We start from the raw sequence: 57552 nt of genomic DNA on the forward strand, positions 1-57552 counted from the left end.
CATTTGACCTTGAAATTATTGACCCAGACCTGATTCGTGAAAACTATGTCACGCCGATGGTCGAGTTACGTAAAGGCAAAATCAACGAATTACAGGCCCGTGAACAACTGCAAGACACCGTCGTTCTAGGCACAATGATGTTGGCGCTGGATCAAGTTGATGGTTTGGTTTCTGGTGCAGTTCATACCACAGCCAATACGGTTCGCCCTGCATTTCAGTTAATTAAAACTGCACCTGAATATTCATTGGTTTCTTCAGTATTCTTTATGCTGTTGCCTGATGAAGTCTATGTTTACGGTGACTGTGCGATTAATCCAGACCCAGATGCGGAACAACTGGCGGAAATTGCCATTCAATCGGCAGATTCAGCAAAAGCATTCGGCATTGACCCACGCATTGCCATGATTTCTTACTCTACAGGGACTTCGGGTGCAGGCGTAGAAGTCGAAAAAGTGGCTCAAGCAACAGCGATTGCCAAACAGCGTCGCCCTGATCTCTTGATTGATGGTCCATTACAGTACGATGCAGCTTCTGTCGAAAGTGTGGGGCGCTCGAAAGCACCAGACTCTAAAGTTGCAGGTCGTGCAAATGTCTTTATTTTCCCAGATTTAAATACAGGCAACACCACGTATAAAGCGGTACAACGTTCTGCCAATGTGGTGAGCGTTGGACCAATGCTGCAAGGGTTGAACAAACCTGTAAATGACTTGTCTCGTGGGGCATTGGTGGATGATATTGTATTCACGATTGCACTGACTGCGATTCAAGCAGAACAGCAAGTCGAAGCCAAAGCCAGCAAAGCCTCTTAAGTCATTTTCGGTTTTCCAAACCACTCTTTCGAGAGTGGTTTTTTTTGCTTTGCCCAATCCATCCAATTGCCCATTTATTCCCAAATATCTAAAGTGATTCAAGCTTTTTCGCCAACCACACGGTATGCCCTGTACATTCAGGATCTTCCGACACCATTTTCAGCACCTCAAAACCATATTGAGCCAATAAATGACGGTATTCTTCTGGGGCTAAACTGGCATGATATAACGCGTGACCAAACAGCTCCCCAATCGCTTCACCGTGTGTAGGACCACTGCTAAACATCAGCATGGTTCCCGATTTGGCATGTGATGCAAATTGAGCAAACATCTGCCGTTGATCGTCTTGCGTCAAATGAAAAAAACTGTCCCACGCCAAAATTGCATCAAATTTTTGTTCTAGATTGAGTTGGCGCATGTCCGCGTGAAGCCACGTTTGTTCGGGAAAATTTGCTCGCGCCATCATCAACATTGCTTCTGCACTGTCTACACCTGTTATTGTGCAACCCTGTTCAATTAAATAAGCGGCGATCGGTTTCCCCGCCCCACAACCTAAATCCAAAACATTGGCTTGATCTGGTAGCAACGCCAACATGCGATCCAACCACACTTTTTCAAATAACCACTCTCCACGCAATGCCACCCATTCACGTGCATACTTCTGATAAAGCTCAATAATATTTTCTGATAGATGATTGTTTGGCATAATATTTTTTATAACATTGAAAACATGAATTCACTGCTTATCATCGATGCAAGACTCAGCTTTGTTTAGACAGTTGTACAGCCTTTGACTGTGGCAGTTTAACAAAGAAAATTGCGTTACCACATAAAATTAGAATCACGCCAATCACCGCATTCCAATGCCATTGATAAGCTTCCCACACTGTTGAAATCACCAAAGCCACCAATGGAAATAGCAAAGTGCTGTATGCCGCCTTGCCCGAACCAATACGCCCCACCAAATAGAAATAGGCAGTAAAACCAATCACCGAACCAAAAAGTGCCAAATAAATTAAAGCTGAAATCGCACTTAAAGGCATCGTTGGAAAAAAATCGTCCTGTTGTACATATGAAATGAATGCCATTAAAAGAGCACCATACGACATGCCATAAGCATTGGTGGTAAAAATATCCAATCCATTTTTCTGATGGCGTGTACTAATCATATTGCCCAACGAAAACCCATAAGTTCCGAGTACACACAGTGAAATCCCCAATAAGGTTTGACTGTTTAATGTGGTGCCAACCACATCTTGCCAGAACAGAGCTATCATCCCAAGCACCCCAAGCAAAGCCGCAGGATAAAACCGAGACGAAATTTGCTGTGCAAAAAACAGTTTGGCATTCAAAGTGTTGAAGATGACCGCCATAGAAAAAATCACGGCTTCTAAGCCACTGCTGACATATTGCACTGCATAATAAAAACAAACAAAGTTAAAACCAAAAATACAGAAGGCCTGTAACATACAAAACAGATGATCTTTCACTGTTAGTTTTTGCAATTTACGCCACAGCGCAATAAAAGCAAACAACACCATTGCCGAAATAAAAAAGCGCCAGAACACCGCCACATTGGCTGATATTCCGCTTTGTTGTTGTAGGCTAATGGCAATCCATGTCGTTCCCCAGATCACCACAACCAAAGCATATAACAGCGCATTCATTCAATTTCAATCCAAGCTAATGACGTCGACCACATTATCTCTAAACCAAGAAACTCAATGCTTGCAGCTTCTTGCGGTCATTATCATCAACTTGTGATTTTTTATCGAATTTTACCCACGGATGACAAGACCGAATAGAAGTCCTACACTAGTTACTCAATTTGGCACTGCGTGTAGAAGATGAACTATCAGATTCTAGATCAATTACAACAACACAAAGCCCAACTTCTCGACTCAGTCGAATTGGGTTCAGGCATGCAGCTCGCCATGTGGCAAAATAACCAAGACTGCGTACAGGTCTGTAGTAATCACCACACTTTAAGTATGTACATTCAAGGTGGCTATCACAGTTATCAAAAGACCGTTCACGGTTGGCAGAATGGTGGCGGCCCCGACCATATGTGCCTGATGCCACAGGATTTTGAATCCACTTGGGATTTACGTGATCCGCTAACCTTCGTGCACTTGTACTACACTGAACAACACTTAAAACGCGTAGCCGAACAAGTCTGGGACCGTGAACCAAGCCAAATACAGTTAAATCCACAGAGCTTTGTCGCCGACCCGCAAATTGCGATGATCTATCGACACTTTTTACTGAGTGGTGCTTGGCAGAATCGTGAAAATCACTTACAGATGAGTACTGCCACCACTTTGTTGTTAAATCATTTAATTAAAAATTATAGTCATAGTGAGTGGCAAGCTCCCGAAGTCAAAGGAGGACTATCACCTTATATCCTCAAACAACTTTTACAATGGATTGATCAGCATCTACATTTAAGTTTAACCCTGTCCGATTTGGCACAACAAACCCAGCTCAGTGAATATCACTTTGCGCATATGTTTAAACGGTCGATGCATATGCCACCGCATCAATATGTGATGCTACGACGACTGGAATTGGCACATCAGACATTACAAACCACCACGGCCACAATCACAGAAGTTTCAACGCAATATGGATTTAGTTCCAGCAGCCATTTTAGTCATCGTTTTAAAAACCACTTTGGCTATTCGCCTTCGCAAATGCAAAAAACGCGAAAAACCTGATCTTAAAAAGAGACTTTTGAAGATTTGAAGATTTGAAGATTTGAAGATTTGAAGATTTGAAGATTTGAAGATTTGAAGAAAGCTTAAAACAAAAAAAGAAGATAAAGCTTAAGCCTGATCTTCTTTTTGACCGTAAAACCATGTTGCCGCAATAAAACAACTAAAACCAACAACCATTAGAATTGCAGATGCCATAACGAAACGCTCTGTTTGGGATGCGGATATTATGTGAAAGTTTTATGACAAATTTATGACAATCCTGTCATTTTAAAATTCATTCAAATTTCCTACACACTAAAGACAATCAATTCAATAGGTTAAATTTAAATCACCCATCCATCCTGCTACTTTTTAAATGAATAAAACCGTTTATTGAGATATCTCATGTGAAAGATCTCATACTTGATAACCGATTTTATCCATTAAACTTTAGCCCAAAAATGCAGCAAAACACCCACAACCGTGACGTTATACCTTATAATTTAGCCCGCTAGCTAACAGCCCGCTCAAGAGATATTTGATATGACAACTATTATCAAGCAAGATGACTTGATCACTTCGGTCAAGGACGCGCTTCAATTCATTTCGTACTATCACCCGCAAGACTTCATCCAAGCGATGAGCCGTGCGTACGACCGTGAAGAAAACAAAGCTGCGAAAGACGCCATTGCACAAATCTTGATTAACTCTCGTATGTGTGCAGAAGGTCATCGTCCAATCTGCCAAGATACTGGTATTGTTAACGTATTTGTTGAAGTGGGCATGGATGTTAAATTCGATTTAACCATGAGCCTCGATGATGCAATTAATGAAGGTGTACGCCAAGGTTACTTAGAAAACTCAAACGTACTTCGTGCATCTGTTTTGGCTGATCCTGCTTTTGGTCGTAAAAACACCAAAGACAACACACCTGCTGTGATTTACCACAAGCTTGTTCCAGGCAACAAAGTGGACATTACGGTTGCAGCCAAAGGTGGCGGTTCAGAAAACAAATCTAAACTGGCAATGCTAAACCCATCTGATTCGATTGTGGACTGGGTACTGAAAACTGTTCCAACGATGGGTGCAGGCTGGTGTCCTCCTGGTATGCTCGGTATTGGTATTGGTGGTACTGCTGAAAAAGCCATGATGCTTGCAAAAGAATCGCTCATGGAAGAAATCAACATGGACGAACTACTTCGTCGTGGGCCTGAAAATAAAATCGAAGAACTTCGTATGGAAATCTTCGAAAAAGTAAATGCACTTGGTATTGGTGCACAAGGTCTGGGCGGCTTAACCACAGTTCTTGATATTAAAATTAAAGACTACCCATGTCATGCTGCGGGCAAACCAGTCGGCATGATTCCAAACTGTGCAGCAACGCGTCACGCACACTTCCAATTAGATGGTTCAGGTGTTGCACATATTCAAGCACCGAAACTTGAAGACTACCCTTCTGTTACTTGGGATTCTTCAAGTTCTAAACGTGTAGACCTAGATACGATTACTCAAGAAGAAATGAACGCATGGCAACCAGGCGACACATTATTGCTTAACGGTACAATTTATACAGGTCGTGACGCTGCGCACAAACGTATGGTTGACATGTTGAACAATGGTGAAGAGCTTCCAGTTGACCTTAAAGGTAAATTCATTTACTACGTAGGTCCTGTAGACCCAGTCGGTGATGAAGTGGTTGGTCCTGCTGGCCCTACAACAGCAACACGTATGGACAAGTTCACTCGCCAAGTTTTAGAAGCGACTGGCATGTTCGGTATGATTGGTAAAGCTGACCGTGGTCCAGCGGCTGTTGAAGCCATCAAAGACAACAAAGCGACTTACTTGATGGCAGTGGGCGGCGCAGCTTACCTTGTGTCTAAAGCGATTCGTGAAGCCGAAGTAGTTGCCTTTGCTGACTTAGGTATGGAAGCGATTTACAAGTTTGTGGTTAAAGACATGCCTGTATCAGTTGCGGTTGATGTAAACGGTACGTCTATTCACGCAACAGCACCGAAAATCTGGCAAGCGAAAATTGGCAAAATTCCTGTAGTAGATGCTGCAGCGGGCTAAACCCTAAGTTTTGCTTTTTTCAATACCCTTAACATGCTAAGGTCTTGTTAAGGGTATTTTTTTGCCCAAAATTTATCTTTCTATAACGATCATTCATTCTAAATATTATGAAAAAATTAAGCCATATCCTGACCACACTTGCACTTTGTACACTCAGTTTCAGCACTTTTGCAAAACCTGCAACCGAGGCATCTGTCGAAAAAGCCCTTGTACTGAGCGACATTAAAGGCACTTTAGCCCAATCCCAACAGGAAATGCGTCCTGTCTATGAACAGCAAGCAGAAGAAATGCTCAAAAATATGTTTAAAACGACCACACTAAATGCCGAACAACAAAAAGCTGCGCAGCAAATTGCAGATATTACGGCCTCGTTCAGCGGTAAATTAATTTCTGATCCAAAATTTATGCAAATGCTAAAAGATGTCTATATGCAGACCTTCACTGAAGAAGAAGTCCTTGCCAATATTCAATTTCTTGAAACACCTGTTGGACAATCAATTAGCAAGAAAAGTAGCAAAATGATGAGCGAAATCATGCGTAACAGTATTGATATGTCTGCACAAATGATGCAAGACCCTGCAACGCAAGACGAAATCAATCAGCAAGTAGCACAAACACTTGAGCCATTATTCAAACAGGTAAAAAAGAGCAAATAACCAGATTACCACGTACGAATATCCCAAATTTTAAAGGGTTGTGTAAGTTGCACATCAGATTGAATATCATATTTTGCTGCTTTAATTTTTTGTGCTTTATGACGCACCTCGCCTGTTTGTTGGTCTTGCGCCACAAAGTTATAACTTGCAGATTTCAGTTGGGTAAATGCAATTTCATTTTGCCCAATTGTGTTCGGTACTAAAATTAACGGTCCCGAAACTTCCTTACGTGTATTCAGATTCTCTTCATCATATTTCACGTAATAACTCTTACCTGCTTCGACAGTAAAATCCAAATATTTTGGCTTTTGAAAATGCTGAATGCCCAAAGGTCGACTGCTCGATAGACGATAAGTTCCTGCTGGAAGCTCCAACCAATAATAATGATTATTCAGTAAACTCGGAATTCGCTGTTTATTGATAAAAAGACTGGAAGCCACAATTTCTTGACGATTCCATCGACTGTCTGGACGATAGAGATAGACCACAGCAGCCTGATCATGCTGTGCCTGCACAGGTTGGTAACGTTGACCTAATTTTTGATTGACCCAACCACCCACCGAAGTCATCCCGAATCGGTATTGTTCAACCATTCCTGGAGCCTGACTGGTATCCACTGAATGCAACGTAGAGCTTAATTCAGGTTGTTCTAAAACTGCCTGCTTATGGCATCCGAATAAAAATAAACTGCTACATAACACAAGATAAAGCGAACGCATGATTTTCCCTCACCACGTATTTTCTTTTATTTATTAGGGTAGATCTTGGATATCTTCCATTTTCTAGGCATCCTCGCCTTTGCCCAAGATTAACATTCAGTTTTTGGCTTGCAAATAAAAAAACGTGCGGAAATCATAAATTTCCGCACGTTTCAGACGAATAACAAATTAAGCAGATTTTGAGTTAATCACTTTCAAATCAACTTTATTTGCATCTTCAGTCGCTGTCTTCGGTTGACGTTCAGGCTGTAATTCAGGTTTTGCAGTACCATTAATCACGGCTTCATTTACCACCACAGTACCCACATCGCTACGGCTTGGTAAGTCATACATCACTTCAAGTAAGGCATTTTCCAAAATTGAACGCAGACCACGCGCACCCGTATTACGTTCAAGCGCTTTTTTCGCAACCGCACGTAATGCCGAATCTTCAAACACAAGATCTACATGTTCCATATCGAACAAATGCTGATACTGACGTGTTAATGCATTCTTTGGTTCTGTCAAAATTTGCATTAATGCTTCTTCATCCAGTTCGTCCAATGTTGCAATAACAGGTAAACGACCAATGAATTCAGGGATTAAACCGAACTTGACTAAATCTGTTGCTTCAACTTGGCGGAACAAATCTGAAAGCTGTTTGCTTTCATCTTTTTTCTTTACATCTGCTGTAAAACCAATACCACCTTTTTCCTGACGCTGCTGCACAATCTTCTCTAAACCAGAGAATGCACCACCACAGATAAATAAGATGTTAGACGTATCAATTTGAATGAATTCTTGCTGCGGATGTTTACGACCACCTTGAGGTGGAATCGAAGCCACTGTGCCTTCAATCATTTTCAACAAAGCTTGTTGTACACCTTCACCCGACACATCACGCGTGATCGATGGGTTTTCAGACTTACGTGTGATTTTATCAATCTCATCAATGTAGATAATGCCTTTTTGTGCCTTTTCTACATCGTAATCTGCTTTTTGCAATAACTTTTGCACGATGTTTTCAACATCTTCACCGACATAACCCGCTTCGGTCAGAGTCGTTGCATCTGCCATGGCAAATGGGACATCAAGTAAACGCGCTAAGGTTTGAGCAAGTAAGGTTTTACCTGAACCTGTTGGTCCAACCAACAAGATATTACTTTTCGCAATCTCAACTGCGTCATCGTGCTTATGCCCACCATGCGTCGCTTTAAGACGTTTATAGTGGTTATACACTGCAACTGACAGGGTTTTCTTTGCAATATCTTGACCAATGACATATTGGTCTAATGCAGCACGAATTTCTTGAGGTTTCGGCAAAGGCTTCGCAGCCCAGTCACCAGATTCGACCTGTTGACTGGTTTGCACTAAGTCTAAGCATACGTCCACACATTCATTACAGATGTATGCGTCCTCACCTGCAATCAGTTTCCCGACTTCAGACTGCGTTTTACCGCAAAATGAACAATGCTTTTGTCCTTGAGGATGTTCGGACATATTTACTCCAATACTAAAATCTTAAAACTTATGGACGTTTGCTAAGCACTTCATCCACAAGACCGTATTCTTTTGCTGCCTGCGCAGTCATAAAGTTGTCACGGTCTGTATCTCTTGCCACAGTTTCATAGTCTTGACCACTATGTTCTGCCATCAAACGGTTTAAACGCTCTTTAATGAAAAGAATCTCACGGGCATGGATTTCAATATCCGATGCTTGTCCACGGAAACCACCGAGTGGCTGGTGAATCATAACACGTGCATTTTCTAAACAGTAACGTTTCCCTTTCGCACCGGCATTCAACAAGAATGCACCCATTGATGCGGCTTGACCCATACAATATGTCACCACATCAGGCTTAATAAACTGCATGGTATCGTAAATTGCCATACCCGCAGTAACTGAACCACCTGGTGAATTAATGTATAAGTGAATATCTTTATCTGGGTTCTCTGCTTCTAAAAACAACATCTGAGCCACAATTAAATTGGCCATGTTGTCTTCCACTTCACCCGTTAAAAAAATAACGCGTTCACGCAAGAGGCGCGAAAAAATATCAAATGAACGTTCACCACGAGACGATTGCTCAACTACAACTGGGACTAACGCGTTTTCAATAGTTGGAACATACATACGTTTATTTATTCCTAGATTTTTTGTGACTTAACCCATATCCACAATATGAGGGATAATGACCGAAATTGCAAAATATTCCCCATTAAATAACAGATATTTTTTGCATAAGCTTTGTGAATATAGGACAAGCCGATATCTTGTTGAGATAAAAAAAGGCGCTCAAAGCGCCTTTTTTAATTCAAGCTGAATTAGCCTTGTTGACGAGCTTGTTGCTCTTTCAACAATTCTTCATAGCTCACCGCTTTATCAGTTACTTTCGCAGCTGCTAAAATGTGATCAACAACTTGATCTTCTAATACAACAGCTTCAATTTGTGAACGTTGTTGTTTGTCATTTTTGAAGTATTCAATCACTTCAGTTGGATCTTCGTAAGAAGAAGCCATGTCTTCGATGTAAGCTTCAACGCGAGCTTGGTCAACTTCAAGTTTAGCATCAGCCAATACTTTGCTTACCAATACGCCAAGTTTTACAGATTTCTCAGCTTGTTCTTTGAACAATTCATCTGGAAGCATGCTGCTGTCAAATGCTTTCGCACCTTGAGCACCAAACTGTTGCGTGAATTGTTGGATCATTTGTTGACGTTGACGGTCAACTTCTTGAGCAACCATTGCAGCTGGAAGTTCAACTTCGTTTGCAGCTACAAGCGCATCAAAAGCAGCGCCTTTCACTTGGTTACGCAAACCATTTTTTACTTCGCGTTCCATGTTTTTACGCACGTCAGCTTTTAATTTTTCAACGCCTTCTTCTTCAGTTAAACCGAAGATTTTAAGGAATTCAGCATCAACTTCTGGAAGTTTTTGTTTTTCAACAAGCTTCACAGTAATTTTGAATTGAGCTGCTTTACCTGCAAGGTTCTCTGCTTGGTAGTCTTCAGGGAAAGTTACATCAATTACTTTCTCTTCGCCTTTCTTCATACCAACGATACCGTCTTCGAAGCCAGGGATCATACGACCAGAACCTAAAACTAGTTTAAAGTCTTCAGCAGCACCGCCTTCAAACTTCTCACCATCAACAGTACCTTCAAAGTCGAAAGTCACTTGCATGTCTTTTTTAGCCATGCCTTTCGTTTCAGCCCAAGAAGCACGTTGCTTCTGAAGGTTTTCGATCATTTGATCAACGTCTTTGTCTTCTACTGTTGCTGCTTTACGTTCAACTTCTAGACCGTCAAATTTCACGTCAACTTCTGGATAAACTTCAACAGTCGCTTCATATACAAGCGCGTCGTCTTTGTTTTCCACTTTATCAATGTTTGGCATGCCAACAGCATTGATTTTTTCTTGTTGAATTGCTTCGAATACTGTGTCACGGATAACGTCATTTACCACTTCTTGGTAAATACCCGCGCCATATTCACGGCGAACTACGTTTAATGGCACTTTACCTGGACGGAAGCCGTTAATCTTTACAGTTTTAGCAGTGCGTTTTAAACGTGCTTCAAATTGCTCGTTCACACGGCTCGTCGGTACAGATACATTTAAACGACGGGCAACGCCCGAAACCGCTTCAGAAGTTACTTGCATGGCTTCCTCGAAATTTAGTAATTACAGTTTATAAAAAGTGCCACATTATATGACAACATTCAAAGATATACAAAACTGGATGTTTAAACTACAAGATTTTATCTAATTTCTTATGATCTTTTGGTTAATTTTCTAAATTTCCGATCATTTCCTCATTTTCAAACGGTTTTTTATTGCAAATGATAAACTTTATCATTATTATATGCACAATTATTATATTTACATTATTTTTCAGCTATTTATCTCGTCCAAATCTGGAATTCTATTTATGAGTATGTTCAACCTTCGTCCACTTAGCCTTGCGATTCTTGGTTTATCCAGCAGTACTGCATTTGCAGAAAGCAGTTCCGAAACTCCCTCCTCGACGCATCAACTTTCAACCATTGTGGTTTCTGCTGCGGGGTTTGAACAAGATATAAAAAATGCGCCCGCTTCTATTAGCGTAGTCACCAAAGAAGATATTGAAAAGAAAAATGCCACGAGTATTGCAGACCTACTGGCTGATGTACCTGGAATTGACATTCGCTCGGGCGTGGGTAAAACCGCAGGCTTAAACATTAAAATGCGCGGTTTGGGCAATGATTACAGCCTCGTCTTAATTGATGGACGCCGCCAAACTACATCTTCTGACGTTACGCCAAACGGCTTTGGAGAAACATCAAATAGCTTTCTTCCACCTCTTTCCGCGATTGAACGCATCGAAGTGATTCGAGGCCCTATGGCGACTCGTTATGGTTCCGAGGCGATGGGTGGTGTTATTAATATTATTACCAAAAAAATCAGCAATGAATGGAATGGTAATGTCACAGTAAGTGGCAATTTAATGGAACATAAAGCTGAAGCTGACTCATGGAAAACCAGTTTTCTTCTCAACGGTCCACTCATTCAAAATCGTCTTGGACTACAACTTCGTGGCAGCTATTTAGATCGTCAAAGCTCTGAACGTATCGTTGCTGGCTCGACCTCACGTGACCCTCGTCCAAGTGAAGCAGATAACTATGATATTGGCGGTAAATTAAATCTAAGTTTAAATGAGAAAAATTCGCTTTGGGTAGATGCTTTTCAGTCAAAACAAACCTATAGCAATGCTGATAACCGCTTAGGAACAGAAGATACTTCTGCGCGCGCACGCGGTTATAAAGATGAACTGGAATTTAATCGAGAGCAATACTCTCTTGGGCATGATGGCAATTATGACTTCGGCACATGGAACACCTATATTAGCCAAACCAAAACGGAAACGATTGGGCGTACCATTCCGACCAATACTTTCCCGAATAATGCTGATGCAGGTCGCGATCGTACATTAGAAAATACAGATTTAGTTGCCGACAGTCATATTATTACTACACTCCAAAATCACAAGCTCACTTTAGGTGCTGAATACAAAAAAGCTGAAAGTGTAGATGATATTGCAGGTCTAGGCGCTGAGTTTGAGAAAGACTCTTACTCATTCTATGCAGAAGATGAGTGGAACCTGATGGATAGTCTGCATTTTACCTTTGGGGGACGCTATGAAGACCATTCAGGTTTTGGTGGACATTTTAGTCCACGCGCTTATCTGGTCTGGAACACAACAGATGCCTTAACCCTTAAAGGCGGTGTGAGTACGGGTTATAAAGCCCCTTCGGCTAAAGCTTTACACAATGGAATAATCAATTTTAGTGGGCAAGGAACCACTCCTGTTCTAGGTAATCCAGATTTAAAGCCTGAAACCTCGGTCAATTATGAACTAGGCTTAAATTATCAGCCTTCAGATCGATTGGATTTTAATACCACAGCATTTTTTAATGTTGTTAAAGATAAAACCGTATCTAAAGAATTTAATTGCAGTATCAGCGACTGTTCGGGATTGGGCAACGGTGTAACATCTTATTCCAAGAGCTTTAATGCAGATGAGGCAGAAATCTATGGCCTCGAAACCTCATTAAAATATCAAATCATTCCCGAGTGGGATATTAAAGCGGCCTATACCTTTACCGAATCTGAGATTACCAAAGGCGAAAACAAAGGTTATGCACTCGAGTCAACAGCTAAACATTTATTCAACCTCACATCGACATGGCATATCAATGATGCATTTGATCTATGGTTACAACATGAATATCAGTCTGGTCGTCCTCGCTACCTAGAAAGCCAAACTGGCGATGCACTGAATATTCAAAAGCAAACCGATAATGAGTTCGCTGGCTATAACCTATTTAACTTGGGTGGTAGTTATCAGCTCAATGATCAGATACGTATTAATGCGGCTGTAAATAATTTGCTAGATAAAGACTTTACCGAATACATGGACTATTACGACCTAAATGGTGATGCACAACAAGCATATAAATACCTTTCTATAGGTTCTGCTATGTCTGGAACATATATTTCTGGACGTAACTACTGGTTATCTATTTCTTACGATTTCTAAAATCCAAAATCCCAATAAAAAACCCTGCATTAGCAGGGTTTTTCTATTTATATAAAAAATCATGCACTTACATACAAAATGTTACACAATATCATTTTTTTTTACATTTTCTTTAGACGCCTTAATCGGCAATTCCAATCGTTTATAATTGGTAAAATAAATAAGAATTATTATTATTCGCATAAGAATTTTTACTACTCTTTGTGAGTTCAGAAATGTCATTTATTAAAACGCGTAAAAAATTAGTGTCGGCAGCAATTGCCTCATCATTATCAGTTGTTGCGACTACGGCTATTGCTCAAGATGACGCGACACAACTTCCAACAATTCAAACACAGGCAAGTGCTGAAACACAAAAGAGTTTAAAAGTAGATAATTCTGCAAATAACAAGTTTGTTGCTCCCCTTTTAGATACACCAAAATCTGTATCAGTCATTTCTAAGCAATTGATTGAAGATACACAAGTAACAACTTTAAGTGATGCACTTCGCACAGTGCCTGGTATTACCCTTGGTGCAGGTGAAGGCGGTAATCCAAATGGTGATCGTCCATTTATTCGAGGCTATAACTCAGAAAGCTCGATGTATGTAGATGGCGTTCGTAACTCTACTTCTCAAAACCGTGAAATGTTTGCCATTGAGCAAGTTGAAATCACCAAAGGTTCTGCATCTGCAATGGGCGGTGCTGGTACATCTGGTGGTAGCATCAACATGATTTCGAAAACCGCTAAAAAAGGTGACTTTTTAGAAGGCTCTGTAGGTTCTGGAACAGACGATTACCAACGTATTACTTTAGATGGTAATAAAGACTTTGGTAATGGTATCGCTGCTCGTGTTGCAGTCATGGGGCATCATAATGATAAAGCAGGACAAGATGATGGTACTGAATATGCCCGCGCAGGTATTGCGCCAAGTATTACTTTCGGTTTAGACAGTGATACGCGTGCAACTTTAAGCTACTACTACCTCAAAACTGACGATACTCCAGATTCAGGCATTCCGTATAACAACCCATTTGCTGCAACCAACGCCAATGCGGGCCTAAATGGTAATGGCAAGCCAATTGATGTAGCGCAAGGTACATACTATGGCTGGAAAGATCGTGATTTTCAAAAACAAGAAAACCAAGCAGGAACGATCAAGCTTGAGCACGACCTTACTGACAATTTAACCCTTAGCAATACCGCTGTTTATAACAAATCTAAAAATGATTACCTCTGGACCAATCCAGATGACTCTAAAGGTAACTTTTATAACAAAACCACAGGTGAGTTAACAGGTAATGTATGGGCACGTGTCAACTCACGCATAGCTGATACAGACACCTTTACCGATCAATTGGCTTTAACAGGTAAGTTCAATACAGGTGCTTTTAAGCATAGCTTTAACTTCGGTGCAGAGTATTCAAACCAAGAAACTGATCGTACCCAATACATTATTGATAATTTATCGTCTACAGGTACTGCGAATAGCTCATGTAATGCAGCTGCGATTGCATCGGGTTGGTGTACTTCTGTTCAAAATCCAAATCGTGGCGCGTGGACAGGTACAATTAGTACCCAAGGTGCAGATGTCTATAACATCAAAAATGAAAATACCTCTGTATTCTTCTTAGACAGCATCGAATTACATCCTCAATGGATTTTAGACTTGGGCGTTCGTTGGGATGATTATTCTGCTGAACAGACCATGACTTATGGTCAATTTAATAATTCAGTAACAGGTGCGAACAACACCAAAATCACTGCGAAAGCAGGTGATAAAGTCACCGTTAAAAATGATTCTGATTTCATCAACTATCAAGTTGGCTTAGTCTACAAACCTGTCGAAAATGGGTCGATTTATGCAAGTTATGCAACATCTTCAAACCCTGTAGGTGTAGATGGTGGTGATGGTTCAGAAGGTATTACTGCTGCTATTCAGAACTTAAAGCCTGAAGAAGTACGCACCATGGAACTAGGAACAAAATGGGATGTTTTAAACGACAAACTCAACTTGACCGCAGCCATTTTCCGTACGGAGAAAACCAATACTCGTGCAACAACAGATGAAGGTACAACCAAAAATATTGGTGAAACCCGTGTCGATGGTTTTGAATTGGGTATTAACGGTAACATTACTGACAAATGGGCAATGTCGGCTGGCTATACTTATTTAGACAGTGAACTTATTGACGGTGGCTTCGAAAATATTGGAACAACAGCAGCACCTATTTATATTGCGAACCGTAGCAATGGTAATCAAGTTCAAAACGTTGCGAAAAACTCAGCAACCTTATGGACCACCTACCAAGTCTTACCGCAATTCACTTTAGGTGCTGGTGCTGTTGCCATGGATAAAGTCTATGGTAATGCAACCAATACTAAATTCGTCCCTGGTTATGTGCGTTACGATGCAATGGCACGTTACAACGTCAACAAAAATGTTGATTTACAACTCAATGTGAACAACTTGACAGATAAACGTTATTTCACCAAGGCTTACTCTTCACACTATGCAACAGAGGCCGAAGGTCGTAGTGCTGTACTTTCTGTGAATTTTAAATATTAATTAAAAGCATTAAACCCATAAATTATTTATGGGTTTATGTTATAAAAAATAGCCTCTGCATGCAGGGGCTATTTGCATACACACTCTACTAAAATGAAGGGCATTCGCGTGATTCATCATATTCCCAATGTACTGACGAAAGAGCAAGTTCAATACTTCCGCGATGAAATGGATAAAATTGAATGGGTCAATGGTAAAGTCACTGCGGGTACTTTATCGGCTACAGTAAAACAAAACCAACAACTTCCTGAAGATCATCCCCTCACCCATCATCTCAGTACCATTATTTTAGAATCTCTGGGACAACATCCTTTATTCCTTTCTGCCGCCATTCCACTCGATATTATTCCGCCCCTATTCAACCGCTATGAAAATAATGAATCCTTTGGTTTTCATGTCGATAACTCGATTCGTCGTATTCGAGGCACCAATGAACGTCTGCGTACAGATTTATCTTGTACCGTCTTTTTAAGTGAACCTGAAGAATACGAAGGCGGTGATTTGGTGGTTGAAGACACCTATGGGTATCATGAAGTCAAACTTCCTGCGGGTGATATGATCCTTTACCCATCGACCAGTTTGCATGAAGTCACTGCGGTCACTTCTGGCTGTCGTATTGCATCATTCTTTTGGGTGCAAAGTATGGTCCGTGATGATGCTGAACGACATATGCTATTCAACCTTGATCAAACCGTACAAAATTTACGTCTGCAATTAGGCGATCAACATGCCGAAGTGATTAAACTAACCAATCTTTACCATAATTTAATGCGCAAATGGGCTGAACTTTAATTCTACAAAGCTTTTTGAAATCTTCGCTGCTGCTATTTTTTTCCAAATTAAAACAGCAGCGAGAAAAAACTAAGAAAATCTTGTAATTTACTTTGATAATTATTTAATTAACCCAAGATAAACAATAAAAAATACCCTTAAATACAACAAAAGAAGAAAAAAATTCCAATATTATTTTATTCAAACTAATATTCGGAAAACATTCTCAATCTAAGCACAGTATGATAGAAGTATAAGCTTTGCAGCGAATGCAATCTTCGCCTAGACTCAATCAAGTACTCTGCGAATACTTGCACAAGTAAAACTGCCCTATTGATCTTGATGGTTACATGATGAAAACGAATGATATTTTTGCTTTTCCGACTCACGCTCAACCTCAAATGAATCTCCTGATGCTGCGCCACGCGCGCGTATAAAAATTTTGCCTGTTTGGCAGCTTTCCCTATTTTTTCCCTTTAAATATTTTTAAATAAACACCATATATATTGTAGCAAGTTGCAGATTTCATTCGACCAAGCAACCCATGCTGCACAAGGAGTTCCTCATGATGTTGGCTGATCCAAGTAAAAAATACCGTCGCATGTACCAGCGTGTAGACTTGCCTGACCGTCAATGGCCAAACAAAGAAATTACCCAAGCGCCGATTTGGATGAGTACCGACCTTCGTGACGGTAACCAAGCAATTTTTGAACCAATGGATATGGAACAAAAGTTTAAAATGTTCCAAATGTTAGTCAAAATTGGCTTTAAACATATTGAAATTGGCTTCCCTTCTGCATCTCAAATCGACTTTGACTTCACACGTAAATTGATTGAAGAAGGTCATATCCCAGATGACGTTTACATTGAAGTTTTAGTTCAAGCACGTGATCACTTGATTCAACGTACTTTTGAATCCTTACAAGGTGCAAAACGTGCAATTGTGCATATCTACAATTCAAACTCTCCAACTTTCCGCCAAAAAGTATTGAATGTAGATGTTGCTGGTGCAAAACAATTGGCCATCAATGCCGCTGAAAAAGTGAAAGAATATGCGGCGCAGCAACCAGAAACTGAATGGGTTTTCCAATACAGCCCAGAATGCTTCTCTGCAACTGAATTAGAAGTTGCGAAAGATGTTTGTGATGCTGTGACTGAAATCTGGGATGCTCGTCCAGAGCATAAAGTGATTTTAAACTTGCCTGCAACTGTTGAAGTATCAACTCCAAACGTCTATGCAGACCAAATTGAATGGATGCATCGTAATATTCAACGTCGTGATGGCGTGATCATTTCAGTTCACTGTCACAATGACCGTGGCTGTGGTATCGCGGCTTCTGAATTGGCGATTATGGCGGGTGCTGACCGTGTAGAAGGTTGTGTATTTGGTAATGGCGAACGTACGGGTAATGTGGACGTTGCCGCAATTGCCTTGAACATGTATACCCAAGGTGTAGCGCCAAACTTAGACTTCTCTAACATTAATGAAGTGATTGCTACAGTTGAAGAATGTACTGGCTTACCTGTACATCCTCGTCATCCTTATGCAGGCGATTTGGTCTTCACTGCTTTCTCGGGCTCACATCAGGATGCGATTAAAAAAGGCTTTGAATACCAGAAAAACGAAGAAATCTGGGATATGCCGTACTTACCAATCGATCCGAAAGATTTGGGTCGTGACTACGATGCTGTGATTCGTGTTAACTCACAATCAGGTAAAGGTGGGATTGCCTACTTGTTGGAAGCAAACTACAACGTGGTGTTACCACGTCGTTTACAAATTGAATTCTCGCAAGTGGTACAACAAGTTGCCGATGATGAAGGCGTTGAAGTTTCAGCACAACAAATCTGGAGCTTGTTTAAAGATAAATATGTCAGCAGCAAAGATGCACATTATTCTGCAAAAAATTACCGCTTGTCTGATGATAATGGCAACCAAGTGATTGAGTTAGATATCGAACTTGATGGCGAAGTACAGCATTTACGTGGTGAAGGCAACGGCCCAATCTCGGCAATGTTAAATGCGCTTCAATTACCGATTGATGTCTTGAACTATGAAGAGCGTAGCATTAGCTCTGGCGCGCATGCTAAAGCCTTAGCCTTAATTGAAATTCAAGTCAAAGGCACAGGTAAATCTGCCTTTGGTGCAGGTGTGCATGACAACATTGTGACTGCCTCAATTGAAGCGATCCTTGCCTGTACCAACCGTTTAATTGAACAAGGTGTACTCAGCACTGAACAAGTGATTGCTGCTGCGGTATAAGTATTAACAATATTGATTAGCACTAAAATGACTTTAGAAGGATACCCTCAAGTGGTATCCTTTTGTTTATTGTTCTAAAAAATTAAAGGCGAAGTATTTCTGTGTCTTTTCCAGCTGACTCAGTGGGTCTCGTAACCCCACAAAAGTTCCAATTCGAAGAGCCGTTAGAACTAGAATGTGGTCGTGTTTTACCACGTTTCGAAATGATGGTTGAAACCTACGGTACACTCAACGCAGATCATTCTAATGCCATTCTCATTTGTCACGCCTTATCGGGACATCATCATGCTGCGGGTTATCATCACAAAGATGATAAAAAAGCAGGCTGGTGGGATGCATGTATTGGCCCTGGAAAAGCAATTGATACCTCTAAATTCTTTGTTATCTCCTTAAATAACATTGGGGGCTGTAGCGGTTCGACAGGTCCAACCTCGCCAAATCCTGAAAATGACAACCGTCCTTATGGACCAGATTTTCCTTTAGTGACCGTACGTGACTGGGTAAAAACGCAAGCTATGCTGTCTGATCGCTTAGGCATTCAAACTTGGTATGCAGTGATCGGTGGTTCTTTGGGGGGCATGCAGGCGTTACAATGGTCGGTTGATTATCCTGAGCGTTTACAGAAATGCGTGATTATTGCCAGCGCACCAAAACTATCTGCACAGAATATTGCCTTTAACGAAGTCGCACGTCAGTCGATTTTGTCTGACCCTGACTTTCATCAAGGTCGTTATTTAGAACATGACAGCTATCCGAAACGCGGCTTAATTTTGGCACGTATGGTCGGTCATATTACCTATCTGTCTGAAGAAGCCATGAAACAAAAATTTGGTCGCGACTTAAAGTCAGGCAAATTTATGTATGGCTTTGATGTCGAATTCCAAGTCGAAAGTTATTTGCGTTATCAAGGTGAACAATTCAGCCGTAACTTTGATGCCAACACTTACCTCATTATGACCAAGGCACTCGATTACTTTGATCCGTCGCGTGAATATGAACATTCATTGACCCAAGCGATGTCTCAGACCCAATGTCAATTCTTGGTGGTGTCCTTTACCACGGACTGGCGCTTTACTCCCGAACGTTCACAAGAAATTGTAGATGCACTCATTAGTAATCATAAGCCTGTGAGTTATCTGGATATTGAGGCAGAACAAGGTCATGACTCGTTCTTGTTCCCGATTCCGCTCTATGTAAAATCATTACGTGCATTTTTAGGTGGTGAAGAACAGCTTAAATCTACCGCTAAGGAGGCTGTGTAATGCGTATCGATCATCAACTCGCTGAAGCATGGATTAAACCCGACTCTAAAGTCCTCGATTTGGGCTGTGGTGATGGTGAATTGCTGGCTCATATGAGTAAACAGCACAATATTCGTGCATATGGCTTAGAAATTGATCAGGAAAAGATTGCAATTGCGATCAGCCGAGGGTTAAATATTATTCAGCAGGACTTAAATTTAGGTTTAAGTCGCTTTGCCGACCAGTCTTTTGACTATGTGGTCATGGCACAAGCTTTGCAAGCTGTAGATGCGCCTGACGTATTATTACGTGATATGGTGCGTGTGGGGAAACAAGCAATTATTACCTTTCCAAACTTTGCACATTGGAAGACTCGTTCTTTCTTGGCTTTAAAAGGAATGATGCCTGTTTCAGAAGCATTACCGTATATGTGGTATAATACTCCAAATATCCACTTATGTACTTTTCGAGATTTTGAAGCACTTTGTGCAGAAAACAACATCCGAATAATTAATCGACTCGCCGTGAATGGGGATCAGCAAGGTAGTTTACTCAGTAAACATATCCCAAATCTGTTTGGTGAAGTCGCAATTTATCGAGTGAGCGCGCTATGAAAAAATTATTATTAAGCACACTAGTTTTTGGACTTTTTAGCATTCAGTCTCATGCTGAGTACGTTTCGCCATCTGCTTCCATTTCTAGTCAAGCTGCCCAATATTCAACCATGGATATTGATAACTTAATCAAAGCTGCAAAAGCAGGTCAACCTGCTGCACAGTTTTACTTAGGCACCAAATACCAAACGGGTAAAGACGTCAAGCAAGATGACCGTCAAGCTTTTGCTTGGTTTAAAGCTGCGGCTGATCAGGGCTTATCCCCTGCACAGTTAAATGTAGGTCGTATGTATGCCGATGGTGTTGGAGTTGCCAAAAGTGAAACTTTGGCTCGCCAATACTTTGAAAAGGCAGCCAGCCATGGCGACAACCGTGCCAGCTTTAATCTTGCCATGATGGAAGAGCAAAAGAAAAACTACATTGGTGCTTACCAATGGTATGAACTTTCAACGCGTGATGGCATGCTCGACAATAAAGTCATTACCATGTCTGAAGGTAAAAAGACTGCTTTGGCAGCAAACCTGACCCAAGACCAAATTCGTTTGGCACGTGACCGTGCCGACAAATGGATTCAAGCGCAATAATATTGCACTGACTCTAGACAGCACCTTCGGGTGCTTTTTTATTTTCGGCAGTTGTGTTTTTTTGCATCATCACAAACCTTAAACCATGTGCTTCAATCACCTCCGATACAGCTTTAAAGCCAAATTTTTGATAAATAGGCTGCGCATAACAACTTGAATTTACGCTTATCACGGTGATATTTTCCTGTAGTTCAGCAACAACATAATTCCACAGCTTTCGACCAATGCCCTGCTGCTGTACAGCAATATCTACAAAAAAATGTACGAGATGGGCGGGTTCTTTATAAGCAATGATGCCTAAAATGGTTTCATTCTGTTCATACACATAATAATGAACCTGTTCCGTGTTTAATAATTTTAGAATGGTGGCTGAAGAAAATTTTTCTTCACCTTCCCGACTTATGGCAAAGTCGGCAATATAAGGCTGAATTAATCTCTCAATTTGTTCTAAATCTGCATGGGTGGCTGGACGAATCATATTCATTTATCTCTCTTGTTCTTATTCAAAGTCAGTTGTTGCTTTTAATCTTCATAGATTATGCTGCTTTTATACAATCTAATTCAGTTAAAATATAGACCATTATTTTCAATTCATGAGCACAAATACAATGTCTGCAAATGCATGGTTATCTCAAGGCACATTAGTACTTGCCAGTAATAACAAAGGTAAAATTGCTGAATTTGAGAAACTTTTTGCTGAACTTCAACTTCCAGTCAACGTTGTACCGCAAGGTCAACTCAATATTGAAGATGCCGTGGAAGACGGGCTCAGTTTTATTGAAAATGCCATTATTAAAGCCCGTCATGCCAGCCGTATTTCAGGCAAACCAGCGATTGCAGATGACTCGGGTATTTGTGTCCCAGTTTTAGATGGCGCACCTGGCATTTATTCAGCACGTTTTGCAGGTGAGCATGGCGATGATGCCGCCAACAACCAAACACTGTTAGAGAAATTAAAACCATTGCGTAAAGATGGTGAAACCATTGAAGGCATGTTTGTATGCGTATTAGCTTTGGTACAACATGCCGAAGATCCACTCCCACAAATTTTCCAAGGCATTTGGAAAGGTGAAGTATTAGAAGCAGCGCGTGGTGAAAATGGCTTTGGTTATGACCCATTATTCTGGTTACCTGAGCTGGGCATTTCTAGCGCTGAAATGAGCAAAGAAGAAAAAAATAAAATCAGCCATCGTGGTCAAGCCATGCAACTTTTTAAACACAGTTTAGAAAAGTAACTGAGACTTTCTGCTCTCTCTTTAGGGAGAGAGCAAGAGCCTTTTTACATAAACAAATGCAATAATACGCCATACAAACTGACCACAACACAACTGACAATTGTCCCCGAAGCGATATATTTTGCTGACGTTCCTGTACCCTGATAATGTGTTTCCAAAGCCACAATATTGGCCGCAGGTGGCAAACAAAATAATAAGAACATGACCCCAATCGATTGTTCAATATGGGGTATGGGCAAAAAGTGATACGCCAACCCACATAACACTAAACCACAAAGTAATTTCAAGCCTGCGGTTTGCGTACTTTGCCATAAATCTGCTACATGGACTTTGGTGTGCCTGAGCCACATGCCCAACACACACATGCCTGAAAAGCTCATGCCCAACTTTGCAGCAGCATAAATCCAGTCAATGCCATGCTGTTGTAGCCAGTGCTGTATACCCAATAACCAAAACAATGCAGCCAAACTTAAAGCAACAATTGGGGGGGAATACAGGACTTTTTTAAGAATAATACTGAGTGGCTGAGGCGTATCACTCACAGCAGTTACTGCCCAGAGATTGCCAAAAATAGAACCGCCGATATATAACGCCACCATCGCAGGGCTAATTTCTGTGCCAAATAGTGCAATGGCAAAAGGAAAGCCTAACCATGCCATGTTGACATAACTAAAGCACAAAGCACTCAACTTATTCTGTGAAAAATAGAGAAAAAAATAAAACAACAGAACAGCAACACCAAAGCTAAATAACATCAAGCTAAAGCTACCTGCCTGATAAAAAACCATGTTGTAGATAATCACGATGGGAATAAAGCAACGTGCCAAAAGACTGGACAACCCCGTTTTTAACTGCGAAGCAAAAGATGCGGTTGCAAGCATTAAACCTGTTAAAAATGCCAATAACGGCAACAGCAAAGCCACATCGATATTCCTTGAAATTTCACCAAAATATCATAGCACCTATGGGACTTTTTTCCAGAAAAGACTCTGTCTTGAAATTGCAATCCTATCGTCACACCCCTGTCATGTTGAACTGTTGAGATATGGCATAAATATAAAAGAGGAAAACAAGATGGCAGGTTTATCGATTTGGCATGTGCTAATTTTTGCAATTGTCGTGATCTTATTATTTGGTACATCTAAACTGAAAAATTTAGGTAAAGATGTTGGTGGCGCCATCAAAGACTTTAAAAAGTCGGTTAAAGAAGATGACAGAACAACCTCTACACTCGATGAACCACGTACTTTAGAACATCAAAGTACCGCGGAAGTTAAATCGTCAACACGATCATAGGCCACAGGTATTCACTAAATGCTCAATATTGGAATGACTGAACTGTTGACCTTCGGCATCATTGCATTATTGGTGCTGGGGCCAGACAAACTGCCTGAAGCAGCACGCTTTGCAGGTAAATGGTACGGCAAATTTAAACGTATGATCAGCAATGTTCAAAATGACATAGATCGCGAATTACGCATGTCTGAGTTACGTGAACAAATGCAAAATGAGATGAAACGGATTCAAGAACTTGAGCTTAAAATGCAGGCTCAGATGCAAGAATTACAACAACAAAGTCATAGCGCGATCGAACAACAACAGCAAAACAGCGTTACTGAAAATAAAAATTTATTTTTGACTTATATTCCACTCACACAGCAAAAATATTCAATGCTGCATCGACATCCATTAGCTTCGGCAATCCCTTGTACGAATAAAATGGAAACTTCGGTAGTGGATACTTTCGAACAATTACCTGAATTAAAGGTGGCAGTATGACTATGCCTATAGAATCCAGTCACTTGTCCAGTTCATTACAGCAAGAACAAGCGCCACTAGAAGAAATGCCCATTACCAAACATCTGGTTGCATTAAGACAGCATTTGTTCAAAGTTGTTGGTTTATTGCTTGTGCTATTTTTTTGCCTACTGCCTTTTGCCAATCATACCTATCAGCTCATGTCCGAGCCATTGCGTGCGCAGTTACCCATTTCATCGTCCATGATTGCGACAGATGTCACTGCGACTTTTATGGCACCCTTTAAGCTAAACTTTTTTGTGGCACTGATGCTGGCCATGCCATTTATTTTTTATCAAATCTGGGCATTTATTAAACCTGCGCTGTATGAAAAAGAAAAAACGCTCGCACTGCCCTTATTGGTCGGTAGCATTGGTTTATTCTATGCAGGGATTGCGTTTGCCTACTATGTGGCTTTGCCCTCAATCTTGCATTTCTTTATGAGTGTAACGCCTGAAACGGTTGCACCCATGACCGACATCAATAGCTATCTCACCTTTTGTTTAAAACTGTTTCTGGTCTTTGGTCTAACCTTTGAAATTCCAGTGATTACTTTATTGCTGATTCTGATTGGCTTGGTATCCACACAGCAGTTGGTGGAAAAACGGCGTTTTATTGTGGTCGGATGCTTTTTTATTTCCATGTTCATCACACCACCCGATGCTTTATCCATGATTATGCTGGCAGTGCCCATGTGGATCCTGTTCGAGCTGGGTTTGTTTTTTGGCAAACTGATTGAAAAGAAAAGAAGTCTTGCATAAAGACAATCGGTTTAACTCAGCAGACTTCGGTCTGCTTTTTTTCATCAAAATGACTCCATTTTTTCACCAGATTTTCACTATTTGGTAAAAGTCTTGTCACATTAATTCCCTAAGTTAACTACGACTTTATAACTTATTGACGAATTGGGAAAAAACATGACCGAGCTGACGCCATATCATGAAGATCAAGAACTAGATAACAACACCTCTGATAATGTTCACTTCAGTGACATTTTAGAACAGCGTATGACTCGCCGCAGTCTCATTGGTAAAACGGCAAGTGGTGCTGTGGCACTTGCATTGGCATCGTCATTGACTGCGTGTAGTGATGATGATAACGATAATGCGACACCGCCAAGCAAACCCGTTGATCCTAATAAAAAACCGACCGAGCTCACCTTCTCTGTGGTGAATAAAAACTTAGATGATATTGTGACTGTACCAGAAGGCTATCAAGCGACGGTACTGTATGCTCTTGGCGATTCAATCAATCCAAGCTATGCTGATTGGGATGACAACAACATTCCTTCAGGCCCAAGCTTCCAGTTCCGTTCTGGAGATTGCCATGACGGTATGCACTATTTTGGTTTAAGTAGTAGCAGTAAATTTGATGACACGGTGTCGACGGAAGGTTTGTTGGTGATGAACCACGAATATATCAACCAAACTTTCTTACATCCTACAGGTGCCACTAAAGTCAATGGTCGTCGCCCTGAAGAAGAAGTCATTCGTGAAACCAACGCGCATGGTGTATCGGTTGTTCATATTAAAAAAGACAACGCAACGCAAAAAGTTGAGATTGTGAAAAACTCACTCTTTAACCGTCGTATTACGGCATCAACCGTCATGGATTTTGCAGGTGCCGCAGCAAATTCAGATTGGGTCAAAACCAAGTTCTCTCCAGCGGGCAAGCAAACTCGCGGTACGCACAACAACTGTGGTAATGGCTATACCCCTTGGGGCACCTACCTCACTACGGAAGAAAACTTCATTGGTTATTTTGCGCGTAGTACAATGGATGATAGCAAGCGTAGTGCAGCCGAAATTGTGGCACTGAAACGTTATGGTCTAAAAGCAGGTTCAAGCTCACGTTACGGTTGGGAAACTGCACTCGGGCAACTTGAAGCTCAAGATTTATATGACCGTTGGAATGCCAGTGTCGTAGCAGATCAAGCGACAGCAGACTATCGTAATGGACCGAATACTTTTGGTTGGATGGTCGAAATTGATCCTTTTGACCGTGGTCAAAACCCTGTAAAACGTACCTCTCTTGGTCGTTTTGCTCATGAAGACAGTGCTTGCCGTGCGGTACAAGGTGAACCTTTAGCCTTCTATATGGGCGATGACTCACGCGGTGAATACATCTATAAATTTGTTTCCGCTGCCAACTGGGACAGTAAGGATGTTAACGGTGGTTATACCGCTGGTGACAAATACATGAATAACGGGACCTTATATGTCGCTAAATTCAATAGTGATGGTTCAGGTCAGTGGTTAGAACTGAGCTATGGTAAAAATGGTTTAGATGCATCCAATAGCGTGTATCCATTTGGCTCACAAGCCGATGTCGTGACTTTTGCCCGCCTTGCAGCAGACTCAGTGGGTGCAACCAAAATGGACCGTCCTGAGTGGGCAACGGTAAACCCTGTAAATGGCGAAGTTTACGTTACCCTCACCAACAACTCTAAGCGTGGACTTGACTACCCAACAGACGCTGCAAACCCGCGTAACTACGCTGATCCAGAAGGTGGTAAAGGGAACGTCAATGGTCACATTATCCGTTTTAAAGAAACCGATAATAAAACCACAGCAACAGCCTTTACGTGGGACATCTACCTATTTGGTTCTGAAGCTGCTATGGCAGCCAACATCAACTTATCAGGTTTAAGCGACAATAATGATTTGTCTTCACCAGATGGCATGTGGTTTGACCCACGCGGTGTATTGTGGATTCAAACCGATGATGGTGCCTATACCGACGTGACCAACTGTATGATGTTAGCGGCATTGCCGGGGCAAATTGGAGATGGTGCAGCAACCACAGCCATCAATGGTCAAGCCACCATTGCGGGTGCTCAAGTGACCGATAAAACCTTACGTCGTTTCTTAGTTGGACCCAAAGAGTGCGAAATTACAGGGATTGCCATGACACCAGATTACAAGGCCATCTTCATTAATGTACAGCACCCTGGTGAAGATTCAGCTAGCTATAATGCAGCAACCAGCCATTGGCCAGCAACGCAAACGAACCCAAGCAACAGCACGGCACGTCCACGCTCTGCAACAGTTGTGATTACCCGTAAAGATGGCGGTGTCATCGCGGGTGCATAATCCAGAATAATAAAAAAATGCCGACGTGATGTCGGCATTTTTATGTTTGATTGCTTACATATAAAGGCATTTGTACTTGCACAATTTGCCCTTGCAATTCGCCCTGTTGTGACTTTTCCAGCCAGTTCCAACTGTCACTACTCATTCTCAAGAAATTAGAGCAACGCGTACCATAGGCAGGACTCTGAATAAATGTTGAAGACAATAACGCTTCCATTTCAGGGCTAATACCCGTATTTGGCAAAAGCTCAGGAATAATTTTGCGTTCATCTTCCAGAATATCCCATACCGCATATTGCAGTTCCGCTTCGGAACTTTTTCCACCTTGCAGCATCGGCAATAATTCTTGAGTGAAACGTTTGCGCAAATGTCGAGTTTTTTCCCAATGCTCTGTTATCAAACCATTGGATACCACATAAACGCCTTTGGCGAGCACTTGCGGTGCTTCACCACGATTACTCATATAAATCGCCTGTTCCCGATCCCCCAAGAACAAATTAAAACCTGCATATTCGCGTTGTTGCAGTTCTAGCTGTTTGGCAAAACGAATCGGTGCCAAATCTGATTCTAAAAAGGCTTGTACCAAATGCCCACGTGAAGTTGGATAGCTCTGCTGATCTCGTCCATCACGAAAATTGGTCACAATGGCCCAACGACCTGTTGGTGTTACGCCCATCCAAGTCCCACCCGATTGTAAATCTTTGCCTGCGATGACTGGGCTGTATGACCATGCCGATAAGGCCTGCGTCGGACGATGATAGAACTCATCTCGGTTTGAAATCAGGCATAACGGCGTTTGCTCTAAAATATGCCATGCGAGTGCCACAATACACATAACTTTCGCTCTATATCTTTACACATTGAATGTACAACATTTTTCATTGTATTCCGCTAAAATCTCTACAAAACATAATGACTAGGAACAGGAATGCTCACCTATCCAAATATCGACCCGATTGCGATCTCATTGGGTCCCTTACAAGTCCACTGGTATGGACTGATGTACTTATTGGCTTTCCTTTTTGCATGGGGACTTGCCACGTATCGTGCCAAACTCAGAACAGGCTGGACTTCAGATATGGTCTCTGATCTGATTTTTTATGGCGCGCTTGGGGTAGTGATTGGTGGTCGTGTCGGTTATGTGTTCTTTTATGGCTTTGAACAATTTCTTGCCAATCCTTTGTGGTTATTCCAAGTCTGGACTGGTGGAATGAGTTTCCACGGTGGTTTTCTTGGGGTGATGATTGCCATGTTACTTTGGTGTAAAAAGTACCAAATGACGTGGTTCCAAACCTTGGACTTTATTGCGCCATGTGTCCCAACAGGCTTAATGTTTGGTCGTATTGGTAACTTTATTGGCGGTGAACTGTATGGTCGCCCTGTCTCTGACCCTAACTTTGCTTTGGGAATGATTTTTCCGACTGACCCGCTACAACTGGTTCGCCACCCCTCTCAGCTTTACCAAGCACTCTGTGAAGGGCTAATTCTGTTTATTGTCCTATGGTGGTTCAGCTCTAAACCCCGTCCTCGTATGGCGGTATCTGCACTGTTCCTGATTGGTTATGGCATTGCGCGCTTTGTGGTCGAGTTCTTCCGCGAGCCTGACAATGGTCAGTTGTTTATTGCATGGATGAGTAAAGGTCAATTCCTAACCATTCCAATGATTCTGATTGGTTTCTGGATGATGTGGTATGCCTATCAGAAAAAAGTCTACGATTGGGGACCACTCAAAAATAACTAACGCTCTGCCCCTCCTTACTCTGGAGCACGATCCGTGCGTCGTGCTCTAGCTTATGCTAAAGTTTCAATTCTCTTGCTACCTCACCCTCTTAAAATCTATGCTCGAATTCTGGTTTAATCCCCAAATCGCTGTATTCAAAAAACTGAGCCTATTTGTGCTGATTGCCTTAGTGACTGCGGGGTTGTATTGGATGCAACCCTTAACACTCGATGCCATTTTAATGTTCATGGGAACAGGGATTGTGTTTCTAATCTGTCGCTATTGTAAAATCCATTTCGCTAGCGATAACCCTACTGGGCTACTGTATCGTTTATTCACGTGGATTCCATTGGCACTGCTTTTAGCACTGATTTTTATGCATCTTAAATCAGGGGAAATTCTAATTCCTGGTGCACAAGGGATTGGCTTTATGGCTTTGTCTATTTGTCTGTTTTCGCCCTTATCACTACTCAATCAACATCAGCAGGATTAAACCAATTGATGCTCGAATTTTGGTATTCAGAACGCTGTAGCCGTGAAATCAAATTGGTCAGTAGCATTGTGGTATGTGGCGCTATTTATTTCTGCTCCAGCATTGCTCAACTTGCACCGCTGTGGGTAGGATTCAGTCTGGCATTGGGGATTTTCATTCATGTGCTGTTTACCCAGTTTCTTAAATTAGCGCCTTCCCATCCTTATCGGAAAACACTTCGTAATGGAATTTATATGTTCCAACTGTTTGCTCTTTTAAGCTTGGCCTATGTATTGCCAGCTCAGCATAAATGGGCGCTGTGGTTACAATGCATTGGCTTTCATGCCCTTGGATTGTTCTTGGTTTCAATTTATAGCAACCGCGCCAAACGCCATGCTTAGCGTCACCATCAAAGAGTGGATCGAATATCCCTTAAATAAAAAGACCGTTTATCTGTATAAATAAACGGTCTTTTTATTTGCTCATTACAATTTGATTTAATGATCTAAGCGGTAATAGCTGTATTGCACATTGGCATTTTTATAAACGGCATAACCTGTCTGTTTAAAATCAGATACCCAACCAGAACCTGAATAACCTGCAATATGCCCATAAGTATGACCTTGAGTACGGTCAATAATATAGATATCACCTTTTTTGGGTTGGTCAAAGGATGGACTAATACGACGATAGCCTAGTCGTTCTAGCGTATTACCCCAATCCGCAGCGGCAACTGGATGGCTTTGCACATTGGCACCAGCAGACTGCAACGCAAGACGAATACTTTTGGCACATTTCTGGGTACTGGTACGACGCGTAATGCCACTGAGTTTCTGCGTAAATTTATCAATATCAATACGCTGTGCATTGCTCGAAGTATAATTACGACTACGTTCTGTGTTCATGCGTTTATTATCAGGTTTTTGTTGCGCATTGGAACGAATAATGATTTGTGTCTCGGCAGGAGCATGAACATCACTCATACCCGTATTAACATCATAAATCATCTTTAAACCTCTAACTTCTTACATCAGACACATAAATCTTCGAGCGCTGATAGTAGCCCGTGAAATTTAATTTTTCAGGCGTAAAATGTAAAAAAATATAAATATGTAAACAAAGCGTTGCTAATTGCTTATTTTTAGGGCGTTTATGCAATAGATTCTCATTATTCTTTTGATCAAAAAACAATCAATCCGTAATACCAGATGATTTTCCGTTTGCGCTACATTTTTATCGCTTCCATTTTATTTTGGGTATAATCGACCTCAGAAATTAGATTTGACTCTGGATGGATAACTACAAATCTGTAGCAACTTGTCCTCCATTTTTTGTTTGAGAATTTTATGAAAACGTATTTAGACCTACTACAACACATCCTCGATCACGGTGGTGATAAAGGCGACCGTACGGGTACAGGTACGCGCTCGGTATTTGGTCATCAAATGCGTTTTGACCTGAATCAAGGCTTCCCTTTACTGACCACCAAGAAAGTTCATTTTCGCTCGATTGTGATTGAATTATTGTGGTTCCTTAAAGGCGACACCAACGTAAAGTACCTACAAGACAATAAAGTCAGCATTTGGGATGAATGGGCAACCGCAGAACAAACCGCTCGCTTTGGTCGCCCTGAAGCTGAATTGGGTCCTGTTTATGGTCATCAATGGCGGAACTTCGGCGCAACCAAACTTGAAAATGGACTATATGCGCAAGATGGCTTTGACCAAATTGCATGGTTGATCAATGAAATTAAAACCAATCCCAATTCACGCCGCTTAATTGTATCGGGTTGGAATCCACAAGAAGCAGGACAAGTCGCATTACCACCCTGTCATACCTTGTTCCAGTTCTTTGTCCAAGATGGCAAATTGTCTTGTCAGTTATATCAACGTAGTGCCGATGTGTTCTTAGGTGTACCTTTTAACATTGCCAGCTATGCCTTACTGACGCATATGGTGGCGCAAGTGTGTGGTTTAGGTGTGGGTGATTTTGTCTGGACTGGTGGTGATACACATCTCTATGCCAACCATTTTGAACAAGCCAAACTACAATTGAGCCGTGAACCTTTAGCGCTGTGTCAATTGAAACTAAACCCTGAGATTCAAGATATCTTCGATTTTAAATTTGAAGATATTGAAATTGTCGGTTATGAGTCGCACCCAGGCATTAAAGCCCCTGTAGCCGTTTAAGCTTCAGGACAGATGCTTGCTGCACAGAGAGCATCTTTTTTCCAAATATTTCCACAGGTTAGTGATTAATGACATTCCAGAATTTAGAAGTTGTGCATGTCGTGGCAATGGATCAGCAACGCTGTATCGGCAAAGCCAATGATTTACCTTGGCATATTCCTGCCGACCTTAAACACTTTAAAGCCATCACTCAAGGTGGTGTGGTGGTCATGGGGCGTAAAACCTTAGAGTCTATGGGACGCACCTTGCCTAAACGTGTTAATTGGGTCATTACCCGTGATCCAAACTGGTCTTTTGAAGGCACAAAGATAGCCTATAGCATTGAGGAAGCACTCACACACGCGGTAGCAGATGTACAAGCTTCAGAAAAGCCTGAAAGCATCTTTATTATTGGCGGTGGTGAAATTTTTAAACAAACCATGAACATTGCAGACCGTCTGGAATTGACCCACGTTGAACTTGATGTACAAGGTGATGCGTATTATCCTGAAATTCCAGCTGAATTTAAAAAAGTAAGCTCGGAAAAACAACAAGATGAAAACACTGGGATTATCTTTGAGTTTGCAACCTATACCAAATAACCCTTCACAATGAGTGGCTGAGCATGCAGCAAAAAGGATCAAGTACATTGTTGTTGAAAACGCTACAATGGTTGATTCACTGTATTTTCAGCCTGTTTGTACTCCTGTCCTCCATTTGGCTGTGCCTCGCGCTCTGGATTCAGCAGCCTATTCATCTTGTTGTGACCTATGGCTTAATTTTAGCGTGGACTTGCTTTTCTCTGAGCATATTAGGTATTTATTTCAGTCAGCATCTCATCAGTCGTAATAAAGATATTTTGCTGTATATGTTTGGCTTTCTGTTGGCATTGGGTTGGTACTTTGGCTTAGAAGCTCGTCAAGACCGCGACTGGAATCCTGAAGTCTCTCGTCTGCTGAGTTATCAAATTAACGGGCATCAAGTCACTTTACACAATGTTCGAGACTTTCACTGGCATGCCGATGGCAGTTATAGCGCTGCATGGCAAACGCGAGTTTTAGATTTAAATCAAATTACGGGGGTAAACATTATTACCTCGTACTGGACAGGCCCGCAGATTGCCCACACTTTGGTCAGTTTTGATTTTGCCGATACCGCCCCGCTTACATTTTCCATCGAAATTCGCAAAGAAAAAGGCGAAGAATTTTCCGCAATTGGTGGTTTTTTCCGTAAGTATGAACTGAATTTAGTCGCGGCCAATGAAACTGACATCCTCTACACCCGTAGCAATATTCGGCATGAGCAGGTCTATTTTTTCCCCACCAAAATGTCCAAAGCGCAAAGCCAAGCTCTATTTCTTGAATACCTCAACAAAGCCAGCGAATTGGCACAACATCCCAAATGGTATAATACCCTCAGCAGTAACTGCACCACGTTGGTATTTGACATGATTCAAGCTGTCACACAAAAACCGCTGCCTGTAGATTACCGCCTGTTGGCTTCAGGTTATTTACCCAATTATCTCTACGATTTAAATGCGATTTCACACAGTTACAGTATGCATGAATGGTATCGTCAGGCACATGTCAATCCCAAGGTACAGTCTTTAACTTCAATCCAAGACTATTCTCATACCATTCGCCTAGGCTTACCAAGCCATTAATTTTTCACTACGCACTCAAATACGCCAGAATAAATACGATAATCAACTGGAAATTTGAACATAGTTTGTTTATAAATTAAAAATAAAGTTAAAAAAACTGGAAATACAACATGTTAAAAAAAACTTTAAGTGTTGCTCTACTCGGGTCTGCATTGCTTTTTGCAGGCTGTCAATCCACACCAAGCTCCTCTGCTGCTGAGGTGAATAGTTTACAAATGCTTCAAAACCGCACATGGATTGCGACTCAAATTGGCGCTAAAAGCATTAAAACCAATCCAACTGCTCACAATATTCCAGCACTCCAGTTCGATCAAGCGACTCAACGTGTTTCAGGTGCAGATGGTTGTAACCGTCTGATGGGCACCTATCAAGCAACAGGCGACACCCTCGTATTTTCACAAATGGCTTCGACCAAAATGGCGTGTATTGATAACACCCTTCCAAATCAATTCAACATGGCACTTGCCAATGTGACCAATTATCAAGTGTATAACAACACGCTCAAATTACTGGATCGTAATGGCAATCTATTAATTGAATTTACCAGAGCAAAACAACCGCGTTAGTTTTATGATAAGGGTCTGTATTACAGACCTTTTTCATTTTTACAACCAAAATTACATCTGCGTGCCACAAAGTTCACTTATCGTAGTCATTCAGATTAAGAAGAGGAAAATTTCATGCAACAAGCATTATTGGGTGGCGGCTGCTTTTGGTGTGTCGAAGCAGTATTTCTTCAATTAAAAGGCGTGACTCGAGTGGTCAGTGGTTATGCAGGTGGTACAACTGAAAATCCGAACTATGAAGACATCTGCCGAGGAGATACGCAGCATGCAGAAGTCATTCTAATCGACTTTGATGAAAGCCAAATTCAATACGCACAATTGCTTGAAGTATTTTTTGCAACGCATGACCCAACGACGTTAAACCGCCAAGGCAATGATATTGGTACACAATATCGCTCAGTGATTTATTATTACAATCCAGAACAGCAGCAAGCAGCTGAACAGATCATTCAAGAATTAAAAGCCCAAGGCATCAACATTGTCACAGAAGTGACCCCTGCACCACAGTTTTACCCAGCCGAAGAATATCATCAAAATTACTTTGCTCGGAATCCGACCCAAGGTTACTGTAATTTTGCCATTCCACCCAAACTTTTAAAACTCCACAGCAAGTTCCAATCACTCCTGAAAACGGAATAAATCAGCAATAAAAAAGCGACCACTATGGTCGCTTTTTTGCATCATCAATGCTTAATTTTCACTAACAAAAGCAATATCACTGAGTCCGGCTTCACTCGCACGTGACATCACTTGTGCAACAGTATCATAACGTGATTCTTTATCTGCACGTAACTGTACAGTTGGCTTCTGTGCGGCGTGACCAGCCTCATTAAAACGAGTCTGCAACTCATCTAAACTAATGATTTGATCATTCCACGCCACTTCACCATTCGCATTAATACTGACTGTAATTGCTTCAGGTGGTGGATCAACAATATCCGCAGTGGTTTTTGGCAAGGTTAATGGAATTGATGGGTTGGCAACGGTCGCAGTCACCAAAAAGATGATCATCAATACCAACATAATATCGATGAGCGGAATGAGATTCATCTCATTCATGCCCGAATCGTTGTCTTCACCCAATTGAAAAGCCATTAAGCTTGACCTCCAACTAAACCTTGTTGTGTCGCTTTCACTTCAACTTTTTGTGTTGTTGTTTCTTGCTGTAACATGGTGTCAATCAATAAGCTGTGCGCTTGATCTTGCAGTTCATTTGACAAAGTACGGTTGGCACGTACACAAATGTTGTACGCCAATACCGCAGGAATCGCAACAGCCAAACCTAAACCCGTCATGATCAGTGCTTCGCCTACAGGAGTTGCTACTTGTGCTAAACCGGCTTGACCACTTTTACCTACAGCAACCAGCGCGTGAAAAATACCCCAAACCGTACCAAATAGACCCACAAAAGGGCCAATTGAAGCAATGGTCCCTAAAACAGAAATCCCTTTTTCAGCATTGGCTTTTTCTACAGAAATTTGACGCAATAGCGCTTGTTCTGCAACAGCTTTACGCTGTTCAAAACTTAAAGGTGCCAATTTTGCTTTCAGCTTGGTTAATGCTGCTGCAAGTTGAGCATGTGCTTGTTGTTTAAGTTGACGTGTGCCCATCAGACGTAAAATAAAAATCGTCCATGTTGCGATAGACATTGCCAATAATACGAAATACAGAGTTTTACTCACCGCATCCGCATGTTGCCAATAAACTGAAAAGTTCATACTCGAACTCCTGAAATAGTTAGCCGTTAGGATTCAATGTCAATTCAAATGGTTGCTCTGCTCGAATAGGGTAAGCAACGCCATTTTCCTTGTACGGTTTGAATTTTGCACTACGCACTGCGCGTAAAATCTTTTCATCTAAAGCTGGAACACCTGTCGACTTGGTCACACGTGCACTGGTAATCTTACCTTTGTCATCTGCTTCAATCAGAATCACGATGCTGCGTGTTTCACCCTTCAAGTCACTATTGCTATAACTTGGCTTTGGTGAACGACTCCATTGCACACCCGATCCACCAATTGAAACACTTTTGGTAGTTGGTGTTGGCGCAGCTTTCTCCACCACAGGCTGAGCTACAGGTGCAGGTTTACTGACCACTTTGGTTTCGACCACTGGCGTACTGATGACAGCAGGTTTCTGTGGTTGCTCCGTAGGCTTGGTGACAGGTTTGACGGTTTCTGCTTTTTTAACTTGTTGAACTTTTTCCACCTTTTTCGGAGGTTGTGGCTGAGGTTTTTCCACCACTTTAACCTCTTTTACTTCCTTTGGCTTAGGCTGCTCTTTTTTCGGTTCAGCTTTCGGCTTTGGCGGTAAAGGTTTTGGTTGTTCTTGAATTTTGACAAATCGTACTTTTAATGGCTCTTTTTCCACTTTAGGAAGTTCAGGCGCTTTCATTTGGCTAACCGCCCACAATACCCCAACATGCCCAATGGCAACTGCAATTAAGGCTGAGATGATTTTCTTTTTCATCGGATTAGGAGCTTGCATAGGGGGAGTAGAAATTTGACTCATTAGAATCTATGACCTAAAAGAAGCGACTGCTCACGACAGTTTAATCGTGGATTTAACAATCAAGCTCATCGGTTAGTACAATTAAAGTATCGCAATAATAAATGAGAAGTGTTTTCATTTGCAACTATTAATTTCACTGTTTTGATGAGTTTTTTGAATCAAAATAAAAAAAAGACCTGTCAAAAACAGGTCTCTTTTTACGTGGGCTAAAAATAGTTATTGGAAAACAACTGTTTTATTACCATCAACAATAATACGGTCTTCTAAATGCCATTTTACTGCACGTGCCAAAACATTACGCTCAACGTCTTGACCCAATTCACGTAATTGCTCAACGGTAAAGTCATGGTTCACACGCTCAACATCCTGCTCAATAATTGGACCTTGGTCTAAATCAGCAGTGACATAGTGAGCCGTAGCCCCAATCAGCTTCACACCTTTCTCATGTGCTTGCTTGTATGGATTTGCACCGACAAAAGCAGGTAAGAAAGAATGGTGAATATTGATGATTTTCATTTCCCAGTGCTTCACAAATTCTTCATCCAGAATTTGCATATAACGCGCTAAAACAAGTAAATCATTGCCTTGCATCAATTCATCAATCTTTGCGTAGGCTTCACGTTTGTTTTCTTTAGTTACTGGAACCACTTCAAACGGAATACCGAAGTTTTCTACCGCTTCACGTAAATCAGGATGATTCGAAACAACCTTCGTGATTTCACATGGTAAACCACCACGCGCATGACGCCATAACAGTTCAAGTAAAGCATGGTCGACTTTAGAGACTAAAATACCCACTTTTTTCACATCGCTCACCAAGGTCAAACGCCATTGCATGGTGTAGCGCTCTGCAACGTTTACCGCAAAAGTTTGGATCAAGCTTTCTTTGCGTGTTTGCAAATGGTCTAATTCAAACTCAACACGCATGAAATAACGCCCGCCCGAAGCTTCCGTTGCGTACTGATCAAGTGCGGTAATATTTGCTCCCTGATGATACAAAAAGCTCGATACAGCCTGCACGATCCCTGGCTTATCTTCACAAGTAATCAGTAAGCGCGCCGTGTTAGCAGTTGTCATGTTCATGTTGGTTCTTGTTACACCTAATTTCAATAAGCCGAGTATTCTAGCGCGTTTTACACGCTGACTAAATAGCTGCTTTCAGCTTCAATTGTTTTTCGCAAGCGAGAGGCTGGCAAATAATTCCGAAGAACCAAAACTTTCCAGTAATCGTTCATACGTTTCACGGCTTTCACCACGCAAATAAGCCCCCTCAAGGAACACCATTTGACGGAGTGCTTGCCAGACCCATTTTTCTTCCAAATGGTTAGAATCACTGATGTGTCCCGACATATATAAGAAGTTGGTCCAGTTGGTCAGCACAATCCATAAATTAATGACCAAGGCTTCAATTTCTGAAGGTGTCATTTGCATTAAACCTGCATCCACAAAGGCTTGATAAATTTTCTGACCTTGTTGCATGACCTGCCCAGCAAAACGCGGGTACATTTTGCGAAAATCTTCATTATTTTCAACCAAGTGATAAACATCACGGTGCAAAAAGCGATAAGCCCACAACTGGTTACTTAAGACTTGGAAATAACTAATTTTGTCATTTACGTCCAAAGCCCGATCATCAGGTAACGCGAGCATTTCTAGTGTTTCTTTCTGGTACTGCTCCATCAATTCTTTAATAATTTCGTTTTTATTGCGAAAGTGGTAATACAAATTGCCTGGGCTCATGCCCAATTCAGCCGCAATATGATTGGTCGTGACCGAGCGTTCACCACGTTCATTAAACAACTGCAAACTTAATTGCAAAATGCGTTCTTTGGTTTTCACCGTTTTGGAGTGAGACATCCTAAAGTAACCATATATTCAATGGGTTAGAAAACTAACACAGTAAGTGACTTGACTATTTAGAGCATTTGCTCTAAAAAATTAATTATCCGCTTTAATGTAACTGGTAGTGCGTCATGAACAGTCAAACAAAAACAACAGCAATGACACCACATGCTTTTGATCTTCAATACTTACACGACGTACTTGAACAACAAAAGCATGCTTACCAACGTTATCCTTTACCAACAGCAAAGGAACGTATTGATCGTTTAGCACGGCTTAAGCGTATCTTGGTTAAGTACCAAGATCAATTCGCTGAAGCAATCAACCTCGATTATGGTAACCGTTCTATTGCTGAAACCAAAATCGGTGAATTACTCACTTGCCTCGAGCAGATTAAATATTATAGCAAGCATTTAGCAAAATGGATGAAGCCCTCTAAGCGACACGTCGGAATCATCCATCAACCTGCCAAAGCTTGGGTGCAATATCAACCTTTAGGCATCATCGGGATTATTGCGCCTTGGAACTATCCTTTATTGCTCTCGGTTGGCCCACTGATTTGTGCTTTGGCTGCTGGCAACCATGCCATGATTAAAGTTTCAAGCTCATCCTCTAATTTTGGTCGTGTGCTTGAACTGGCGTTATCTGAAATTTTCCCACAAGAGTTGGTGGCGGTCATAAATGGTGGTGGCAGTATTTCAGATGCCTTTAGCCATTTGGCTTTTGACAAAATTATATTTACAGGCTCAACCAATGTTGGCAAAACCGTGATGGCGGCAGCATCGGAAAATTTAGTTCCTGTGATTCTTGAATTGGGTGGTAAATCCCCAGTCTTGGTGCACCCTTCTATTGATTTAGAGGATGTCGCACAGCGCGTTGCCGTCGGTAAATTGTGGAATGCAGGTCAAACCTGTGTGGCACCAGATTTTATGTTCTTGCCAAAGGGCAAAACCCAAGAGTTTATTGAAAAGTTTCAAGCTTGCGTTTTAGAGATGTATCCGAATTTTAAAGAGAATCTGGATTACACTTCTATTATTAATGACAAACAATACCGACGCATTCAAGGCTATCTGGAAGATGCTCAAGCGCATGGTGCACAAATTATTGCCATTAACCCACTGCACGAAGACCTACACGAGGTGCGTAAAATTGCCCCAACAATCGTCGCAGGCGTCACACCAGACATGCAGATTATGCAGAATGAAATCTTTGGCCCGCTTTTACCGATCATGGAATATGATCAAATAGATGATGTAATCGACTTTATTAATAGCCGTCCACGTCCACTTGCTTTATACTACTTCGACTTTGATCAGGCGCGTGCGAATTATGTCGCACAGCGTACCCATTCAGGGCATTTTGGACAAAACACGGTATTAACCCATGTTGCACAAGACGATTTACCATTTGGTGGCGTTGGTGCATCAGGAATGGGCAAGTATCATGGTCCAGAAGGTTTCTTCAGTTTGTCGCATGAACGGTCTATGATGTCGAATCCAAAGCTATATAGCTTTAAATACATCCTCCCACCGTTTAATAAGCCGATTCACAAATTGATTTTGAAAACTCTTCTTCGCTAAGTGATCAAGGCATGATCTATCGCGTTGGATCATGTCCCGTTTTATTAAAAATCGCTTGTCTTTTAAGCGCATTTTTGTTATAAAACGCCCCTTGAATGATTTCATCCGTTTACTTTTAATGACTAGCGCACAATCGGTGCTGTCTAGCAATGGAGTTCACCATGTCTAAGGTTTGCCAAGTTACCGGCAAGCGTCCAGTCGTTGGCAACAACGTCTCGCACGCCAATAACAAAACCAAACGCCGGTTCGAGCCGAACCTGCATCACCACCGTTTCTGGTTAGAAAGCGAAAAACGTTTCGTACGTCTTCGTTTAACCACTAAGGGTATGCGTATTATCGACAAATTGGGCATTGAAAAGGTTGTTGCTGACCTTCGTGCTCAAGGTCAAAAGATCTAAGGAGTCTGAACCATGCGTGATAAAATTCGCTTAGTTTCTACTGCTGGTACAGGTTATTTCTATACCACGACTAAGAACAAACGTACTATGCCGGAAAAAATGGAAATCAAAAAATTTGATCCAAAAATCCGTCAACACGTAATCTTCAAAGAAGCTAAAATTAAATAATTTTAGCTTCTTAAAAAAAAACGACCTAATCTTAGGTCGTTTTTTTTGCATTTTTTTTATGCATCTTGATAAACTTAAAACAATTTTTGGCATTCTTTGTGCTTATTTTCTTTTCACCCTTAACCTGTGTTTAAGGAGTTTTTAGTGCCACATAATGTAGATCTCATCATACTACTGGCTTTTGGGTTTGGGCTCGCACTTATTTTTGGTTACCTTGCTGCCCGTTTACGCCTCCCTCCACTGATTGGGTATTTAGTTGCTGGCATTATTCTGAGCCCAAATACCCCAGGAATTGTTGCGGACATTCAACTCGCCAACCAACTTGCCGAACTGGGTGTTATGTTCCTGATGTTTGGGGTCGGCATGCACTTTTCGCTGAATGATCTCTTACAAGTCCGACGCATTGCACTGCCGGGTGCCATTTTACAAATTGCCGTGGCAACACTATTAGGACTTGGGGTTTCCATGCTTTGGGGATGGAGCTTTGGTTCAGCACTGGTATTCGGTCTAAGTTTATCGTGTGCCAGTACTGTGGTATTACTCAAAGCCCTAGGTGATCGAGGTCTACTCAATTCAGTCAACGGTAAAATTGCGGTGGGCTGGCTCTTGGTTGAAGATCTGGTCATGGTCTTGGTGTTGGTCTTACTCCCTGCAACAGCGGTATTGCTGGGTGGTGAATCCATAACTACTCACGGTGGCAATGATAATATTTGGCTCACCTTGGGACTGACGTTATTAAAAGTTGCAGGCTTCATTGCCTTTATGCTGATTGTCGGTAAACGTTTAGTACCGATGATTATGCAGGTAGTTGCGCGTTTGGGTTCTCGTGAGCTGTTTACCCTCACTGTAGTTGCTGCCGCTGTTTCGATTGCTTTTGGTGCTTATAAAGTCTTTGGCGTTTCTATGGCGCTTGGCGCATTCTTTGCCGGTATGGTGGTGAAAGAATCTGATTTTAGCCATCGTGCCGAAGAAGAAACCCTGCCTTTACGTGAAATCTTTTCCATCCTGTTTTTTGTTTCGGTTGGTATGCTGTTTGATCCACGTATTTTATGGGAACAACCCGAACATGTCTTGGCGGTCGTTGCCATTATTATGATTGGTAAAACCATTGCTGCGATGGCACTGGTGCTTTTTTTCCGCTACCCAATCAATACCGCCCTGACCGTTGGCGCGAGTTTGGCGCAAATTGGCGAGTTCTCCTTCATTCTTGCCACTTTAGGACTCTCGTTAAAACTGCTTTCTCTTGAAGGGCAAAACTTGATTTTGGCAGGTGCGCTCATTTCCATTACCTTAAACTCCTTTATTTTCTCTGCAATAGAACCCATTCAAAACTGGATTCGTGAGCGCTCATCTCTGGCACGCTTGCTAGAACGCAGTGGCGACCCACTCGCGATGTTACCCGATGAAGTTTCACAAGATTATTTACGGGATCAGGTGGTCATTGTCGGTCATGGTGAAGTCGGACGTCGCATTACCAAAACACTTATGGCGGAAGACATTAAAGTGGTGATTGCGGAAGAAAACCGTGAAATTGTGGAAAATCTGCGTGAGAAAGGGATTGCAGCTGTTTCTGGTGTTGCAACCGAACCTGGGGTACTGATTCAAGCCCATATTCAACATGCGCGCTTATTGGTGCTATCCCCTATGGATATTATTGATATCCATAAAATTGTTGATATTGCTAAAACTCTAAATCCGCAAATTCAGGTGCTGATTTGTGCAGAAAGCAAACAAGAAGCTGACGTTATTCGTAGAGAAAACATTGGGGATGTGTATTTTGCCAAAGAGGAAATGGCAAAAAATATGAGCAATCATATTCTCAATCAAATTGAAATCGCACATCATCAAGCCCCCAGCCATTAAGCATCTCACTCAATCTTGAACATAAAAAAGCGCACTTCATGTGCGCTTTTTAAGCCAATATGGATTAGCTCATAAACTGTGGTTTTTCGTCTACAACCTCGGCTTGCCATTCATTCACTTGTTTTTCAAGCAAGCCAAATAAAGCAGCCTGAATCATGTGCTGTGCAATCACGGTTGTTTGGTCACCCAATAACGCTTTAACTTCTTCGTTAAACTGAATTTTGACCAAAGGTTCTTTTTCCGAGCCCGCGTTTCGCAACGCCAACTCACCACCTTCAAGTTGAACCAACTCTAGAACCGCGTCCTGATTCCCAAATAATTCTTTCAATTGCTCTATAGACATATGTTCCTCCATGTTCAACATGGTGGCAAAGGCCTGTTGCACTTTGCATCGCTTAGACTAATTAATATCGGGTCAAAAATCTAAACTTCAAGCACTCGCCATCTTTTCCTTAAAATTCGACCATCTCGTTACGAAAACCATCAATCAGCTGAGTCAAATCACGATGCCACTCACGTAAAATTTTCGTATCTGGCAACCATGCCTGAGGCGTTTGCGTCACCTTAATAATTAAGTTGGAAGAGGTTTCATCTTCTGGTTCTGGTGCACTTGGTTCTGGTGCATACTGACACATCCGATAAGCACGTTTCAGTTCTGCAATAAAGCCATCTTTAGAAAGCTGCTGCATGACCACCACCTCAGGAGAAACTTGGCCCTTGGCAGCCATTTGTTCTTCAATTGACTTTAACGTCGGCTGGAAGTCATTTAAACGGTAATAACGCACCAACTCCTGCAAGAACGCGAGCACTGCGCCATGCAAATGAAAAACCGCAGCTTCACGGTAAGCTTGGGCTTGTTGAATATGATCGATTTGCTCTGCTTGCTGGCACGACAAACGTGCAAAATATAATTTCTGGTTGGTTCGGTCGGCATGAAAGCGAGCTACACGAGACATACAATTTTCCTAATTTTGGGGCATTTGTTTCAGGTCTAAGATTAAACTTAATTGAATTCAATGCACAATAAAAAATTACACCGCATCCAATTCTACTCAATAAATTTTTCTTCGAGCTGGTATATCCACAGGAGGATGAATAGGCCTAACGTTTTCAATGACCCAAGCCCAATAGCCATCTTCCCAATAGTTTGCTTTAGCCTGTTCAATCTCACTTTTCTGCCAAGCATGAACAGATGAAATATCCACCCATGCAACTGCTCGACCTAATTCCTCATCGCCATGTTTGTTCAAATAGTGAGTATTTTCGACAATGATTAAATTTTTAAGAGGAAGTTGCTCAGGTCGCCAAGAGCGAATTTCTAATGTCTTTACACCTTGAGCAATATATTCACCAGATGGAGCCACTATAGAGAGTGCTTGATACAACTTTCTCATTATTTTCCCCTAAAAAAAGGAGCATCAATTGCTCCTCTTTACTTAGGCTTCTGGCTTCTCAGGCTTATTTTCCGCCTGCTTTACACGAATCCCTGTGCCATGTAAACGTAAGGTATTTAAACCTTTAATCGCTTTCACCGCTTCACGGCCATGCGGCATATCTACAAAAGCAAAGCCTTTAGATTTACCTGTTTCGGCATCTAGCACCAATTGACAAGTCTCTACTGTGCCATATTGTTGAAACAGTTTCAGTAACTCAGCTTCTGTCACGGTACGTTCTAAATTACGAACTAAAATTTTCATTTAACAACCTTCAAAAATAGGCAAAATCATCAAAAAGCAATCGCCTACGCTACTTTCTGAACATTGCACATCAAATACCACAATGTAATCTGTTTAGTTTAATCGAGATTAATCCCAAAATCTAAATTAATCGACTGGCGCTCAATTAAGGCACTTTTCACCGTTTGCTGCTGTGGTTTATGGTGGGTTTCCAATGTACATAAATTTCGGGTCAGATCATTTAAAAAGTAACTGTCAACTTTACGCCCTTGTTCATCCACCACGTCTCGCGCCCACAGATTCAGATTTTGCTTGGTGAGAATAAGTTCATTCTGCGCACGCGTCAGTGCCACATAGAGTACCCGACGTTCTTCTTCGACCGCGTCAAAATCACCCTGAGCACGTGCATGTGGGTACTGTCCAGCCGTTACATTTGCGACATAACATACTTTCTGCTCCGTACCTTTGGCAGAATGGATAGTAATTAATGTGACCACATCTGTATCGGACTGGCGTTCAATTTCAGAAATGGAGACAGGATCAAGTACATATTCCTCAAGAAACTCGCTCAATTGCCCATGTTTGGACGCCAATTGTTTGACCAATTCAAAGTCCCCTTGGCGACGGTTCCAGTCTTTTTTATAGTTCTCGGCCAATTGCGCTTCAAGGGCTTGAATACCTAAACTGACACACGCTTGCACGTCTTGTTTCAGCACTGTCATTTGCTTCATGATCAACAAAGTTTCAGCGGGAATACGACCAAATTTGTCTAATTGATTAAAGATCACATCAAACTCAGGCTCCAGTAAAAGTTGCTGAGCTAGACGACTTGCCCCCACATCTCCCACCCCATTCCATAAGGTGAGAAAACGCATCCATGCAATATCATCTAAAGGATTGGCAATCACGCGCAGCAAACTGAGTAAATCTTTCACATGCGCAGTTTCAAGCAGTTTCATCCCGCCAATAAAACGATAAGGAACATTGGCCGCTATACACGCCGCCTCAATATGCCGCGCTGCAAAGCTAGAGCGGACCAAGACCATATGATCCGACCATTTCTGCCCCTGCAAATAATGGCGCTCTTTAATATCAATTGCGATCCATTTGGCTTCATCAAACTCATTCGGAAAAATATGCATGCGGGGTTTTACACCCTCGCCCCGATAGGCATCTAGACGCTTGTCATATTGAATTTCAGATTGATCGAGCAACCAATTGGAGAGGTCTAAAATTTCTTGGGTGGAACGATAGTTTTGCTCAAGTTTAAACACTTGGGCATTCGGCACACGCTCTTTAAAATGATGAATATTTTCAAAATCCGCCCCACGAAAGCCGTAGATGGATTGTGCATCATCGCCAACACAGAACAGACTCACTTGATCTTTCAAGGGTTCAAGCAATGCCCACTGTAGGGGATTGGTGTCTTGCATCTCATCCACCAGCATGTGCTTGCAGATGGATGCGACATAATCAACCAAGCCTTCAGATTGATCGAGCGCTGACGCTACAATCGCCAAAATATCATCATAGTCCAGAAAGCTACGCGCACGCTTGCGTGTCTCATACTCTTGCATGATCTTGGCGATTTGATCCTTAAATGCCAAATATTCAGGATGTTGCTTTTCTAAAGCATCACTCAATTTCTGACGGGTATTGCGTGCAAAAGAATACAAATCACACAGCTCTTGTGGTTTAGGCAACTGATTGGGATTTTTCTTATCATCTTTTCCGCGAATCAGACGGAACATCATCAGTTGATCATCCCGATCGATAATCGAGAATTGCTCTAGACCAAAGGCTTTCGGTACACGGCGTAGCAGGTACATACAGAACGTATGAAAAGTCGATGCACGTAGTCCTTGAGCTTGCTCCCCCAAAGCCAACTCGACCCGCGCCACAATTTCACTGGCTGAACGACGGGTAAAGGTTAAAATTTGAATTTGATTGGCAGGAATCCCTTGCTCAATGAGATAAGCCGCACGCGCCACAATGGTTTTGGTTTTACCACAGCCAGCCCCTGCGAGCACCAGACTGTGTTGCGATGCAGTCGTGGCAGCTTGTTTTTGTTGCGGGTTTAATTCATCAATTAGGCTGGCTAAACTCATAATGTCTCATCGTACTGGGGAGATGGCTAGTTTAACAGAGCTATAGATGAATTATGAATTTTAGCCTGATGATCACGGCATTGTTTGATCTATCACAAATGAGCCGATCAAAATAAATCATTACAAATCAATAATTAGCATGACCATAGAATGAGCATTTTTTAAATCAAAGCAATTTAAATCAACCAAAATTTCTGGATTTAATTTATAAAATCTATCCAGACGGATACGCCGATTTTTAATTTCAAAAAAAATTTGATCCGAGACAAAACGGCATGGATGCCATTCGTTGGATTAGGGTATAGGGATATATCCTCAATCCAACAAAGGATTTTTGTTACTTTTTATCCTTGAAAAGCAAGGTATTCCCTACACAAAAAGTATTTAAATTGATTGAGAATAATGTGGTAGTTACGGCGTTAGAGTTAAGATCCTAGCAACATTCTGACAGGTTCTTTCCAAATTCTTCTCTCCATTTTCTAAAGCTGCTTGCAAATCACAAGCACTATCCATAATACCGAAAATCGCAGTAAAACCTGCTGCATAAAGTTCCTCTATGCCCTGACCCACATAGCCTGCACAAGCAATCACAGGTTTATTCAATCTTTTGGCAACTTGAGCCACACCATAGGGTGTTTTGCCAAATTTGGTTTGAAAATCTATGCCGCCTTCACCCGTAAAGACGTAATCTGCCCGTTCAATTTTTTCAACCAATCGTGTTTCTTCTATCACAATATCTACACCTGAACGGATTTTTGCCCCTGCAAATGCCATTAAGCCAAAACCCAAGCCACCTGCGGCACCCGCACCAGCAACATGAGCATAGTCCACCTGAAGTTGCGATGTAACCAAACCAGCAAAATACTTTAGGTTCTGATCTAATTGCTCCACCATGGTTGGATTTGCCCCTTTCTGTGGAGCAAATACGTAAGCCGCACCGTGTTCACCATAGAGCGGATTATTCACATCGCTGGCAATCAGCATCTCAACGTGTGCCAATCGAGTATCTAAATTCGATAAATCCATCTGGCTAATCTGATGTAATTGCCCGCCACCCTGAACCACCTCTTTTCCAGCAACATCTAAAAATCGGACACCAAGTGCTTGAGCCATGCCCATGCCTGCATCATTGGTGACACTGCCACCGAGCCCAACAATGATTTTTGTCACACCCTGATCAAGTGCCAGTTTGATCATTTCTCCTGTCCCAAAGGTTGATGTTAAAGCTGGATTACGCTCTGAAGGCTCCAGTAAATGAATGCCATTGGCTTTCGCCATTTCAATCACGGCCGTTTGACCTTCATCAATTAAGCCAAAATACGTCTCGACCTTCTGTTCGGTGAAAGGACCCGATACGCTACAGCTCACCATCTCACCGTGTGCAGCAGCAACCAAAGCATCCACCGTTCCCTCACCCCCATCCGCCATCGGGACATGAATATATTCAGCATCTGGAAAAACCCGCTGTAAGCCACGTTGCATGGCTTGGCAAGCCTGTTGTGCAGTCATACTTTCTTTAAATGCGTCTGGAGCAAGTACAAATGTTTTAGGCATAACAGTTCTGTTTTTTTAAGATTAATTACACCCGATCATACGCAATAAAAAAGAGTGCATATAGCACTCTTGATCAACTTAATCGGCCCTAGTACTACACATCAGCCGAACTCTTGGGTACTTCATGCTTAATATAAGAGGCCAAAGTGAGGTAGTTGATACCTTGGAATAGAATATCAATCGCTAAAAACATACCCAACACCCAAAATGGTGCTGTCGGTGACATCAAAATAATCACCCCTGTCATAAAGGTGAGAACCCCTGAAAATAGCGTCCAACCCCAACCTGCCAATGGTCTAAGCATAAAGGCATTTATACTCCGCACAATACCTGCAATCACCAAAAAGATAGCCAAGAAACTGGTCAGTACAATGGCGGTTTTTATCGGTGTGGTAAAAGCATAATAGCCAGCGATCAGATAGAAAATAGCAAATGCCGCCCAAAGCCAGCGATAGCCCCCTTCAAAGATTTTAAAAGCCGCAATGAAGTGCAGTGCCCCACCCACCATCATTAATATGCCAAACAAATAAACTGCGGACAGCGTGGCAAACGGTAAAGAGGCCAGCAACACCAGACCAAATAAAGTCAGGAGCACGCCTAAAACCAAGTACCATTTCCGATTTTCATGTAATTGATGACGAACAAGATCATTTCCAACTGTTTTCATATTTTTTCTCAAGTATTTACAATGGAATAAAATTATTGTGGTCTTTTTTTTATCAAATGTCTGTTATCAATCTGCATCATTTTTATCCACAACAAGTTCTCCTATTGTGGATAAAAGCGAATTTATACACAGCTTTATTTAATCCAGCCAATTTCAAGTGCTGTAATTTCATTGAGTACCGTGTCGTCTAAATGATCCGGCATTTTACCTTGCTCTGTAGAAACAGGAATGTGCCCAGCCATTAACTCTGCTTTGGCCTGAGGAAATAAAGGCTGTTGTTTCGGATAAGCATAGCCTTGTGGATAGAGCGGCTGTCCCGTCGCGACATCATATTTATCGGTTGCACCAAAAGCATGTAATAACTCATGCACCAGAACAATTTGATTTTGCTCGTTTTGCTTTTTGCTGGCATACAGATTCACTGCACCAATACGCCCTTTTTCCAGTGCAGTTGAGTGTTTTAATGCATTTGTACGAGCAGGGTCGTAATAATTTAAATACAGCGTGACCGCAGAAGCACCGTCACTACGCTCATGCTGTTGCCAATCATAAAAGCGGAATTTGAGACTCCAGAGCATGATATCTAAGATATTCGCCTGCTCAGGCACCTTCGGTGGTTTTTGGGTTAACTCGCGTCCTAAATTTAAATAGATTTGTATAGGTTGACCACGATAATGTGCTGACATTTGCTGTAAGTAAGGCTGCACAGCTGTAAGATCGCTCAAAGATAATTGTTGAATATATTGTTGCGTGCTGGCTTGACCATCTGCATTGATTGGATGCAACAGTACGATGATGGGTTTATCCCAGTTCTGATTTTGATCGCGCCAAGCGTTTACTGCCACAACCAACAAAATCAGTAATAGACATAAGATTCTAATTTTTTTCCACATTTATTTTAAGCACTCTGCTTCTTCATTTTTCTTAAATACATCTGGCTCATGTCTACTTTGGTTTCAAAAAGATTAAGCGTTTTAATTAAGCCTGATAATTTGGCTCTACCATAATTACGAGAATCAAATTCAGGTTTTACAGCACTGATATATTGCCCAACCATACTTAAATTTGCCCATCCATTTTCATCTGCATTATCTTTCACTGCTTTATAGATTAAATTCAAAGTTGCACGATCCATTATCTCTGTCGTGGTAGCGTCTTTAACTGAAGAAACAGCTTTTACATCGGATATTTTATTTGTATCTAATATCTTCTTCACTTGAAGATTTACAAGTTCATAATCTTCAGTATTCTTTAGATCACTCTCGGAAATCAAATTTTCAACAAAAACAAATTTATCACAGGCCTTTTTAAATGCTTCCGGCGTAGATTTCTTACCAAAGCCATAAACACTTAATCCATTTTCACGAATACGCGAGGCTAAAGGTGTAAAGTCACTGTCACTCGACACGATACAAAACCCATCTAACGCCCCGGCATAGAGTAAATCCATTGCATCAATGATTAAAATCATGTCTGTCGCATCTTTACCTTTTGTGTAGGCAAATTGCTGAACAGGGGTAATGGCATGTGGTAACAAAACATCACGCCATTTCTTTAGCGTTTCACTACTCCAATCTCCATAGACACGCTTTACACTTGCAATCCCATATTTGGCCACTTCTTCTAATACCAATGAAATAGCACTAATCGATGAATTATCTGCATCAATTAATACTGCAAACTTCTTCGTTTGAATATCCACAACTCCCCCATTTTTTTACTTTCTTATCTAAATTATTGTGACATAAAAAATGCCCACCGAAGTGAGCATTTATATTCAATAGGTTAAGCGATTAAGCCTCAACCCATTTTCCATCTTGGAAAACCAAAGACCATTTGGTTTGCTTGCCTTCTGGCGTTTCCGAACCAATATATTGTGCTTGGTTTTTACGGCTAAATTTCACCAAGGTTGGATTGCCTTCTGGGTCTACATCCGGTGCTTGCAAAATAAACTGATACTTCGGATCAAGCTGATCGGCAACACTACGAAGTTCCGAAACTTTAGGTGCACGTGTTTCACGTACTTTCGGGAACTTACTTGCCGCCAAGAATAGACCTGCCGCTCCATCACGCAGAACAAAAAAGTCATCATGCTTGGTCGAGCGTAAGTGTTCCATCTTAATTGGGTCCACACGCGGCGGTGCAGGCTGACCGCTTTTCAACACCTTGCGGGTATTGTCACAGCTCATGCAAGCAAAGTACGGTCCAAAACGACCTGTCTTGAGTTGCATTTCACCATCACACTTATCACATGGAATGGTTGGGCCATCATAACCTTTGATTTTGAACTCACCTTCTTCCAGTTCAAAACCCGCACAATCTGGGTTGTTACCACAAACATGCAGTTTGCGACCACCATCAATCACGTAACTGTCCATCGCTGTTGCGCAGATCGGACAGCGTTTTTTCGACATCAAGTCTGCTGTTTCTGCGGCATCATCATCAGACAACGCTGCAAGTGATTCGACTGGGGTTAAGTTCAAGGTACCTTTACAGCGTTCTTTCGGTGGCAAGTTATAGCCTGAACATCCCAAGAAGACACCTGTAGTCCCCGTACGAATCTGCATTGGTCGAGAACATTCTGGACAATGTACTGCATCAACTTCCACAGGTTGATTGCGGCGCATACCACTTTCACCTTGTGCGTTGGTCAGACGCGTTTTGAAATCGCCATAGAAGCTGTCAAGCAACTCTTTCCAGTTACGTTCACCATCGGCCACTTTATCCAGCTGACCTTCTAAGTCCGCGGTAAAGTCATAGTTCATCAGGTTATTGAAACTTTCATCCAAGCGATCAGTGACAATCTCGCCCATTTTTTCTGCATATAGACGACGGTTTTCCAGTTTCACATAACCACGGTCTTGAATGGTCGAAATAATCGCAGCATAAGTTGATGGTCGCCCAATGCCCTTTTTCTCAAGCTCTTTCACCAATGATGCTTCAGTAAAACGCGCAGGTGGCTTGGTAAAGTGCTGTGAAGGATCGAGTTTTTCCAGATTCAATACCTCACCCACTTTCACCGCAGGTAAGAGCACATCATCATCGGATTTGTTTTGACCACGGACTTTGGTAAAGCCATCAAACACCAAGGTACGACCTTTGGCTTTCAGTTCAACACCATTCGCATCGACCAAAATTGTGGAAGATAGATATTCGGCTGGTGTCATCTGACACGCCACAAATTGGCGCCAAATCAAATCATATAAACGTTGTGCATCACGTTCTACCCCCACCAAACTATCGCCTTTTAAGCCGACATTGGATGGACGAATGGCTTCATGCGCTTCTTGTGCACCCGCTTTATTACCATAACGGTTTGGCTTTGCAGGTATATATTTTTTACCAAACTCAGTCTCAATATGGTGACGCACCATATTTACCGCATCGTCACTTAAGAAGGTTGAGTCGGTACGCATATAGGTAATAAAACCTGCTTCGTACAAACGTTGCGCCAACATCATGGTTTTCTTCACAGAGAAACCTAAACGTGTGCTAGCCGCTTGTTGCAAGGTTGAGGTGATATACGGTGCACTCGGATTGACCTTAGTCGGTTTATCTTCACGTGCTGAAACTTTGTAATCGGCATCTTTCAAAATTTTCAATAAAGCATCAGTTTCTGCTTTATTACGTAATTTTAGCATCTTACCTGCTTGCTTCACCGCCTCTAAACGAATCTCATCGCTCGAAGATTTGGTGTCTGCAAATACTTGCCAATATTCTTCAGGAATGAAGGCGCGAATTTCACGCTCACGTTCTACCACCAGTTTAACTGCGACAGACTGAACGCGTCCTGCGGATAAACCACGTGCGATTTTCTCCCACAATAAAGGAGAAATCATAAAGCCAACCACACGGTCTAGAAAACGGCGCGCCTGTTGGGCATTGACTTTATTGGTGTCTAAACGTGCTGGATGCTTAAAGGCTTCTTGAATGGCATTTTTGGTAATTTCGTTAAACACGACACGTTGATAACGTGAATCATCACCACCAATCACTTCTTTTAAATGCCAAGCAATCGCTTCCCCTTCACGGTCCAAGTCCGTTGCGAGATAAACTTCATCGACTTGCGATGCCAGTTTTTTTAATTCAGCCACTACATTTTCTTTGCCTGGAAGCACTTCATAATGTGCCTTCCAGTCATGTTCAGGGTCAACCCCCATACGGTTAACCAAAGCTTGTTGTGCTTTTTCCGCTTTTTGCGCTTCGGTCAATTTGGTTCGAGTTGCTGTGGTTTTTTTATCCGCAGTTTTACCTGAACCACCCGTTGGCAAGTCACGTACATGACCTACAGAGGATTTTACAATGTAATTTGGACCTAAATATTTGTTGATTGTTTTCGCTTTTGCAGGCGACTCCACAATCACTAAGGCACGTTTAGTCCCAGCATCAGAAGCTTTTGCTGTTGTGCTTTTGGATGTGGATCGAGGAGCATTCGCCATAGTTAACCGTTTTTCCTATTTCAGTAAATCTTAAAATTAAAGTTCAGCCAAAGCATGTAAGTATGCTTTGATATCTTCTAATTGGGTTGCTTTTAAATCAGCTTCTTCATCCCAATAGAGTCCTACACAGTTTGCCTGCATATCAATAGCATAAATGCCCTTTAATGCAATTGGAAAATTATTAAATTTTTCATCACCATGCACGACCTTGAGCTGTTGATCTTCAACACGGGCGCGCATCAGCGGCAAACGTGCATCTGGAATCAGGACACTATAATAAGCAACCATACTGGCACGATTTGAAGATGCCAACGGAATTTTAGTCCAATCTGGTGCTGCCACTAAGCGCGGGTGTAACCCCATTTTTCGTGCTTTTTCACGCATTAAGCCCAAAGCTTTTTCTCGAGGGCTAACACGGAGTCCCAAAATTGACCCGAGCACAAACACAATAATGACAACAGCAACCCAAATTCCTGTATTTTCCATAGCAAAACCTTTTTTGTCTTTTATTAGAGTTGCATAAGCACAATATAAAACGCAAGTTGGAACGATGAAATTAATTTAGGAACATTTCATGACTATATAAGACTTCATGTCCGTTCCAGTAAATATAACCTTTTTCAATCAACTCTTTGAGTAACAAACGCACATCCGCTTTGGGAAACATTTGCTCTAATAAATCACGTAAGGCGTAGATGTCTTTCGGCTTATCATTTTTCAATTCGCGTAGTTTTTTCGCCACTTCAAGCTGGACAGGATCAATTTTTCCAAAATCTTTAAACAAAGCATCTTGTGCTTGTTGCACGTCTGGTTCCGCAGAGGGTAATTCAGCCGAACTCTGTAACTGCTCTACTGCTTGCGCTAGATTGGTTGGGGTCACCAACTCAGCTTGGTCTTGTTCAAGATGTAGCTGCGCCCACTGCTTTAATACTTTCTTACGAAAATTAATCTGTTCATCATAACGTTTGACGATTTTGAGATTAATCAACATGCCCACTAAGTGCTGCGCTTTCTCTGGCACCACTTGCAAGATATTCATCACCGAGTTTTTTAATGAATCAATGGTATTCGGTTTACCTGACATGTTTGCCAAAGCGTCACAATACTGTTTCACCATTTTTAAGTATGGTTTTCTTTGAATGGCATCCAAGCTTGGAATTTTATATTTGGGTTTGCTTATTTCAGCCACATCTTGAATTTGAATCAAGCTACAAGTCAGTGCCGAACCGCGCATTAATTCAATTAAAACAGCACTGGTTTTGGCTGCTGAAATGACTTCTACATGCGTATCGGGTTCGAGTAAAGCCATCAACTGCCCAACGACTACCGCATATTCAAACTCTTTCTCTTTGGCTTGGGCGGTTTCTAAAATCACCACTTGCCCTGTATTGATCCACATGGCAAATTCAGTCAGATCTTCCAGCGTATACGCAAACTGCCCTTTGCAATTAAACAAATACAAGGTCGGATAATGCTGCACCAAATCGCGTAGCATTTTTGCCGTTGGCATATTATTTTCTAGATCGAACAAAACCGCTTTAGCAGACATAAATACAAAATCATGAGAGATAAGCAAAGAGCGTGCATTAGAACGGGAAGCGGGCAAAAGGTCAAGCCTTGCCCATCGTTCCCTTTTTGGAAAGGCGTAGGATTAAACCATACCACTCAAGCCGCCAAACTCGATTAATAGTGCGGTGGTATATTGCTTAAAGGGTCAAAGGCTTCGATGCCTTCGGATAAATCGGCAGATTCCACACGTTGATAAAGAAACTGCATTTGTTTTTTTAAATCAGCAATTTCGGCATGTTGACGAATCACTTGTTCATTGAGTTGTTCAACTAAATCATCTAAAAATGCAATTCGGACTTGCAAATCTTCAATGGGTGCGGACAATGACGCCTGATTATCTAGATTTTGTTGCTTAGTCATTCAAAGTCCTCATTTGAGATTTCAGGAAACATTATGGCCTATATTACTTTAAGGGATGTCCAGCTTGCATTCGGTGGACCTGCCCTACTCGATGGCGCGAATTTCAACCTAGAACGCGGCGAACGGGTATGTTTGATTGGCCGTAATGGTGAAGGTAAGTCTACGCTACTTAAACTAATTGAAGGTACCTTATTGCCAGATTCTGGCGAAGTTGCAATTCAAAATGGCTTAACGGTATCTATGTTGGCACAAGACGTCCCTATGGATTCTGGCAAAGTCGCAGACATTGTGGCAGACGGCGCAGGTGAAGCTGCCACTGTACTTAAAGCATACCACGAAGCATGTGATGCCTGCATCTTAGGTGATATGGAAGCATGCGATCGCATGGGTAATTTACAACATAAATTGGATCAGCTCGATGGCTGGGCTTTAGAAAATAAAGTCAATTCCATTTTAAGTAAGATGGGGCTAGACCCAAATGCCGATTTAGCAGATTTATCGGGTGGACGTAAGCGTCGTGTTCTATTGGCACGTGCCTTACTGACTCAACCAGACGTCCTGTTACTGGACGAACCGACCAACCATTTGGATGTAGAAAGCATTGAATGGTTAGAAAAATTCTTACTCGATCAAAATAACCTAACCCTCTTATTTATCTCGCATGACCGTTCATTTGTGGACAGTATTGCCACCCGTATTGTCGAGCTTGATCGTGGGACTTTACGTAGCTACGAAGGTAACTATTCACGCTACTTAGACCTCAAAGCACAACAAATGGAAGCCGAAGAAAAACAAAATGCGTTGTTCGATAAACGATTAGCTGAAGAAGAAGTGTGGATTCGCCAAGGCATTAAAGCCCGTCGTACCCGTAATGAAGGTCGTGTCCGCGCCTTAAAAGCGCTGCGTGAAGAATCCAAAGCACGTCGTTTCCAGCAAGGCAAAGTCAGCATGGCAACCCAAGATGCCAATCGTTCTGGGAAATTGGTGTTTGACATTGAACACCTCAGTGTTTCTTACGGTGATAACCTACTGATCAAGGATTTCTCTGCGTTGGTGATGCGTGGCGACCGCATTGGTTTAGTTGGGGATAACGGTGTTGGAAAAACCACCTTAATTAAAGCCATTTTAGGTCAAATTGAACATGGCGGTTCAGTCAAAACAGGCACACAGCTTGAGATTGCCTATTTTGACCAATTGCGTAATGCACTTGATCTTGAAAAAACTGTCATGGCCAATGTGTCCGAAGGCTCTGACTTTGTCGATGTGAATGGTAATCGTCGTCATATCTACAGCTACTTACAAGACTTTCTATTTTCGCCAGAACGCGCGCGTACGCCAGTCAAAGCACTCTCTGGTGGTGAAAGAAACCGTATTCTGTTAGCCAAGTTGTTACTCAAACCATCCAATTTAATCGTGATGGATGAGCCAACCAATGACTTAGATATGGTGACTTTAGAACTGTTGGAAGAGATGCTGTCTGATTATAAAGGCACTTTACTGTTGATCTCGCATGACCGTGCTTTCATGGACAATGTGGTCACTTCAACTTGGGTGTTTGATGGCAAAGGCAATATTGATGAGTACATTGGTGGTTATCAGGATTACCTAGAACAACGTCCAGATCAAAAAGTGGTTGATCAAAAAAGTGATGTGAAAAAGGCACAAGCCAAAGCTGAAGCGGCTGCCGCAGCAGCAACGCCTGCGCCGAAAAAGGTCAAGCTGAGCTATAAAGATCAACGAGAACTCGATAGCTTACCTGCGGAAATTGAAGCTTTGGAAGCTGAGCAAACTCAACTTTCTGAAAAATTAGCAGATGGTTCTTGGTTTGTTTCAAATGCCGATGCCGCGACTCAAGCTTCACAGCGTCTGTCTGAAATTGAAGAACAGTTACTGGAAAAACTGGAACGTTGGGATGAATTAGAAAACCTCAGCAAAGGCAACTAATTTAATGCTCAATAACCCGATTGGCTGAGTCATTCAGCCAATCGGGCTTTTTTATATTCTCTGTTTGTACCAACAACACTTGCAATTGAATCAAGCAACAGTCGATGACTCGGTTATTTCTGCCACAATTTACGTGTGGGTCGTAGCAACCACTGTGATAATTGGCGGATCGTCTGATCAAAAATCTGTTGTTGTAGCAACCAACAAGTCAAAATTGACAACACCACACAAATCAATATTTCCACTGCCACAGGCAAATTGAGCTGAATCATTCGTGCAAGCCAAATCACCACAAAACCATGTAACAAATACACAGGCAAAGTGTTTTGCCCCAAGCGCATAAAACGTGTTCCCAAACCCTGAAATAAGGCCAACAGCGTAATCACCCCCCAACTGGACAACATGAAGCACATCAGACGAATCAAACTTCCCTGCCATAGCTCAACTTTCAGTTGGGCATAACTTAAACTGCCGTACCACCAGAATTGACTTAAATTCGTCCAATACAAGATGCATATAATCAAACCGAGGCTCAGACTTGCCCAAAACACCGCATGACTTTGCTGTTGTAGCTTTTGCATAATGGGCTGACCATATCGATAGCCCAAGACAAAAAAAGGCAAAAAGACACAGATTCGTCCAATGGAGTAGGCATAGTTATTCCACGGCGAAAAACCAACACTTAAAGCAATCAGTACTGCGAGTACAGGAGCAAAACGGTTTGCATGGAACACATGCATAAATAGGGTCCAAGCCATCATCCCCACCAGATACCACAGCAGCCAATAGGGTCGTTCAAACAGGCTAAAGTGCCATTGTCCAGTCATCAAAGCATTCGATGCCAAATACAACAGTTGGAAAGGGGTATAGAGTGCAATAAAAAAGAGGATGTTTTTGGACCAGTTTTTATCTTTATACAACATGCCTGAAATAAAAATAAAAGCAGGCATATGTATGGCATAAATGGTTTCAAGTAATAACTGGCTACTTGCTTGTGACCAACCAATCATCCGCTCTAGAAAGTGTCCCAACACCACCAGAAAAATTAGACCTGCTTTGGCAGTATCAATCGCATGGCTTCTCATCTATAAATGCAATCAATCAGAAATATATCCCTAGTCTAACACCACCGTTTT

At 41.8% G+C, this 57552-nt stretch carries 58 protein-coding genes (1 of these 58 only partly in view); 29 read left to right on the forward strand and 29 right to left on the reverse strand.

Annotated elements, in window-relative coordinates:
• On the forward strand, nt 1–809 hold the final stretch of the coding sequence (gene pta, locus E0H87_RS05630) for a phosphate acetyltransferase (RefSeq protein WP_131322708.1). The gene continues 1351 nt to the left of window position 1, outside the view; the window shows 809 of its 2160 coding nt (coding positions 1352–2160); its start codon lies off the left edge, out of view; its stop codon occupies nt 807–809.
• An 88-nt stretch (nt 810–897) separates the two neighbouring features.
• Here the strand turns inward: pta and E0H87_RS05635 are convergent, their stop codons facing one another.
• Together E0H87_RS05635 and E0H87_RS05640 are read right to left on the reverse strand one after the other, a co-directional pair.
• Nucleotides 898–1515: a class I SAM-dependent DNA methyltransferase gene (locus tag E0H87_RS05635; protein ID WP_131322709.1), complete on the reverse strand. Its 618-nt coding sequence runs from the start codon at nt 1513–1515 to the stop codon at nt 898–900.
• A gap of 55 nt (nt 1516–1570) precedes the next feature.
• Nucleotides 1571–2476 (reverse strand): DMT family transporter, encoded by a 906-nt coding sequence (locus E0H87_RS05640; protein WP_131322710.1) that lies wholly within the window; start codon nt 2474–2476, stop codon nt 1571–1573.
• 180 nt (nt 2477–2656) lie between these two features.
• Between E0H87_RS05640 and E0H87_RS05645 the strand changes: the two genes are divergently transcribed.
• The 3 genes from E0H87_RS05645 to E0H87_RS05655 all read left to right on the forward strand — a co-directional run bounded on the left by E0H87_RS05645 (nt 2657) and on the right by E0H87_RS05655 (nt 6231).
• Complete coding sequence (locus E0H87_RS05645) at nt 2657–3526, forward strand: helix-turn-helix transcriptional regulator (RefSeq protein ID WP_131322711.1); 870 nt, start codon at nt 2657–2659, stop codon at nt 3524–3526.
• Between the two features lie 522 nt (nt 3527–4048).
• A complete protein-coding gene (locus E0H87_RS05650; protein WP_116758616.1) occupies nt 4049–5575 on the forward strand; it encodes a fumarate hydratase in 1527 nt (508 codons plus the stop codon).
• 107 nt (nt 5576–5682) lie between these two features.
• Nucleotides 5683–6231: a DUF2059 domain-containing protein gene (locus tag E0H87_RS05655; protein ID WP_131322712.1), complete on the forward strand. Its 549-nt coding sequence runs from the start codon at nt 5683–5685 to the stop codon at nt 6229–6231.
• A gap of 5 nt (nt 6232–6236) precedes the next feature.
• Here the strand turns inward: E0H87_RS05655 and E0H87_RS05660 are convergent, their stop codons facing one another.
• The 4 genes from E0H87_RS05660 to tig form a co-directional block, all read right to left on the reverse strand.
• Nucleotides 6237–6950: a DUF2846 domain-containing protein gene (locus tag E0H87_RS05660; RefSeq protein ID WP_131322713.1), complete on the reverse strand. Its 714-nt coding sequence runs from the start codon at nt 6948–6950 to the stop codon at nt 6237–6239.
• Nucleotides 6951–7118: 168 nt separating this feature from the next.
• The gene (clpX, locus tag E0H87_RS05665) at nt 7119–8429 is read right to left on the reverse strand and encodes an ATP-dependent protease ATP-binding subunit ClpX (RefSeq protein WP_131322714.1); all 1311 of its coding nucleotides are present in this window, start codon (nt 8427–8429) and stop codon (nt 7119–7121) included.
• Between the two features lie 28 nt (nt 8430–8457).
• The gene (gene clpP / locus E0H87_RS05670; RefSeq protein WP_016168229.1) at nt 8458–9063 is read right to left on the reverse strand and encodes an ATP-dependent Clp endopeptidase proteolytic subunit ClpP; all 606 of its coding nucleotides are present in this window, start codon (nt 9061–9063) and stop codon (nt 8458–8460) included.
• 191 nt (nt 9064–9254) lie between these two features.
• Nucleotides 9255–10586 (reverse strand): trigger factor, encoded by a 1332-nt coding sequence (gene tig, locus E0H87_RS05675; RefSeq protein ID WP_131322715.1) that lies wholly within the window; start codon nt 10584–10586, stop codon nt 9255–9257.
• A 268-nt stretch (nt 10587–10854) separates the two neighbouring features.
• On the opposite strand from tig, the gene E0H87_RS05680 reads away from it, so the two are divergent.
• The 7 genes from E0H87_RS05680 to E0H87_RS05710 all read left to right on the forward strand — a co-directional run bounded on the left by E0H87_RS05680 (nt 10855) and on the right by E0H87_RS05710 (nt 21024).
• The gene (locus E0H87_RS05680) at nt 10855–13002 is read left to right on the forward strand and encodes a TonB-dependent receptor domain-containing protein (protein WP_131322716.1); all 2148 of its coding nucleotides are present in this window, start codon (nt 10855–10857) and stop codon (nt 13000–13002) included.
• 215 nt (nt 13003–13217) lie between these two features.
• Nucleotides 13218–15551, forward strand: a complete 2334-nt coding sequence (locus E0H87_RS05685; RefSeq protein WP_131322717.1) for a TonB-dependent receptor — start codon at nt 13218–13220, stop codon at nt 15549–15551.
• 108 nt (nt 15552–15659) lie between these two features.
• Nucleotides 15660–16343 carry a Fe2+-dependent dioxygenase gene (locus tag E0H87_RS05690; RefSeq protein ID WP_131322943.1) on the forward strand — a complete coding sequence of 228 codons (684 nt, stop codon included), beginning with the start codon at nt 15660–15662 and terminating at the stop codon, nt 16341–16343.
• Nucleotides 16344–16887: 544 nt separating this feature from the next.
• Complete coding sequence (gene leuA, locus E0H87_RS05695; RefSeq protein WP_131322718.1) at nt 16888–18585, forward strand: 2-isopropylmalate synthase; 1698 nt, start codon at nt 16888–16890, stop codon at nt 18583–18585.
• Nucleotides 18586–18686: 101 nt separating this feature from the next.
• The gene (gene metX, locus E0H87_RS05700; protein ID WP_131322719.1) at nt 18687–19847 is read left to right on the forward strand and encodes a homoserine O-succinyltransferase MetX; all 1161 of its coding nucleotides are present in this window, start codon (nt 18687–18689) and stop codon (nt 19845–19847) included.
• Complete coding sequence (metW, locus tag E0H87_RS05705; protein WP_016168236.1) at nt 19847–20440, forward strand: methionine biosynthesis protein MetW; 594 nt, start codon at nt 19847–19849, stop codon at nt 20438–20440. The genes metX and metW overlap by 1 nt, the downstream gene beginning before the upstream one ends.
• On the forward strand, nt 20437–21024 hold the full coding sequence (locus tag E0H87_RS05710; protein WP_131322720.1) for a tetratricopeptide repeat protein: 588 nt from the start codon (nt 20437–20439) through the stop codon (nt 21022–21024). The genes metW and E0H87_RS05710 overlap by 4 nt, the downstream gene beginning before the upstream one ends.
• A 13-nt stretch (nt 21025–21037) precedes the next feature.
• On the opposite strand, the gene E0H87_RS05715 is transcribed toward E0H87_RS05710, so the two are convergent.
• Nucleotides 21038–21508, reverse strand: a complete 471-nt coding sequence (locus E0H87_RS05715) for a GNAT family N-acetyltransferase (protein WP_319922774.1) — start codon at nt 21506–21508, stop codon at nt 21038–21040.
• Between the two features lie 124 nt (nt 21509–21632).
• On the opposite strand from E0H87_RS05715, the gene rdgB reads away from it, so the two are divergent.
• Nucleotides 21633–22259 carry an RdgB/HAM1 family non-canonical purine NTP pyrophosphatase gene (gene rdgB / locus E0H87_RS05720; RefSeq protein ID WP_131322721.1) on the forward strand — a complete coding sequence of 209 codons (627 nt, stop codon included), beginning with the start codon at nt 21633–21635 and terminating at the stop codon, nt 22257–22259.
• A gap of 44 nt (nt 22260–22303) precedes the next feature.
• Here the strand turns inward: rdgB and E0H87_RS05725 are convergent, their stop codons facing one another.
• Nucleotides 22304–23182, reverse strand: a complete 879-nt coding sequence (locus E0H87_RS05725) for a permease (protein ID WP_131322722.1) — start codon at nt 23180–23182, stop codon at nt 22304–22306.
• A 151-nt stretch (nt 23183–23333) separates the two neighbouring features.
• Between E0H87_RS05725 and E0H87_RS05730 the strand changes: the two genes are divergently transcribed.
• The 4 genes from E0H87_RS05730 to E0H87_RS05745 all read left to right on the forward strand — a co-directional run bounded on the left by E0H87_RS05730 (nt 23334) and on the right by E0H87_RS05745 (nt 27148).
• Entirely contained in the window at nt 23334–23555 is a 222-nt protein-coding gene (locus tag E0H87_RS05730; RefSeq protein WP_131322723.1) for a Sec-independent protein translocase subunit TatA, read from the forward strand.
• A gap of 18 nt (nt 23556–23573) precedes the next feature.
• Complete coding sequence (gene tatB / locus E0H87_RS05735) at nt 23574–24038, forward strand: Sec-independent protein translocase protein TatB (RefSeq protein WP_131322724.1); 465 nt, start codon at nt 23574–23576, stop codon at nt 24036–24038.
• Nucleotides 24039–24040: 2 nt separating this feature from the next.
• On the forward strand, nt 24041–24817 hold the full coding sequence (gene tatC / locus E0H87_RS05740) for a twin-arginine translocase subunit TatC (RefSeq protein ID WP_413773112.1): 777 nt from the start codon (nt 24041–24043) through the stop codon (nt 24815–24817).
• A gap of 156 nt (nt 24818–24973) precedes the next feature.
• Nucleotides 24974–27148: a PhoX family protein gene (locus E0H87_RS05745; RefSeq protein WP_131322726.1), complete on the forward strand. Its 2175-nt coding sequence runs from the start codon at nt 24974–24976 to the stop codon at nt 27146–27148.
• 40 nt (nt 27149–27188) lie between these two features.
• Here the strand turns inward: E0H87_RS05745 and E0H87_RS05750 are convergent, their stop codons facing one another.
• Nucleotides 27189–27983 (reverse strand): NRDE family protein, encoded by a 795-nt coding sequence (locus tag E0H87_RS05750; RefSeq protein WP_131322727.1) that lies wholly within the window; start codon nt 27981–27983, stop codon nt 27189–27191.
• Nucleotides 27984–28076: 93 nt separating this feature from the next.
• Between E0H87_RS05750 and lgt the strand changes: the two genes are divergently transcribed.
• From lgt to E0H87_RS05765, 3 genes are all read left to right on the forward strand, one after another.
• A complete protein-coding gene (lgt, locus tag E0H87_RS05755) occupies nt 28077–28889 on the forward strand; it encodes a prolipoprotein diacylglyceryl transferase (RefSeq protein WP_016168246.1) in 813 nt (270 codons plus the stop codon).
• Nucleotides 28890–28986: 97 nt separating this feature from the next.
• Nucleotides 28987–29361: a hypothetical protein gene (locus E0H87_RS05760; protein WP_131322945.1), complete on the forward strand. Its 375-nt coding sequence runs from the start codon at nt 28987–28989 to the stop codon at nt 29359–29361.
• An 8-nt stretch (nt 29362–29369) separates the two neighbouring features.
• Entirely contained in the window at nt 29370–29741 is a 372-nt protein-coding gene (locus tag E0H87_RS05765) for a hypothetical protein (protein WP_131322728.1), read from the forward strand.
• A gap of 96 nt (nt 29742–29837) precedes the next feature.
• Here the strand turns inward: E0H87_RS05765 and E0H87_RS05770 are convergent, their stop codons facing one another.
• Nucleotides 29838–30347: a CHAP domain-containing protein gene (locus E0H87_RS05770; RefSeq protein ID WP_131263969.1), complete on the reverse strand. Its 510-nt coding sequence runs from the start codon at nt 30345–30347 to the stop codon at nt 29838–29840.
• A 339-nt stretch (nt 30348–30686) separates the two neighbouring features.
• On the opposite strand from E0H87_RS05770, the gene thyA reads away from it, so the two are divergent.
• From thyA to msrA, 5 genes are all read left to right on the forward strand, one after another.
• On the forward strand, nt 30687–31529 hold the full coding sequence (gene thyA, locus E0H87_RS05775; protein WP_131322729.1) for a thymidylate synthase: 843 nt from the start codon (nt 30687–30689) through the stop codon (nt 31527–31529).
• 68 nt (nt 31530–31597) lie between these two features.
• On the forward strand, nt 31598–32110 hold the full coding sequence (locus E0H87_RS05780; protein WP_131322730.1) for a dihydrofolate reductase: 513 nt from the start codon (nt 31598–31600) through the stop codon (nt 32108–32110).
• A gap of 23 nt (nt 32111–32133) precedes the next feature.
• Nucleotides 32134–33171 (forward strand): DUF4105 domain-containing protein, encoded by a 1038-nt coding sequence (locus E0H87_RS05785; protein WP_131322731.1) that lies wholly within the window; start codon nt 32134–32136, stop codon nt 33169–33171.
• Between the two features lie 110 nt (nt 33172–33281).
• A complete protein-coding gene (locus tag E0H87_RS05790) occupies nt 33282–33737 on the forward strand; it encodes an META domain-containing protein (RefSeq protein ID WP_131322732.1) in 456 nt (151 codons plus the stop codon).
• A 114-nt stretch (nt 33738–33851) separates the two neighbouring features.
• Nucleotides 33852–34376, forward strand: a complete 525-nt coding sequence (msrA, locus tag E0H87_RS05795) for a peptide-methionine (S)-S-oxide reductase MsrA (protein WP_131322733.1) — start codon at nt 33852–33854, stop codon at nt 34374–34376.
• 51 nt (nt 34377–34427) lie between these two features.
• Here the strand turns inward: msrA and E0H87_RS05800 are convergent, their stop codons facing one another.
• The 5 genes from E0H87_RS05800 to E0H87_RS05820 all read right to left on the reverse strand — a co-directional run bounded on the left by E0H87_RS05800 (nt 34428) and on the right by E0H87_RS05820 (nt 38105).
• The gene (locus E0H87_RS05800; RefSeq protein ID WP_131322734.1) at nt 34428–34832 is read right to left on the reverse strand and encodes an ExbD/TolR family protein; all 405 of its coding nucleotides are present in this window, start codon (nt 34830–34832) and stop codon (nt 34428–34430) included.
• On the reverse strand, nt 34832–35455 hold the full coding sequence (locus E0H87_RS05805; protein WP_131263976.1) for a MotA/TolQ/ExbB proton channel family protein: 624 nt from the start codon (nt 35453–35455) through the stop codon (nt 34832–34834). Before E0H87_RS05805 ends, E0H87_RS05800 begins: the two co-directional genes overlap by 1 nt.
• A 19-nt stretch (nt 35456–35474) precedes the next feature.
• Nucleotides 35475–36248: an energy transducer TonB gene (locus E0H87_RS05810; protein WP_131322735.1), complete on the reverse strand. Its 774-nt coding sequence runs from the start codon at nt 36246–36248 to the stop codon at nt 35475–35477.
• A gap of 216 nt (nt 36249–36464) precedes the next feature.
• Entirely contained in the window at nt 36465–37331 is an 867-nt protein-coding gene (purU, locus tag E0H87_RS05815) for a formyltetrahydrofolate deformylase (RefSeq protein ID WP_131322736.1), read from the reverse strand.
• Between the two features lie 81 nt (nt 37332–37412).
• Nucleotides 37413–38105 (reverse strand): TetR/AcrR family transcriptional regulator, encoded by a 693-nt coding sequence (locus E0H87_RS05820; protein WP_131322737.1) that lies wholly within the window; start codon nt 38103–38105, stop codon nt 37413–37415.
• A gap of 116 nt (nt 38106–38221) precedes the next feature.
• Here E0H87_RS05820 and E0H87_RS05825 point away from each other — a divergent pair, with 116 nt between their 5' ends.
• The 4 genes from E0H87_RS05825 (at nt 38222) to E0H87_RS05840 (ending at nt 42099) form a co-directional block, all read left to right on the forward strand.
• Complete coding sequence (locus E0H87_RS05825) at nt 38222–39670, forward strand: coniferyl aldehyde dehydrogenase (protein ID WP_131322738.1); 1449 nt, start codon at nt 38222–38224, stop codon at nt 39668–39670.
• 161 nt (nt 39671–39831) lie between these two features.
• Nucleotides 39832–40068 carry a 50S ribosomal protein L28 gene (gene rpmB, locus E0H87_RS05830; RefSeq protein WP_000048256.1) on the forward strand — a complete coding sequence of 79 codons (237 nt, stop codon included), beginning with the start codon at nt 39832–39834 and terminating at the stop codon, nt 40066–40068.
• A gap of 12 nt (nt 40069–40080) precedes the next feature.
• Nucleotides 40081–40236, forward strand: coding sequence for a 50S ribosomal protein L33 (rpmG, locus tag E0H87_RS05835; protein ID WP_003654787.1), 156 nt, complete (start codon nt 40081–40083; stop codon nt 40234–40236).
• A 144-nt stretch (nt 40237–40380) separates the two neighbouring features.
• Nucleotides 40381–42099: a cation:proton antiporter gene (locus E0H87_RS05840; RefSeq protein ID WP_131322739.1), complete on the forward strand. Its 1719-nt coding sequence runs from the start codon at nt 40381–40383 to the stop codon at nt 42097–42099.
• A gap of 64 nt (nt 42100–42163) precedes the next feature.
• On the opposite strand, the gene E0H87_RS05845 is transcribed toward E0H87_RS05840, so the two are convergent.
• The 13 genes from E0H87_RS05845 to E0H87_RS05905 all read right to left on the reverse strand — a co-directional run bounded on the left by E0H87_RS05845 (nt 42164) and on the right by E0H87_RS05905 (nt 54472).
• The gene (locus tag E0H87_RS05845; RefSeq protein ID WP_131322740.1) at nt 42164–42442 is read right to left on the reverse strand and encodes a hypothetical protein; all 279 of its coding nucleotides are present in this window, start codon (nt 42440–42442) and stop codon (nt 42164–42166) included.
• A gap of 109 nt (nt 42443–42551) precedes the next feature.
• Nucleotides 42552–43055, reverse strand: coding sequence for a DUF6586 family protein (locus tag E0H87_RS05850; RefSeq protein ID WP_131322741.1), 504 nt, complete (start codon nt 43053–43055; stop codon nt 42552–42554).
• 96 nt (nt 43056–43151) lie between these two features.
• Nucleotides 43152–43493, reverse strand: a complete 342-nt coding sequence (locus E0H87_RS05855; protein WP_131322742.1) for an ASCH domain-containing protein — start codon at nt 43491–43493, stop codon at nt 43152–43154.
• A gap of 42 nt (nt 43494–43535) precedes the next feature.
• On the reverse strand, nt 43536–43796 hold the full coding sequence (locus tag E0H87_RS05860) for an RNA recognition motif domain-containing protein (protein WP_116758649.1): 261 nt from the start codon (nt 43794–43796) through the stop codon (nt 43536–43538).
• A gap of 98 nt (nt 43797–43894) precedes the next feature.
• Entirely contained in the window at nt 43895–45883 is a 1989-nt protein-coding gene (locus E0H87_RS05865) for an ATP-dependent helicase (protein ID WP_131322743.1), read from the reverse strand.
• Nucleotides 45884–46294: 411 nt separating this feature from the next.
• Entirely contained in the window at nt 46295–47437 is a 1143-nt protein-coding gene (locus E0H87_RS05870) for a glycerate kinase (RefSeq protein ID WP_131322744.1), read from the reverse strand.
• Between the two features lie 94 nt (nt 47438–47531).
• Nucleotides 47532–48104 (reverse strand): HdeD family acid-resistance protein, encoded by a 573-nt coding sequence (locus tag E0H87_RS05875; RefSeq protein WP_131322745.1) that lies wholly within the window; start codon nt 48102–48104, stop codon nt 47532–47534.
• Between the two features lie 134 nt (nt 48105–48238).
• Entirely contained in the window at nt 48239–48997 is a 759-nt protein-coding gene (locus tag E0H87_RS05880; protein ID WP_131322746.1) for a hypothetical protein, read from the reverse strand.
• 5 nt (nt 48998–49002) lie between these two features.
• Nucleotides 49003–49806 (reverse strand): NYN domain-containing protein, encoded by an 804-nt coding sequence (locus E0H87_RS05885; RefSeq protein WP_131322747.1) that lies wholly within the window; start codon nt 49804–49806, stop codon nt 49003–49005.
• A gap of 91 nt (nt 49807–49897) precedes the next feature.
• On the reverse strand, nt 49898–52543 hold the full coding sequence (topA, locus tag E0H87_RS05890) for a type I DNA topoisomerase (protein ID WP_131322748.1): 2646 nt from the start codon (nt 52541–52543) through the stop codon (nt 49898–49900).
• 36 nt (nt 52544–52579) lie between these two features.
• Nucleotides 52580–53029, reverse strand: coding sequence for an ammonium transporter (locus E0H87_RS05895; protein WP_131263989.1), 450 nt, complete (start codon nt 53027–53029; stop codon nt 52580–52582).
• 70 nt (nt 53030–53099) lie between these two features.
• Nucleotides 53100–54092 (reverse strand): hypothetical protein, encoded by a 993-nt coding sequence (locus E0H87_RS05900; RefSeq protein WP_131322749.1) that lies wholly within the window; start codon nt 54090–54092, stop codon nt 53100–53102.
• 134 nt (nt 54093–54226) lie between these two features.
• On the reverse strand, nt 54227–54472 hold the full coding sequence (locus tag E0H87_RS05905; protein ID WP_131263991.1) for a SlyX family protein: 246 nt from the start codon (nt 54470–54472) through the stop codon (nt 54227–54229).
• A 33-nt stretch (nt 54473–54505) separates the two neighbouring features.
• Here E0H87_RS05905 and E0H87_RS05910 point away from each other — a divergent pair, with 33 nt between their 5' ends.
• Complete coding sequence (locus E0H87_RS05910; RefSeq protein WP_131322750.1) at nt 54506–56416, forward strand: ATP-binding cassette domain-containing protein; 1911 nt, start codon at nt 54506–54508, stop codon at nt 56414–56416.
• A gap of 113 nt (nt 56417–56529) precedes the next feature.
• Here the strand turns inward: E0H87_RS05910 and E0H87_RS05915 are convergent, their stop codons facing one another.
• Nucleotides 56530–57501 (reverse strand): acyltransferase family protein, encoded by a 972-nt coding sequence (locus E0H87_RS05915; RefSeq protein ID WP_131322751.1) that lies wholly within the window; start codon nt 57499–57501, stop codon nt 56530–56532.
• Nucleotides 57502–57552: the final 51 nt, after the last annotated feature.

Origin of the sequence: Acinetobacter sp. ANC 4178, assembly GCF_004331175.1 — a bacterium.
Taxonomy (GTDB): domain Bacteria; phylum Pseudomonadota; class Gammaproteobacteria; order Pseudomonadales; family Moraxellaceae; genus Acinetobacter.

What these genes read in the sequence shown, in the direction of transcription:
- E0H87_RS05685 (WP_131322717.1), top strand. Translation starts at nt 13,218, where the DNA reads ATGTCATTTATTAAAACGCGTAAAAAATTAGTGTCGGCAGCAATTGCC.
- E0H87_RS05900 (WP_131322749.1), bottom strand. Translation starts at nt 54,092, where the DNA reads ATGTCTGCTAAAGCGGTTTTGTTCGATCTAGAAAATAATATGCCAACG.
- E0H87_RS05915 (WP_131322751.1), bottom strand. Translation starts at nt 57,501, where the DNA reads ATGAGAAGCCATGCGATTGATACTGCCAAAGCAGGTCTAATTTTTCTG.
- E0H87_RS05745 (WP_131322726.1), top strand. Translation starts at nt 24,974, where the DNA reads ATGACCGAGCTGACGCCATATCATGAAGATCAAGAACTAGATAACAAC.
- E0H87_RS05860 (WP_116758649.1), bottom strand. Translation starts at nt 43,796, where the DNA reads ATGAAAATTTTAGTTCGTAATTTAGAACGTACCGTGACAGAAGCTGAG.
- leuA (WP_131322718.1), top strand. Translation starts at nt 16,888, where the DNA reads ATGATGTTGGCTGATCCAAGTAAAAAATACCGTCGCATGTACCAGCGT.
- E0H87_RS05855 (WP_131322742.1), bottom strand. Translation starts at nt 43,493, where the DNA reads ATGAGAAAGTTGTATCAAGCACTCTCTATAGTGGCTCCATCTGGTGAA.
- E0H87_RS05825 (WP_131322738.1), top strand. Translation starts at nt 38,222, where the DNA reads ATGAACAGTCAAACAAAAACAACAGCAATGACACCACATGCTTTTGAT.
- E0H87_RS05800 (WP_131322734.1), bottom strand. Translation starts at nt 34,832, where the DNA reads ATGGCTTTTCAATTGGGTGAAGACAACGATTCGGGCATGAATGAGATG.
- topA (WP_131322748.1), bottom strand. Translation starts at nt 52,543, where the DNA reads ATGGCGAATGCTCCTCGATCCACATCCAAAAGCACAACAGCAAAAGCT.
- E0H87_RS05790 (WP_131322732.1), top strand. Translation starts at nt 33,282, where the DNA reads ATGTTAAAAAAAACTTTAAGTGTTGCTCTACTCGGGTCTGCATTGCTT.
- rdgB (WP_131322721.1), top strand. Translation starts at nt 21,633, where the DNA reads ATGTCTGCAAATGCATGGTTATCTCAAGGCACATTAGTACTTGCCAGT.
- E0H87_RS05895 (WP_131263989.1), bottom strand. Translation starts at nt 53,029, where the DNA reads ATGGAAAATACAGGAATTTGGGTTGCTGTTGTCATTATTGTGTTTGTG.
- E0H87_RS05650 (WP_116758616.1), top strand. Translation starts at nt 4,049, where the DNA reads ATGACAACTATTATCAAGCAAGATGACTTGATCACTTCGGTCAAGGAC.
- E0H87_RS05640 (WP_131322710.1), bottom strand. Translation starts at nt 2,476, where the DNA reads ATGAATGCGCTGTTATATGCTTTGGTTGTGGTGATCTGGGGAACGACA.
- E0H87_RS05845 (WP_131322740.1), bottom strand. Translation starts at nt 42,442, where the DNA reads ATGTCTATAGAGCAATTGAAAGAATTATTTGGGAATCAGGACGCGGTT.
- E0H87_RS05785 (WP_131322731.1), top strand. Translation starts at nt 32,134, where the DNA reads ATGCAGCAAAAAGGATCAAGTACATTGTTGTTGAAAACGCTACAATGG.
- tatB (WP_131322724.1), top strand. Translation starts at nt 23,574, where the DNA reads ATGCTCAATATTGGAATGACTGAACTGTTGACCTTCGGCATCATTGCA.
- E0H87_RS05805 (WP_131263976.1), bottom strand. Translation starts at nt 35,455, where the DNA reads ATGAACTTTTCAGTTTATTGGCAACATGCGGATGCGGTGAGTAAAACT.
- thyA (WP_131322729.1), top strand. Translation starts at nt 30,687, where the DNA reads ATGAAAACGTATTTAGACCTACTACAACACATCCTCGATCACGGTGGT.
- E0H87_RS05910 (WP_131322750.1), top strand. Translation starts at nt 54,506, where the DNA reads ATGGCCTATATTACTTTAAGGGATGTCCAGCTTGCATTCGGTGGACCT.
- E0H87_RS05810 (WP_131322735.1), bottom strand. Translation starts at nt 36,248, where the DNA reads ATGAGTCAAATTTCTACTCCCCCTATGCAAGCTCCTAATCCGATGAAA.
- E0H87_RS05820 (WP_131322737.1), bottom strand. Translation starts at nt 38,105, where the DNA reads ATGTCTCACTCCAAAACGGTGAAAACCAAAGAACGCATTTTGCAATTA.
- E0H87_RS05680 (WP_131322716.1), top strand. Translation starts at nt 10,855, where the DNA reads ATGAGTATGTTCAACCTTCGTCCACTTAGCCTTGCGATTCTTGGTTTA.
- E0H87_RS05710 (WP_131322720.1), top strand. Translation starts at nt 20,437, where the DNA reads ATGAAAAAATTATTATTAAGCACACTAGTTTTTGGACTTTTTAGCATT.
- msrA (WP_131322733.1), top strand. Translation starts at nt 33,852, where the DNA reads ATGCAACAAGCATTATTGGGTGGCGGCTGCTTTTGGTGTGTCGAAGCA.
- rpmG (WP_003654787.1), top strand. Translation starts at nt 40,081, where the DNA reads ATGCGTGATAAAATTCGCTTAGTTTCTACTGCTGGTACAGGTTATTTC.
- E0H87_RS05715 (WP_319922774.1), bottom strand. Translation starts at nt 21,508, where the DNA reads ATGAATATGATTCGTCCAGCCACCCATGCAGATTTAGAACAAATTGAG.
- tatC (WP_413773112.1), top strand. Translation starts at nt 24,041, where the DNA reads ATGCCTATAGAATCCAGTCACTTGTCCAGTTCATTACAGCAAGAACAA.
- E0H87_RS05850 (WP_131322741.1), bottom strand. Translation starts at nt 43,055, where the DNA reads ATGTCTCGTGTAGCTCGCTTTCATGCCGACCGAACCAACCAGAAATTA.
- E0H87_RS05875 (WP_131322745.1), bottom strand. Translation starts at nt 48,104, where the DNA reads ATGAAAACAGTTGGAAATGATCTTGTTCGTCATCAATTACATGAAAAT.
- E0H87_RS05905 (WP_131263991.1), bottom strand. Translation starts at nt 54,472, where the DNA reads ATGACTAAGCAACAAAATCTAGATAATCAGGCGTCATTGTCCGCACCC.
- metW (WP_016168236.1), top strand. Translation starts at nt 19,847, where the DNA reads ATGCGTATCGATCATCAACTCGCTGAAGCATGGATTAAACCCGACTCT.
- clpX (WP_131322714.1), bottom strand. Translation starts at nt 8,429, where the DNA reads ATGTCCGAACATCCTCAAGGACAAAAGCATTGTTCATTTTGCGGTAAA.
- rpmB (WP_000048256.1), top strand. Translation starts at nt 39,832, where the DNA reads ATGTCTAAGGTTTGCCAAGTTACCGGCAAGCGTCCAGTCGTTGGCAAC.
- E0H87_RS05645 (WP_131322711.1), top strand. Translation starts at nt 2,657, where the DNA reads ATGAACTATCAGATTCTAGATCAATTACAACAACACAAAGCCCAACTT.
- E0H87_RS05655 (WP_131322712.1), top strand. Translation starts at nt 5,683, where the DNA reads ATGAAAAAATTAAGCCATATCCTGACCACACTTGCACTTTGTACACTC.
- E0H87_RS05750 (WP_131322727.1), bottom strand. Translation starts at nt 27,983, where the DNA reads ATGTGTATTGTGGCACTCGCATGGCATATTTTAGAGCAAACGCCGTTA.
- E0H87_RS05765 (WP_131322728.1), top strand. Translation starts at nt 29,370, where the DNA reads ATGCTCGAATTTTGGTATTCAGAACGCTGTAGCCGTGAAATCAAATTG.
- lgt (WP_016168246.1), top strand. Translation starts at nt 28,077, where the DNA reads ATGCTCACCTATCCAAATATCGACCCGATTGCGATCTCATTGGGTCCC.
- E0H87_RS05865 (WP_131322743.1), bottom strand. Translation starts at nt 45,883, where the DNA reads ATGAGTTTAGCCAGCCTAATTGATGAATTAAACCCGCAACAAAAACAA.
- E0H87_RS05635 (WP_131322709.1), bottom strand. Translation starts at nt 1,515, where the DNA reads ATGCCAAACAATCATCTATCAGAAAATATTATTGAGCTTTATCAGAAG.
- E0H87_RS05780 (WP_131322730.1), top strand. Translation starts at nt 31,598, where the DNA reads ATGACATTCCAGAATTTAGAAGTTGTGCATGTCGTGGCAATGGATCAG.
- E0H87_RS05870 (WP_131322744.1), bottom strand. Translation starts at nt 47,437, where the DNA reads ATGCCTAAAACATTTGTACTTGCTCCAGACGCATTTAAAGAAAGTATG.
- E0H87_RS05730 (WP_131322723.1), top strand. Translation starts at nt 23,334, where the DNA reads ATGGCAGGTTTATCGATTTGGCATGTGCTAATTTTTGCAATTGTCGTG.
- clpP (WP_016168229.1), bottom strand. Translation starts at nt 9,063, where the DNA reads ATGTATGTTCCAACTATTGAAAACGCGTTAGTCCCAGTTGTAGTTGAG.
- E0H87_RS05660 (WP_131322713.1), bottom strand. Translation starts at nt 6,950, where the DNA reads ATGCGTTCGCTTTATCTTGTGTTATGTAGCAGTTTATTTTTATTCGGA.
- tig (WP_131322715.1), bottom strand. Translation starts at nt 10,586, where the DNA reads ATGCAAGTAACTTCTGAAGCGGTTTCGGGCGTTGCCCGTCGTTTAAAT.
- E0H87_RS05880 (WP_131322746.1), bottom strand. Translation starts at nt 48,997, where the DNA reads ATGTGGAAAAAAATTAGAATCTTATGTCTATTACTGATTTTGTTGGTT.
- E0H87_RS05770 (WP_131263969.1), bottom strand. Translation starts at nt 30,347, where the DNA reads ATGATTTATGATGTTAATACGGGTATGAGTGATGTTCATGCTCCTGCC.
- purU (WP_131322736.1), bottom strand. Translation starts at nt 37,331, where the DNA reads ATGAACATGACAACTGCTAACACGGCGCGCTTACTGATTACTTGTGAA.
- E0H87_RS05760 (WP_131322945.1), top strand. Translation starts at nt 28,987, where the DNA reads ATGCTCGAATTCTGGTTTAATCCCCAAATCGCTGTATTCAAAAAACTG.